The sequence below is a fragment of the Streptomyces sp. CNB091 genome, from assembly GCF_000377965.1.
The window spans coordinates 1-57671 of sequence record NZ_KB899015.1 but is presented as its reverse complement, the minus strand read 5'-3'; the positions used below and the strand labels follow the sequence as shown (position 1 = coordinate 57671).

The 57671-nt window shown below is 69.3% G+C and carries 45 protein-coding genes and 1 tRNA gene; 26 read left to right on the top strand and 20 right to left on the bottom strand.

Features of this window, described 5'->3' with window-relative positions; all coding sequences use genetic code 11:
* Window positions 1-129: 129 nt before the first annotated feature.
* The 8 genes from D581_RS0133710 (at window position 130) to D581_RS0133675 (ending at window position 9591) form a co-directional block, all read left to right on the top strand.
* Window positions 130-2541, top strand: a complete 2412-nt coding sequence (locus D581_RS0133710) for a tetratricopeptide repeat protein (RefSeq protein ID WP_018961529.1) — start codon at window positions 130-132, stop codon at window positions 2539-2541.
* Window positions 2542-2550: 9 nt separating this feature from the next.
* On the top strand, window positions 2551-3168 hold the full coding sequence (locus D581_RS0133705) for an AAA family ATPase (protein ID WP_199787866.1): 618 nt from the start codon (window positions 2551-2553) through the stop codon (window positions 3166-3168).
* Between the two features lie 241 nt (window positions 3169-3409).
* Window positions 3410-4672, top strand: a complete 1263-nt coding sequence (locus D581_RS0133700) for a hypothetical protein (protein WP_018961527.1) — start codon at window positions 3410-3412, stop codon at window positions 4670-4672.
* Window positions 4673-4741: 69 nt separating this feature from the next.
* The gene (locus tag D581_RS0133695; RefSeq protein WP_018961526.1) at window positions 4742-6007 is read left to right on the top strand and encodes a DUF4145 domain-containing protein; all 1266 of its coding nucleotides are present in this window, start codon (window positions 4742-4744) and stop codon (window positions 6005-6007) included.
* On the top strand, window positions 6004-6867 hold the full coding sequence (locus D581_RS0133690) for a carbohydrate kinase family protein (protein ID WP_018961525.1): 864 nt from the start codon (window positions 6004-6006) through the stop codon (window positions 6865-6867). The genes D581_RS0133695 and D581_RS0133690 overlap by 4 nt, the downstream gene beginning before the upstream one ends.
* On the top strand, window positions 6864-7490 hold the full coding sequence (locus D581_RS0133685; protein WP_018961524.1) for a 2'-5' RNA ligase family protein: 627 nt from the start codon (window positions 6864-6866) through the stop codon (window positions 7488-7490). Before D581_RS0133690 ends, D581_RS0133685 begins: the two co-directional genes overlap by 4 nt.
* Window positions 7487-8275 (top strand): inositol monophosphatase family protein, encoded by a 789-nt coding sequence (locus D581_RS0133680; protein ID WP_018961523.1) that lies wholly within the window; start codon window positions 7487-7489, stop codon window positions 8273-8275. The genes D581_RS0133685 and D581_RS0133680 overlap by 4 nt, the downstream gene beginning before the upstream one ends.
* A 200-nt stretch (window positions 8276-8475) precedes the next feature.
* Window positions 8476-9591, top strand: a complete 1116-nt coding sequence (locus D581_RS0133675) for an ADP-ribosylglycohydrolase family protein (RefSeq protein WP_018961522.1) — start codon at window positions 8476-8478, stop codon at window positions 9589-9591.
* A 115-nt stretch (window positions 9592-9706) separates the two neighbouring features.
* Here the strand turns inward: D581_RS0133675 and D581_RS0133670 are convergent, their stop codons facing one another.
* Window positions 9707-11275: a sodium:solute symporter family protein gene (locus D581_RS0133670; protein ID WP_018961521.1), complete on the bottom strand. Its 1569-nt coding sequence runs from the start codon at window positions 11273-11275 to the stop codon at window positions 9707-9709.
* A gap of 449 nt (window positions 11276-11724) precedes the next feature.
* Window positions 11725-12507 (bottom strand): SDR family oxidoreductase, encoded by a 783-nt coding sequence (locus tag D581_RS0133665; RefSeq protein ID WP_026291140.1) that lies wholly within the window; start codon window positions 12505-12507, stop codon window positions 11725-11727.
* 108 nt (window positions 12508-12615) lie between these two features.
* Between D581_RS0133665 and D581_RS0133660 the strand changes: the two genes are divergently transcribed.
* Window positions 12616-13494, top strand: a complete 879-nt coding sequence (locus D581_RS0133660) for a hypothetical protein (RefSeq protein ID WP_018961519.1) — start codon at window positions 12616-12618, stop codon at window positions 13492-13494.
* A 177-nt stretch (window positions 13495-13671) separates the two neighbouring features.
* On the opposite strand, the gene D581_RS0133655 is transcribed toward D581_RS0133660, so the two are convergent.
* The 3 genes from D581_RS0133655 to D581_RS0133645 all read right to left on the bottom strand — a co-directional run bounded on the left by D581_RS0133655 (window position 13672) and on the right by D581_RS0133645 (window position 15927).
* Window positions 13672-13878, bottom strand: coding sequence for a DUF397 domain-containing protein (locus D581_RS0133655; RefSeq protein WP_018961518.1), 207 nt, complete (start codon window positions 13876-13878; stop codon window positions 13672-13674).
* Window positions 13879-14094: 216 nt separating this feature from the next.
* Entirely contained in the window at window positions 14095-14952 is an 858-nt protein-coding gene (locus D581_RS0133650; protein WP_026291139.1) for a helix-turn-helix domain-containing protein, read from the bottom strand.
* Between the two features lie 255 nt (window positions 14953-15207).
* Complete coding sequence (locus D581_RS0133645; RefSeq protein WP_018961516.1) at window positions 15208-15927, bottom strand: GOLPH3/VPS74 family protein; 720 nt, start codon at window positions 15925-15927, stop codon at window positions 15208-15210.
* Between the two features lie 192 nt (window positions 15928-16119).
* Between D581_RS0133645 and D581_RS0133640 the strand changes: the two genes are divergently transcribed.
* Together D581_RS0133640 and D581_RS0133635 are read left to right on the top strand one after the other, a co-directional pair.
* Window positions 16120-18591 (top strand): serine hydrolase, encoded by a 2472-nt coding sequence (locus tag D581_RS0133640; protein WP_018961515.1) that lies wholly within the window; start codon window positions 16120-16122, stop codon window positions 18589-18591.
* 171 nt (window positions 18592-18762) lie between these two features.
* Window positions 18763-20754: a membrane protein gene (locus D581_RS0133635; protein ID WP_018961514.1), complete on the top strand. Its 1992-nt coding sequence runs from the start codon at window positions 18763-18765 to the stop codon at window positions 20752-20754.
* A 103-nt stretch (window positions 20755-20857) separates the two neighbouring features.
* Here D581_RS0133635 and D581_RS0133630 read toward each other — a convergent pair whose 3' ends face one another.
* A complete protein-coding gene (locus D581_RS0133630; protein ID WP_018961513.1) occupies window positions 20858-21775 on the bottom strand; it encodes an ATP-grasp domain-containing protein in 918 nt (305 codons plus the stop codon).
* A 103-nt stretch (window positions 21776-21878) separates the two neighbouring features.
* Between D581_RS0133630 and D581_RS0133625 the strand changes: the two genes are divergently transcribed.
* A complete protein-coding gene (locus D581_RS0133625; protein WP_032753497.1) occupies window positions 21879-22772 on the top strand; it encodes an aminoglycoside phosphotransferase family protein in 894 nt (297 codons plus the stop codon).
* Here the strand turns inward: D581_RS0133625 and D581_RS0133620 are convergent.
* Window positions 22750-25008, bottom strand: a complete 2259-nt coding sequence (locus D581_RS0133620) for an MMPL family transporter (protein WP_026291138.1) — start codon at window positions 25006-25008, stop codon at window positions 22750-22752. The genes D581_RS0133625 and D581_RS0133620 overlap by 23 nt on opposite strands.
* A gap of 333 nt (window positions 25009-25341) precedes the next feature.
* On the opposite strand from D581_RS0133620, the gene D581_RS0133615 reads away from it, so the two are divergent.
* Entirely contained in the window at window positions 25342-26091 is a 750-nt protein-coding gene (locus tag D581_RS0133615; protein WP_026291137.1) for a TetR/AcrR family transcriptional regulator, read from the top strand.
* 415 nt (window positions 26092-26506) lie between these two features.
* Here D581_RS0133615 and D581_RS1000000141475 read toward each other — a convergent pair whose 3' ends face one another.
* The 5 genes from D581_RS1000000141475 to D581_RS0133595 form a co-directional block, all read right to left on the bottom strand.
* On the bottom strand, window positions 26507-27262 hold the full coding sequence (locus tag D581_RS1000000141475) for an HNH endonuclease (RefSeq protein ID WP_158688658.1): 756 nt from the start codon (window positions 27260-27262) through the stop codon (window positions 26507-26509).
* A gap of 92 nt (window positions 27263-27354) precedes the next feature.
* Window positions 27355-28902 (bottom strand): AAA family ATPase, encoded by a 1548-nt coding sequence (locus D581_RS01000000138105; protein ID WP_018961509.1) that lies wholly within the window; start codon window positions 28900-28902, stop codon window positions 27355-27357.
* Window positions 28903-28996: 94 nt separating this feature from the next.
* A complete protein-coding gene (locus tag D581_RS0133605) occupies window positions 28997-34447 on the bottom strand; it encodes a DEAD/DEAH box helicase (RefSeq protein ID WP_158688657.1) in 5451 nt (1816 codons plus the stop codon).
* Window positions 34448-34470: 23 nt separating this feature from the next.
* The gene (locus tag D581_RS0133600; protein ID WP_018961507.1) at window positions 34471-35448 is read right to left on the bottom strand and encodes a hypothetical protein; all 978 of its coding nucleotides are present in this window, start codon (window positions 35446-35448) and stop codon (window positions 34471-34473) included.
* A gap of 3 nt (window positions 35449-35451) precedes the next feature.
* Window positions 35452-37521 carry a hypothetical protein gene (locus D581_RS0133595; protein ID WP_018961506.1) on the bottom strand — a complete coding sequence of 690 codons (2070 nt, stop codon included), beginning with the start codon at window positions 37519-37521 and terminating at the stop codon, window positions 35452-35454.
* Window positions 37522-37758: 237 nt separating this feature from the next.
* Here D581_RS0133595 and D581_RS0133590 point away from each other — a divergent pair, with 237 nt between their 5' ends.
* From D581_RS0133590 to D581_RS0133535, 11 genes are all read left to right on the top strand, one after another.
* Complete coding sequence (locus D581_RS0133590; protein WP_158688656.1) at window positions 37759-38952, top strand: DNA cytosine methyltransferase; 1194 nt, start codon at window positions 37759-37761, stop codon at window positions 38950-38952.
* A 558-nt stretch (window positions 38953-39510) separates the two neighbouring features.
* Window positions 39511-40164: an HAD family hydrolase gene (locus tag D581_RS0133580; protein WP_018961503.1), complete on the top strand. Its 654-nt coding sequence runs from the start codon at window positions 39511-39513 to the stop codon at window positions 40162-40164.
* Between the two features lie 89 nt (window positions 40165-40253).
* The gene (locus D581_RS0133575; RefSeq protein WP_018961502.1) at window positions 40254-41456 is read left to right on the top strand and encodes a helix-turn-helix domain-containing protein; all 1203 of its coding nucleotides are present in this window, start codon (window positions 40254-40256) and stop codon (window positions 41454-41456) included.
* Between the two features lie 194 nt (window positions 41457-41650).
* The gene (locus D581_RS0133570) at window positions 41651-42097 is read left to right on the top strand and encodes a recombinase family protein (protein ID WP_018961501.1); all 447 of its coding nucleotides are present in this window, start codon (window positions 41651-41653) and stop codon (window positions 42095-42097) included.
* The gene (locus D581_RS0133565) at window positions 42094-42288 is read left to right on the top strand and encodes a hypothetical protein (protein ID WP_018961500.1); all 195 of its coding nucleotides are present in this window, start codon (window positions 42094-42096) and stop codon (window positions 42286-42288) included. The genes D581_RS0133570 and D581_RS0133565 overlap by 4 nt, the downstream gene beginning before the upstream one ends.
* A gap of 65 nt (window positions 42289-42353) precedes the next feature.
* Entirely contained in the window at window positions 42354-43241 is an 888-nt protein-coding gene (locus D581_RS0133560) for a glycosyltransferase (RefSeq protein WP_018961499.1), read from the top strand.
* Window positions 43238-44116: an aminoglycoside phosphotransferase family protein gene (locus tag D581_RS0133555; RefSeq protein WP_018961498.1), complete on the top strand. Its 879-nt coding sequence runs from the start codon at window positions 43238-43240 to the stop codon at window positions 44114-44116. The genes D581_RS0133560 and D581_RS0133555 overlap by 4 nt, the downstream gene beginning before the upstream one ends.
* On the top strand, window positions 44116-44847 hold the full coding sequence (locus D581_RS0133550) for a glycosyltransferase (protein ID WP_018961497.1): 732 nt from the start codon (window positions 44116-44118) through the stop codon (window positions 44845-44847). The genes D581_RS0133555 and D581_RS0133550 overlap by 1 nt, the downstream gene beginning before the upstream one ends.
* Window positions 44844-45770 carry a PIG-L deacetylase family protein gene (locus tag D581_RS0133545; protein WP_486585911.1) on the top strand — a complete coding sequence of 309 codons (927 nt, stop codon included), beginning with the start codon at window positions 44844-44846 and terminating at the stop codon, window positions 45768-45770. The genes D581_RS0133550 and D581_RS0133545 overlap by 4 nt, the downstream gene beginning before the upstream one ends.
* Complete coding sequence (locus D581_RS0133540) at window positions 45764-46378, top strand: AAA family ATPase (protein WP_018961495.1); 615 nt, start codon at window positions 45764-45766, stop codon at window positions 46376-46378. The genes D581_RS0133545 and D581_RS0133540 overlap by 7 nt, the downstream gene beginning before the upstream one ends.
* Before the next feature lie 6 nt (window positions 46379-46384).
* Window positions 46385-47416, top strand: coding sequence for a glycosyltransferase (locus tag D581_RS0133535; RefSeq protein WP_018961494.1), 1032 nt, complete (start codon window positions 46385-46387; stop codon window positions 47414-47416).
* On the opposite strand, the gene D581_RS0133530 is transcribed toward D581_RS0133535, so the two are convergent.
* The 6 genes from D581_RS0133530 to D581_RS0133505 all read right to left on the bottom strand — a co-directional run bounded on the left by D581_RS0133530 (window position 47413) and on the right by D581_RS0133505 (window position 54157).
* Window positions 47413-48498 carry a phosphotransferase gene (locus D581_RS0133530; RefSeq protein WP_018961493.1) on the bottom strand — a complete coding sequence of 362 codons (1086 nt, stop codon included), beginning with the start codon at window positions 48496-48498 and terminating at the stop codon, window positions 47413-47415. The two genes, D581_RS0133535 and D581_RS0133530, sit on opposite strands and share 4 nt — an antisense overlap.
* A gap of 106 nt (window positions 48499-48604) precedes the next feature.
* A complete protein-coding gene (locus tag D581_RS0133525) occupies window positions 48605-50308 on the bottom strand; it encodes a relaxase/mobilization nuclease domain-containing protein (RefSeq protein ID WP_018961492.1) in 1704 nt (567 codons plus the stop codon).
* Between the two features lie 4 nt (window positions 50309-50312).
* Window positions 50313-50747 carry a plasmid mobilization protein gene (locus D581_RS01000000138100; protein ID WP_018961491.1) on the bottom strand — a complete coding sequence of 145 codons (435 nt, stop codon included), beginning with the start codon at window positions 50745-50747 and terminating at the stop codon, window positions 50313-50315.
* A gap of 336 nt (window positions 50748-51083) precedes the next feature.
* The gene (locus tag D581_RS0133515; protein WP_018961490.1) at window positions 51084-51956 is read right to left on the bottom strand and encodes a DUF2637 domain-containing protein; all 873 of its coding nucleotides are present in this window, start codon (window positions 51954-51956) and stop codon (window positions 51084-51086) included.
* Between the two features lie 423 nt (window positions 51957-52379).
* A complete protein-coding gene (locus tag D581_RS0133510; RefSeq protein WP_018961489.1) occupies window positions 52380-53693 on the bottom strand; it encodes a DUF3631 domain-containing protein in 1314 nt (437 codons plus the stop codon).
* A 233-nt stretch (window positions 53694-53926) separates the two neighbouring features.
* On the bottom strand, window positions 53927-54157 hold the full coding sequence (locus D581_RS0133505; protein WP_018961488.1) for a hypothetical protein: 231 nt from the start codon (window positions 54155-54157) through the stop codon (window positions 53927-53929).
* A gap of 94 nt (window positions 54158-54251) precedes the next feature.
* Between D581_RS0133505 and D581_RS0133500 the strand changes: the two genes are divergently transcribed.
* Entirely contained in the window at window positions 54252-54932 is a 681-nt protein-coding gene (locus D581_RS0133500; protein WP_032753485.1) for a helix-turn-helix domain-containing protein, read from the top strand.
* Window positions 54929-56602, top strand: a complete 1674-nt coding sequence (locus tag D581_RS0133495) for a site-specific integrase (RefSeq protein ID WP_018961486.1) — start codon at window positions 54929-54931, stop codon at window positions 56600-56602. Before D581_RS0133500 ends, D581_RS0133495 begins: the two co-directional genes overlap by 4 nt.
* A gap of 46 nt (window positions 56603-56648) precedes the next feature.
* On the opposite strand, the gene D581_RS0133490 is transcribed toward D581_RS0133495, so the two are convergent.
* Window positions 56649-56721, bottom strand: a tRNA-Arg gene (locus tag D581_RS0133490).
* A 691-nt stretch (window positions 56722-57412) separates the two neighbouring features.
* The coding region (locus D581_RS0133480; RefSeq protein WP_486585910.1) for a hypothetical protein at window positions 57413-57671 on the bottom strand (259 nt) is incomplete at its 5' end.

Below are 57671 nucleotides of genomic sequence, written 5' to 3'. Positions count from 1 at the left end.
CACCCGGCTCACCCGCCGCAGCGAGACCTCCTTCGAGCCGCGCGAGCTCGACGCCGACCGGGTATCGGAAGGCCGCCGTCATCGGCATCGCGACCCCCGGACGGCGGGGGTCGCTGACAGACTGGCCCCATGCATCCGCCGAGCCCCCGCCGCCTCTCCCTCCAGCAGATCATCGAAGGGCAACGCCGCGCCGCCTTCGTCGGACGGCAGGCCGAACTCGCCCTGTACCGGGCCAACTTCACGCGACCGCCCGAGGATCCCCGGCACCGGTTCGTCTTCCACGTCCGGGGCAACGCCGGGGTCGGCAAGACCTCGCTCGTACGGGAATGGCGTGAGGTGGCAAAGGAGTTCGGGGCGCTCGCCGCATCGGTCGACGAGAGCGCCGACTCCGTACCGGACGTACTCGCCGACGTCGCCGCGCAGTTCGCCGAGCAGGGGTACCCGCTCAAGGCGCTGGACCGGCTGCTCGCCACCTACCGGCGCGCGCGCCACGACGCGGCCGGCCGGCTCGCCGCGGACAACGGGACGCCGGACGGGGCCCCTTCCCCCGGGGCGCTCGCCGCCGCGCAGGCCGGGCTGATCGCGGCCGGGGCGATACCCGTCGTCGGGGCGCTCGCCGGGGGCATCGACCCGGCGGTCGTGGCGCGGGGCGCGGGCGGACTGCGGGCGGTCTTCGGGGGCCGGGTCCGGCAGCAGGAGGAGGCGCTGCTGCTCGCGGAACCGGTACGGGTCCTCACCCCGGTCTTCGTCGCCGAGCTGGACCGGGTCGCGGACACCGTGCCCTGGATCGCCCTCTTCCTGGACACCTACGAGCGCACCGCACCCCAGCTGGACCGGTGGCTGGCGGACCTGCTGACCCCCGGCCGGTACGGCGACCTGCCCGCCAACCTCGTGCTCACCCTGGCCGGCCAGCGCCGCCTCGACCCCGTGCACTGGGGCGACCGGAACCGGCTGGTCGCCGACGTACCGCTCGGCCCGTTCACGGAGGCCGAGTCGCGCCAACTCCTGCACGAGCGCGGGGTGGTGACGGAGTCCGTGGTACGGGAGGTGCTGCGGCTCTCCGGCGGGCTGCCCGTCCTGGTCTCCACGCTCGCCGCCAACCCCGGGGCGGCCGGGGAGGCGAACGCCACCGCCGTCGAACGCTTCCTGGCGGGGGAGAGCGACCCGGCCCGCCGGGCGGCGGCGCTCGCCTGCGCGCTGCCGCGCCGGTTCGACGAGGACCTGGTCGCCGTCGCCGTGGCCGCACCGCGGAACGGGACGCACGCCGTGCCCGATCTCTACGACTGGCTGCACGAGCTGCCGTTCGTCGCCGAGCGGCACTCCGGCCACTCCCGGTACCACGCCGTCGTCCGGGCCCCGATGCTCCGCCTCCAGCGCACCGGGTCGCCGCGCCGGTGGAAGGCGGCGCACGACCGGCTGGCCGACGCCTTCGTCGCCCGGCGGGACGCGGCGGCCGAGGGCATCGACCCGGAGCGCCTCTGGGCCGAGCAGCCCTGGCGCCGGGCGGCCCTGGACGTGCTCTACCACCGGCTCTGCGCCCGCCCCCGCACCGCGCTGCCCGAGGCCCTGCGCGCCGGGATCGAGCTGTGCGGGCAGGCCCCGTCCCGCGCCCGCCACTGGGCCCGGACCCTTGCGGAGGCGGGCGAGGACGCCGACAACGCCGTACTGCGTGACTGGGGCCGGGACCTGCTGGCCGCCATAACGGACCACGGGCCCCGGCCCACCGCCGCCCTCGGCCTCCTCCTGACCCGGGCCGAGCTGACCGACACGGACCGGGCCGCCGCCCTCGTGGTGCGCGCCTGGCACCGCTTCCGCGCCGGGGAGCTCGACGCCGCGCTGTCCGACCACGGGCGGGCGATCGCCGTGGACCCGCGCAGCGAACGCGCCCACCAGGGCCGGGCGGTGATCCTGCGCTCGCTCGGCCGCTACGAGGAGGCCCTCGCCGACCTGGACCGGGCCGAGGAGATCGCGCCCTCCTGGGCCTGGGCGGTGCGCGAGCGGGGGGAGACCTACCGGCGGATGGGCCGCCTGGAGGAGGCCCTGACCGTCCTGGACCGGGCGCACGCCCTCGACCCGTCCGACGCCGTGCCGCTGGGCAGCCGGGGCCTGGTCCGCCATGCGCTGGGCCGGCACGAGGAGGCGCTCGACGACTTCGACCGGGCGATCGCGCTGTGGCCGGAGTACGCCTGGGCGCTGGTGAGGCGGGCCCGGGTCCGTACCGTCCTGGGCGACCCGGTGGGCGCCCTCGCCGACCTGGACCGGGCCGAGGAGCTGTCCCCCGGTCGGGCCGGAACGGAGGGGGAGCGGGGCGAGGTGTACCGGGCGACGGGCCGGCCCGAGGAGGCCGTCGCCTGCTACGACCGGGCCCTGGCCCTGGACCCCGACTACGCCTGGGCGCACGGCAGCAGGGCCCTCGCGCTGGAGGCCCTCGGCCGGCCCCAGGAGGCGCTCGCGGACCTCGACCGGGCGCTGGAGCTGGACCCGGACTACGCGTGGGCGCGAGCCCAGCGGGAGCGGCTGGGGGCGGTGGCCGCATCGTAGGGTCGGGGGATGCGCGATGTGCGGGTGGTGCTGATCGGCGGGACCTCGAACACCGGGAAGTCGACGGTAGCCGAGGCGGTGGCGGAGCGGCTCGGTTTCGAGCACCGTTCCACGGACGACCTGGCCCGGCACCCGGGACGGCCCTGGCGGACCCCGGAGCACGAGGTGCCGCCGCATGTCGCCGAGCACTACGGCACGTTGACCACCGACGAACTCCTCGCCTCCGTCCTCGACCACTACGAACGGCTCCGGCCGCGCATCGAGGAGCTGATCACCGACCGGGCGGGGCCCGGGTCTCCCGGCCTGATCCTGGAAGGCTCGGCGCTCTGGCCCGCGTGGGTCGCCCGGCTGACGGTTCCCCGTACGGCCGCTGTGTGGCTCACCGCCGACGACACGGTCGTACGCGACCGGGTGCGGGCGGCGGGGCGCTACGAGGAGGCGACGGACGTGGAACGGCACCTCATGGACCGGTTCCTGGCCCGTACCGTCCGCTATCAGGCGCGGATGCTGGACGCCGTGGAGGCGCTGGGGCTGTCCCGGATCGACAGCGGCGGCGGACGGACGGCAGCGCAACTGGCCGACGCCGTGCTCACCGCCGCGGCGACCCAGACACGCCCCGGCCGCTGACCTCCGCACCGGGTCAAAAACGACCTGCGGGACGTCCGTCTTCCTGCCCGCGCCCGGTCCGGGCGCCCGTAGCTACCGCGGCGAGGGGACATGACGATGTCCAAGCGGCACCAGAATCCTTGGCACGGGTGGAGGGGAACCCGGTAACCTTTCCCTGCTTCGTACAGCGAACACTGAAGGCGGGGGCGTCGGTGCGCGAACACCGTAGGCACGGAGATCGCACGTACCGGGCAGGGCACGGATGACCGCCGACATGGGTTCCGGCGTCGGCTTACGGCAGTCGGTCAGCCTCATCATTCCGGTCCGGCTCCACGCCGACCCCGACGTGTGGGCCGAGGGGCCCCTTCCCTTCGAGGCCGGCGGCCACCGCACGGATGTGGCCTCGCGCCAGACGTACTTCACCCCGGCTGCGGGGCGCGCGCTGTACGGGTCGACGCAACGGCCGCGCCGCTGGCACCTGTTCGTCGACATCGTCCACGGCCCACTCCATCTGCACGGCCTGGAGATCCTGCGCACCCCGACGGAGCTGCATCCGCACCACGCACAGGCTGTCCTGCACCTCAGCGTCCCCTCGGCGGGGTTGCTGGAAGTGCTCCGGGCGCTGGGAGGCCGGGCGGGCGCCGGGCCCGATCCGATGGATGGCCCGCTCGCTCCCGACGTCCTTCTCGCAGGCGTCGCCTCGCCGACGGCCCTGGGTGCCGCCACGCACCCGTACACCGTTGCCTTCCTGACCCCGGGCCCCGCCGAGACCGCTGCTCTGCGCTCCGGCGGTGTGCTTCCGGAGACGGCCGACCGCTGGCTCTGGGCGCTGGCCTCCCGCTCCAACGAGGCGGACTTCCCGACCGCCCCGGAGCAGTTGCGCGGCCAGACCGAGCGTGCCGTGCGGATCTCGGCCGACTGGAGTGCTCTCGTGCTGCGCCACGGTGCCGCGTTCCTCGGCCACCGGCCCGACGAGGGCGACGGAGACTTCTACGATTTCGCCGCCCTGCACGTCCGTTCCGTCTACCTGGACGCCCTCCTTCTCGGTATCGCGCAGCGCGACCACATCGACGAGTTGACGGACGGGCTCTCCGGGGTCTTCGACGGCCCCGGGCTCGCCCGGCGCGTCACCGAACTCGAACGGGACATCGCAGGGTTCCGGAGTACCTACTGGCGTCAACACCTGACCGCCCACGGCCCGGCCAACGAACTGTTGCTCGCCTACCACGAGCAGTACCGGCTGCCCGCCCGGTTCGAGGAGATCCTCGCGGAGGCCGCCGACTACTCCCGGCTCGTCCAGACGCAGGACGGGCAACAGATCGCCGGCGCTCTCGGTGTGCTGACGATTCTCGGCCTGCCGCTCGGCACCGCACTGAGCATCCTGCAGGTGCTCGGCGACGAGGACCCCCGCCACCTCCTGCTTGCCCTGGCCATCGCGTTCGTCGCCACGGCAGCCGCCTTCACCACTCGGTACGGACGCCTGGTCCTCGCCTCGCTGCGCGGGAGCCGCACTTCCGATGATTGAGCCAACCGATGTGCCCAAGGGCTCAGTTGTTAGCATCAGGTACAAATTGCCGAACAGGACACGGTCGACGTGACGGTCAACGAGGGCGAGTCTCTCCGGCTCTACAAGAAGGCCCTGCGCTATGCCGAATCGGATCCAGAGGTGTTCCTCAGTACGGCACGGCGTGCGGCGGAGGCGATCCTCCTGGACCTTGCCATGAGGGAAGCCATCGGATCCAAGCCGACGCTCGAATCCCTGCTCACGGTCCTCACGGCCAAAGGGGTCGTACCGGCCAAGATGGTGCTCGCCATCCGTACGATCCAGAACTACGGCAACTTCGGCAGCCACGCCCTCGACGACTCGGGCGACGAGATCTCCGCCGAGGACGTGCGGCCCTGTCTCAACGCCCTGACACAGCTGGCGGCCTGGTACGGACGGACCAGTTCGTCGTTCGCCGAGAGAGAGGGGCATGAGGCGCTGGCCGCCGTGCAGAACACGCCCGGCACGAGCCGCCTGGCCGACTCCACGCTGATCGTGGTGAAGGCGCTGATTCTGGGCTGTGGCTTCGACGAGGTGCTGGCCCGACGCAACCACCGCCTGGTGTGTGTACAGCTTCCGTGGTCGGACCAGTTGGTCAGGGAGGTCGCGGAGGGGCGACTGGACCTGGCGATCTACAACGAGCAACGGCTCCGGAGCATGATCGAGGAGGACGGGGAGCTGGCGCACCAGGTGGCCTCCGTGGGCCGTCTCGGCCACTCGATGGGGGGCCGGAACTTCTATCTCCTCGCTGCGCGAGGTGGACGCTGGGGCGGCGCGACGGCCGAGGAATTCCTTGCCGACCCGGCAGGCGCGGAAATCGCCGTACCCAGGTACAGCGACATGTTCGCCAACGTCCTCACCGCCTTCGCCACGGATGAGGCCGGGCTACGGGAGAGGGGAGTACGGATTCTCGACGTGCCGCATCACCTCGGTCTCGAACTCTTCCATCTGAACCGGGACGTCCTGGCCGTCGGCGGACAGAACCTTCGGATGCACGCCCGGGACGAGGACGCCTACTTCGAGTTGTTGAACTCCGACCTGCTTCCGGCCCCGGCCCAGGCACGATTACGGTCGGCGGCTGCCAACGTTCTCATCGCGAACCGCACCTGGCTGTCGTCGATCGGTTTCCGGCCGAACGACCTCTTCCGTGAACTGATGCGCCGTTTCCACGACATGGGCGCCGACGCGGACCGCTTGGAGGCCACCGTCGATGAGCTGATCGCACACGCCTCGTTCCCTCTCCAGAGCACCCGGGACAGCCGGGAGCGGCTGGTGCGCCACGTTCTGTTCGAGAGCTACCGTCTGGGGGACCCGTGACCGTGACCGGCGAGAAGCGCGTACTGGTGCTGGGCGGGACCAATTTCGACATCATCGTGCAGGCGGAGGACTTCCCTCAGGAGCACGAGAAGGTCCGGGGCGAGGCCTGTGCGGCGCGTCCCGGTGGGTCGGCGGCGAACACGGCCCTGGGGCTGGCCCGTCAGGGCTGCACGGTCAGGCTCGTGTCAGCGGTGGGGGACGATGCGCTGGGCCGCCTGTGCCTGGACGATCTGCGGGACGGAGGAGTGGACACGGCGCTGATGCGCGTGGACGCCTCCTTGCGGACAAGCATGGCCATCGTGATCTCGTCCGGGACCGGCAAACGGATGATGACGTTTGCCGGTGCCGACCGCGATCAGGCGTTCCGGGCAGTGACGGAGTCGGACGTGGTAGCCGTGGACCATGTCCACGTCGTCGGAGTGCCCACGCCCGAGCTCGGCCGTGTCGTGGGTCTCGCACGCCGGTTCGGCCGTACCGTCTCGGTCGAATGGAACGGCAGGGACATGAGCGAACTGGCGGAGGGGCCGGGGCTGAACCTGATGAACGCCGACGAGGCGGGCCGGCTCCCCCACGCCCTGCCGGGGAACGCCGCCGGTACCGCCCTGCGCTACGCGGAGCGGCTGTCGGGAGAGGTGATTCTGACGCAGGGTGCCGAGGGCGCCCTCTGGGCCGCACCGTCCGGTGCGCTGGTGCGCGAACCGACGACAGCCGTAGAGCCCGTGGACCGTACCGGGGGCGGTGACGCCTTCAACGCCGGGGTCATCGCCGGCTGGCTGTTCGGCGAGCCGCCGTCCGGATGCATGCGCAGAGGGCTTGATGCCGCGTTGCACGTGATCACGAAGATAGGAGCTCATCCATGACCAGGTGGCTCGGCGTCGCCCTGCTTCCCCGCGCGGACCACACACGCGCCGCCATCCAGCTGCAGGAGAGCCTGGGCGGTGACCGCCCGCTGCAACCGCCACTGAGCGAGGACGGCAACCTACCCCATCTGACCGTTTTTCAGGGGCCTTTCGAGGACGATCTGGACCCCGAGCGGGAACTGGCGAGGATCGGAGCGTCCGTGAGCCTGCCTGGGCAGCTGTCGCTCGCGTCCGTCGGCATCGTGTACCAGCCGACCGGCTGGCTCTTCATGTCCGTCGAACGGCCCGCGCTGCTGGAGAAGGTCCAGGAAGTCGTCCTCGACGGCCTTGCCCCCCGCCTCGACCGGCAGGCATTCGACACCTCGAAGGACACCTCCAGGTTCACGGAGTCCGAACGTGCCAGCTTCGCCCGGTACGGCTACCGCTATACCGGCGACGCCTACGCGCCCCACATCACACTCGGGCGCACCGACGAGGCCACCGCACTCGAACTCGTACGGACCGCACCCGAGCGCACCCGCGTACCCGAGAAGTGGACCTTCGACCGGCTCAGCTTCTACGCGATGGGAGAGCACGGCGCCCACGCGGAGAAGTTGGCGGAGCGACCGGTCGCCGCCGTATGAGTCCCCGGCACACGCTGTACGAGGCGGCCGCCCTGCACCGCTTCGCCCGGGATGCCGTGGACGCCGGGGTGGAGTGGCTGGCCGGGGAGGGGTCGGGCCCGCTCTGGACGCACAGGCGGTTCAAGCCTTCGGGGGAGGAGGTCACCGATGCCGACGTCGAAATGGAGCGGCGGATGACCCGCGTCCTCGTGGATCGCACTCCGGAGATCCCCGTCGTCGGGGAGGAATCGGCAGGCCCGGGTCCGGTTCCCGATACGTGTTGGCTGCTGGACCCCATCGACGGCACGATGAACTTCACCCGTGGAGCCCCCGGGTACGCTGTTTCGCTCGCCTGCGTGGTGGACGGGGCGCCGGTGCTCGGTGTGGTGCACGCACCCGCTCTCGGCCGGCGCTGGACTACGGGAGCCGGGGGAGCGAAGGCTGCGGGCGTGCAGGGCAGCCGCAGTCTCTCCGGGGCGGTGGTCGGGCTGACGGGAACGGGCTCCGGCCGTCCACGCTCGGCGCGGCTCATCGGCCGGCTGTACGACGTGGCCCACCGGATCAGACTGCAAGGTGCGATGAGTCTGGATCTGGTGGGGGTGGCGGAGGGCTGGCTGGACGCCTGCGTCTGCCTCGGCCCTGGCCCCTGGGACGTGGCCGCGGGCGTCGCCCTGGTGCGGGAGAGCGGCGGGGCGGTGCTGGGAGCGGGCGGGGGCGCCTACACGTCGCACTCCCCGATCCTGGCTGCGGGCGCCGATCCGGTCGCCCGTGAGCTCATCGCGCTCTGGGAGTCGCTCGACAGCTGACGGCCCCTCCGCGGGCAGGGGAAGAGGTGAGGCGCGGCGTACCCGACCGGGTCAAAAACGACCTGCGGGACGTCCGTCGTCATACCCGTACGTACCCGGGTCGCCCCCCTCTACCGCCCGTTCCCGTTCGATTACAGTGCTTGCGCGGTCGCCCGCAGAGGCCCGCGCGGGCGGGTACGTGGTGACGGGGAGGGTGCGGGGTGAGCACAGGGACCACGGCGGTCTGGGGCCGGGCCGAGCAGCAGGACTTCCGCAGCCGGGTCCGCGGGGCGCTGCTCGGCGGGGCCGTCGGGGACGCGCTCGGGGCCGGGGTCAGCGGGCTGGTGCTGGAGGAGATCCGCGCCGCCCACGGCGTCGAGGGGGTCGTCGACTACGTCCCCGCGCACGGCAGACGGGGCGCCGTCACCGCCCTCACCCAGCTCACCCTGTTCACCGTCGACGGGCTGATCCGCGCCCAGGTCCGCCGCGACACCGGGGCCTGGCACCCGCCCACCGATGTGCACCGGGCCCATCTGCGCTGGGCCGCCACCCAGCACGACTGGGGGCCCGACGAGCGGCGCGAGGACAACGGCTGGCTGGCCGCCGAGGAGTGGCTCTACGTCCGCCGCGAGCCGGCCCGGGAATGCCTGGGCGGTTTCGGCGACCCCGTCATGGGCACCCTCGACCGGCCGAAGAACCCCACCGCCCGGGACGCGGGCGCCCTCACCCGGTCCGCGCCGTTCGGGCTCCTCGTGGGCTGGGAGCCGGGGCTCGTGCTCCAGCTGGCCGTCGAGTGCGCGGCCCAGTCCCACGGGCACCCCGCTGCCCAGCTGGCCGCCGGCGCCTTCGCTCTGCTGGTGCACGGTCTCGCGCGCGGCGAGAGCCTCGACGGGGCCGTGCAGAACGTACTGGCCCTGCTCGCCGAGCGCCCCGGCCACGAGCCGGTGACCGAGGCCCTGCGGCAGGCCCTCGGCTCCGTGCGGCAGGGCATCCCGGGCCCGGCCCTGATCGAGGCGCTGGGCGCGAGCGACGCCGCCGAGGAGGTCCTCGCCGTCGCCGTGTACTGCGCGCTGGTCAGCGAGGACGTCCGGCACGGTCTGCGGCTCGCGGTGAACCACAGTGGCCCCTCCCGTGCCACCGGGTCGGTCTGCGGGGCGCTGCTCGGGGTGTTGCACGGCGAGACCGCGCTGCCGCCGGCCTGGCTCGCGGAGCTGGAGGGGCGGGCCACGCTCCTCGAACTGGCCGACGACTTCGCGATGGAGATGACCCAGGGCCCCGCCCTGCACAGCCCGGCCGCCGTCGCCCCGGGCTGGCTGGCCCGCTACCCGCGCGGCTGAGGAGGCGGGGCAGCCCGAGTACGGCGCGCGGCTGAGGGGCGGGGCAGCCCGAGTACGGCGCGTGGCTGAGGGGCGGGGCGGGCCGACCACCGTGCGGACGAGGACGGCCGAATCGCTACCCGTGCGGCTGAGGGGCGGGGGCCGGGCCTCCGTCCTGGGCGGGGATCACGGCGGCCGTCGCCGTACCGTCCCCGTCCCCCTCGTTGATCCGGGTCAGCAGCGCGTCGCGCTCCGGGGTGTCCTCCGGCTTCAGGTAGCCGATCAGGATGTAGAGCACGAGCGAGACGGCGAGCGGCACGGACACCTGGTACTGGAGCGGCACCCCGCCCTCGACGGCCCAGTGGACCGGGTAGTTGACCAGCCAGAAGGCGAACAGGCCCGAGGCCCAGCTGACCAGCGCCGCGGTCGGCCCGGACTTCCGGAACGGGCGCAGCAGACCCAGCATGAACGGGATCGCGATCGGGCCCATCAGCCCGGCGACCCACTTGATCACGACGGTGATGATGTCCTTGAACGCGGGGGAGTTGATCTGCGTCGCGATGGCCATCGACAGGGCGAGGAAGGCCACGGTGGTCCAGCGGGCCGCGATCAGCCCGGCGCGCTCGTTCCAGCCGCGTGCCGCCTTCGAGAGCGTCGGGGCGATGTCCCGGGTGAAGACGGCCGCGATGGCGTTGGCGTCGGAGGAGCACATGGCCATGGTGTGGGAGAAGAATCCGACGATGACCAGGCCCAACAGGCCGTGGGGCAGGAGCTGTTCGGTCATCAGGGCGTAGCTGTCGGAAGCGTCCGGCTTCTGCGCGTCGACCAGCAGTGGGGCGACCCACATCGGGAAGAACAGCACCAGCGGCCAGACGAACCACAGGATCGCCGACAGCCGGGCGGACCGGGTGGCGGAGGCGGCCGAGTCGGTCGCCATGTACCGCTGGGCCTGGTTCCACATGCCGCCGTTGTACTCGAACGTCTTGATGAACAGGAACGCCATCAGGAACGTCACCGTGTACGGGCCGGCGGTCGGGTCCGCGTGCCCTTCCGGGAGATCGTCCCAGACCGTCCACAGGGTGGCGAAGCCGTCGAGCTCGCTCATCACGGCGAACAGCATCGCCAGCCCGGCGAACAACTGGATGATGAACTGGCCCAGTTCGGTGAGGGCGTCCGCCCACAACCCGCCGACGGTGCAGTAGATCCCGGTGACGACCCCGGTGATCAGGATGCCCTGGGTGATGGAGAGCCCGGTGAAGACGGACAACAGGGTGGCGATGGCGGCCCACTTGGCGCCGACGTCCACGATCTTCAGCAGCAGCCCCGACCAGGCGAGCGCCTGCTGGGTCTGGATGTTGTAGCGGTTCTTGAGGTACTCCAGCGGCGAGGCGACGTGGAGCCGCGAGCGCAGCCGGTTCAGCCGGGGCGCGAAGAGCTTCGCGCCGATGAAGATGCCGATGGCGATGGGCAGTGACCAGGTCACGAAGGACGTGATCCCGTACTGGTACGCGATGCCGGCGTAGCCGGTGAACATCACCGCGCTGTAGCCGGACATGTGGTGCGAGATGCCCGACAGCCACCACGGCATCTTGCCGCCTGCCGTGAAGAAGTCGCTGACGTTGTCCACGCGCTTGTGCGACCAGAGTCCGATCGCGACCATCACGCCGAAGTAGCCGATGAGTACAGCCCAGTCGAGACTGTTCATGTCCCCCTCCAGGGGTCCGCCTTGTGAACGGGAACGCACTTCGTCGGTACGGCCGTTCAGCGGCGTCCCCTTGCGGGAGCGGGGACTTCGGGGATTGAACCCCCTGTGAGGGCACTCGGTCAAGGCTGACGGTCGGTCATAGATGTGAACATAAGTCAGTTAGGCGAACGATTTTACTTTTTCTTGACCTTGCGGGGCGTTGTCGCGAACATGACCGCGACCACACGATGGGCGGGCACTTCGTCAGGCTGTGCAGAGAAGATCAGGGAGTGCGCGGCAACGCGCGAAGGCCGCACGGGATGCGGGTCCCGTGCGGCCGAGAAGTCGAGAGGGAGGGCGGGCGCCTCGGGTGCGAGTGGCGGGAGCGGCGCGAGGGGGCGAGGGGCGAGGGGGCGAGGGGGCGAGGGGCGGGCGGCCGGGGTGCCCGCGCGAGCTGGGCGGCGCGTGCGTCAGCGCATCAGCTCGCCCGCGTTGACCAGGAGTGACTGGCCGGTGATGGCCCTGGCCCGGTCGGAGACCAGGAAGGCGACCGCCTCCGCCACGTCCCCGTCCGTGGCCAACTCCGGCAGCGCCATCCGCTCGGTGAGCCGGGCCAGCGCCTCGGACTCGGGTATACCCTCGGAGCCCGCGGTGAACCGGGCGTACGCCTGCACCGGCGGCCCCCACATCCAGCCCGGCAGCACCGCGTTGACCCGGATCCGGTCCGGGCCCAGCTCCCGGGCGAGCGAGTACATCGCCGAGGTGAGCGCGCCCTTGGACGCCGCGTACGCCGCCTGCCATACCTGGGAGGGCGCGGCCACCGCCGACTGCGTGCCGATCACCACCACCGAGCCGCCCCGCTCCTTGAGGGCGGGCAGGCAGGCCCGGGTCATCCGCAGCGTGCCCAGGAGGTTCACGTCGATGACCGACTGCCAGGTGGCGAAGTCCGCGTCCTGGAGCCCGCCGAAGTAGCCGTCCCGGGCGGCGACGTGAACCACCGCGTCGATCCCCCCGAACCGCTCCACCGCCAGGGCCGCCAGCGCCTCGCACTGCGTCTCGTCCGTGATGTCGGTCGGCAGGTGCGCCGTGTGCCGGCCCTCCGGGTCGATCTCCGCCGCCGACCTGGCCAGGTTCGCCACCGTACGCGCCCCGAGCACCGCGCGCCCGCCGTCCCGGACGACGTTCGCAGCGACCTGGTGCCCGAGTCCCGGCCCGACGCCCGACACGATGACGGTCTTTCCCGCGAGCAACATCGGCGCCTCCCGGCCCTGGAAGTTCATCTGACGGACCGTCAGGGTAGGGGGATGCGGGAGCCGATGGAAGAGGACGGAAGAAGGCGGAAGAGGAAGGCGGGCAGGGTGATGGCCGATGGCGCCGGCACGGGGAGCAGTGGCACGGACAGCAGAGGCGGTACGGGGAGCGAGCGGTACGCGGAGCTGGCGGGGGCGGGGCCGTACGGGGTCCGCCCGGGGCACGCCCTGATCACCATGGTCGAACCGCATCCGGGCCATGAGTACGCGTACAACCGCTGGTACGAGGACGACCACTACTACGCGGGCGCGACGGCGATGCCGTGGATGTTCGCCGGGCGGCGCTGGGTGGCCACCAAGGACCTCCAGGAACTGCGGTATCCGAAGGAGTCGGCAGTGGCCCGGCCGGTCGGCGCGGGGTGCTACCTGTCGACGTACTGGGTGACCGAGGGGCGCTACGACGACCACATGAAGTGGACCGTCGCCATCAACAAGCGGCTGAACCGGGACGGCCGGGTCTACCAGGACCGCACCCACGTGTTCACGGCCTTCCAGGACCACGAGGCCACCGTCTACCGCGACGGGGCCGCCGGCCCCCGGGACTTCCACGCGCTCGACCACCCGTACGCGGGCCTCGTCCTCCAGGTCGTCGACGCGGAGGGGCCCGAACAGCGGGCGGAGCTGCTGGAATGGCTGCGCTCGCGCCATCTCCCGAAGCGGCTGAAGGGGTCGCCCGCGGCCATGGTCACGGTCTTCCGGCCGACGCCCCTGCCCGGCGACCGGATGACGTACGTGAAGCAGGTCGAGGGGGTCGACATCCGGCTGACGCTGCTGTGGTTCCTCCAGGAGGATCCGCGGAGCTGCTGGGAGGAGCGCTTCACCGGCCTGGACGCGGCGGTCGCGGAGACGGGCCTCGGGCGGGTCGAGCTGGTCGCGCCGTTCGTGCCGACCGTGCCGGGGACGGACCGTTACGTCGACCGGCTGCGGTGACGCCGCCGAACGGCCCCGGATCGTGCCGAGCCCCCTCGGCCAGGACGGCGAACCGGTCGAGAGGGCTCCATCAGGTGGTGCGGTGGTGCGGTGGTGCGGTGGTGCGGTGGTGCGGTGGTGCGGTGGTGCGGTGGTGCGGTGGTACGTGGTGGTGCGTGGTGGTGCGGTGGTGCGAGGTCAGGCGTTGGCCGTGCCCGTGGCGACGTCGCGCACGAACGCGTTCCACGCACCGGGGACGAAGGCGAGCGAGGGGCCCTCGGGGGCCTTCGAGTCACGTACGGCGATGGACAGCGCGACCGGGGACTTGACCTCGACGCACGCGCCGTTGCCCCCGGAGTACGACGACTTCGTCCACTGGTCCGTAGCACCCTGAAGAATTGCCATGTTCACTCCGGTTCAGAGAGTTGGGTGGGTCGCACCAACCTGATTCCGATTGGCGTGATCGACGCTACTCGCCAAGCCCCGTCCATGAGATGGCGGTTCACTCGACCGGATGGTCTTTCCCCGGTAGGCCTTCTGCGAAGAGTGGGCGGCGGTGTATCATCCCGCCGCCCACTCACTCCCGGAAGGGTTCGTACCCGACGCGTCGGCTCCGACGCGTCAACTCGTGTACGACTTCGCGATCTTGCTGATGAACTCCCGGGTCTGCTCCACGTTCAGCGCCTGTGCCCGCAGGTGTTCGTACATCACGCTGTAGCGCTGCACGTCGTTCGCCTTCTCCAGGTAGAGATCGCTCGTGACGCCCTCGATGTAGACGACGCTGGAGTCCGCGGCGTCCGGGAACTCCAGGATCGCGTACTGGCCGTTGATGCCCGGGTGCGCGCCCATGTCGAACGGCAGGACCTGCACGGTGACGTGCGGCAGGTGGGACTGCTCGACGAGGTGCTCCAGCTGCTCGATCATCACCTGCTTGTCGCCGACCACCCGGCGCAGGGCCGACTCGTCGATCACGGCCCACAGCCGCAGCGGGTTCTCCGGCGCGTTGACCCGGTCCTGCCGACGCGACCGTACGTTGACCCGCTTCTCGATGTCCGACGGAGGGGCCTCGGGGAGCGCGCCGCTGATCAACGCCTCGGCGTACGCCCGGGTCTGGAGCAGGCCCGGGACCATCTGGGGCTCGTAGACCCGCAGCGACTCCGCGTCGGTCTCCAGACCGATGTAGACGCTGTACGGGATGTCGCCGAAGGCGTGCCACCAGCCCTGCTGGCGGGAGTCCTTCGCCATCTGCATCAGCGAGTCGACGATGCGGTGGTCCTCGACCTCGTACACCCCGCAGAGGTCGCGTACATCGCGCTGGCTGATGGACCGGCGGCCGTTCTCCAGGCGGCTGATCTTCGACTGCGAGACCAGCAGTCGCTCCGCCACCTCTTCGGCCGTCATGCCTTTGAGTTCGCGCAGGCGGCGCAATTCCTGGCCCAGCCTGCGTCGCCTGACAGTGGGATTGACGTTGGACGGCACGGAAACGGCACCTCCGGCTATGTAGCTGTGCGTATCTACTGCTCAGCAGATTGCCACCCCTTGCCCCGGCCGCGCTGGGAAACGGCCACACGCGGGGCGCGGGGGCGCACGCACCGGTGTGCGGGAGGGCGCGCAAGCGCACGGGGCAGCCGGTGGTGGTGACTACCGGCTGCCCCGTGCGTGGTGCGGCTCCCGGACCGGGTCCTGTGACGACGGACGGCGGTACGGCGTTGTGCTGTTCTCAGGTCCGTGCGGTCAGCCGGCGGCGGTGTGCGCCATGCTGCCACGACGGGCCTGTGCTTGCTGCTGCAACGGGAGGCCCGCTGCCTGCTGCGTACGGCGCGGCTGGACGGCCACGCCGTTCTGGACGTCCATCACGGCGTGCGCCACGAGTCCGCCCATCGGGTCGTGCCTGATCAGGTCCCGGAGCCGGGAGCGCGAAGAGCGCCCCTCGTTCCCGGGGTACAGATGCTTGCCGAGTCCGACCGCGTGGGCCAGTGCGGCGAGTGCCGCGGTCCGCGGGTCCGGCGGTACGCCGGTACGGATCGCGCTGTCCAGCCGGTTCCTGATGTCCCGGCTGATCGCCGTCTCCGTCGCTTGGTAGCGAGTCGTCGGCAGCACTCCGCACATCTGGCCCGCCACGGCATGAACCATGCCGCACCGCTCCAGATGAGCGAGATAGATCTGGCGCAGCCCCAGGCGGGGCCCGCCGATCCAGTGGACCGCCCGGACCGGGCTGCCACGACGGCGCAGCAGCTCCAGTGCGGAGTCCAGAGTCGGATCTCCTGTCGGCCGTGGCATCACCACGGCGATACGATCCCCGTCAGGGGCTATCCGTCCTGCCAGAGCCAGCTCCACTAGCTGTGCCCCGGCCAGGCCGAGGTCGAGCGACTGCGGCTGCGCTGTGGTACCCGTGGTCGGGTCCAGAGCGAGCAGCAAAAGCTCCTCCGGGATTGTTCTGCGGCTCCTGCCCATCCATGCCTCCCCGCGTGGATGTCTGACAGGGTGACCCCTCTCACATTGGTCTGTCGAGAGCGCCTGCCTGCTTTGTAAGGGAACCAGTAGGTATGTCGTTCTCGTCTAGCAGCTCGGCCAGGGGTTCACACAGGACACTGGTAGATGGTTCGGACAGCGCGGGGCGACCCCGCAGCGCACGAGGAGGCATCGGTGGCGGGCGAGTTCCCCGACAAAACGGAGCAGCAGAAGTCGTCGGGGACGGCTGCGGAGGAACGCGACCCGCGCTTCGCCGTGTTCCGTGACCCCGGCGCGGACCCGGACGCGGACGCGGATGCGGGCGGGAACGCGGATGCGGATGCGGATGCGGGCGGGAGCGCGGATGCGGGCACCACGTCCGACACGGCGACCGCTGTCTTCCGTCCCCGGCTTCCGGAGGACGCCGCCCGGCGCGAGCCCGGGGAGGAATCCCCTTCAGCGGTGCGTGAGCCGGCGGCCGAGCCGGAGACCGCGGCCGAGCCGGTCGTCGAGCCGGACGTCGATTCCGAGGCCGGTTCCGGGGCCGACTCCGACGCGGAGGCCGCCGCCGAGCCGGAGAGCGCGCCTGTGGCGGCCTCCACGGCCTCTGGGGAGGCCGACGCGCCTTCGGAGGGCACGGGAGCCGCCGAGGGCGGCACGAGCCCGGACACGGGCGCGGAGGCGTCCGGCACGGAGGCGGTGGCCGATTCCGAGGCCGATGCCGGGGACGGCCGGCTGCGTGCCGCGGTGGCCGCGTGGGTCGATGCCGATGCCGAGGGCAAGCCGGCGGCGGACCCCGAGGACACACCCTCCGCGAAAGACGAGCCGGACGCGGAGCCGAAGGCGGAGCCCGAGGCGGACGGGGGCGCGGCGGACGCGGAGCCGGAGCCGAAGGGCGAGCCCGACGACAAGCCGAAGGCCGGCCCCACGCCCGGATCCACGCCCACCGCCGCGACCGAATCCGCGACCGAACCGAAGGCCGACGCCGAGCCGGACAGCGCGTCCGACGCCTCCGACCTGCGAGGAATCGATCAGCCCACCGCCATCTTCAAGGCGGTCAAGCCGGTCGGCGCGGCCGACCGGGTCGACCAGGCGACGACCGCGCTGAAGCTCCCGCCGAGCGAGGCCCGCCCCGGCGGAAAGAGCGAGAGCAAGCCCGAGAGCGCGCCCGGGAACAAGCCCGAGAGCAAGCCCGGCCACAAGCCCGAGAGCGACGTGGAGCGCACGAGCACGTTCGTGCCGCTGCGCTCCGACGACGTACGGTCCGCCCCCGCCCCCCGCACCCCCGAGCCCGGGGCCGGCCCCGAGGCAGGGCCCGGGGCGCCCGCCGCGCCGTCCTGGGCGGCGGCCGAGCGGACCCGGCAGCAGCCGCTGCCGCCGAGACCGCCGCTCGACCTGCTCGCCGAGCTGACGAACACCCCGCCGCCCCCGGAGACCCCGGTCCGGACCGCCGTCCGGCGGGTCAAGATCTGGACCCCGCTGGTGCTCCTCCTGCTGATCGTCTTTGCGATCGTGCAGGTGATGCGCCCGCTGCCGGAGCCCTCGCTGGAGCTCACGGCGAAGCCGACGTACACCTTCGAGGGCGGTGAGACGAAGCTGTCCTGGCCGGGCCAGGGGCAGTCGGCCGTGATGATCGACGGCGTCGGATCGCTCGGTTCCGAGGGCGCGCAGAAGCCGGCCCCGATCGCCAGCGTCGCGAAGGTCATGACCGCCCACGTGATCCTCCAGGAACACCCCCTCAAGGGTGACGAGGAGGGCGAGACGATCACCGTCGACCAGAAGGCCGAGGACGAGTCCAAGCGGCCCGACGAGTCGACGGCCCCGCTGACCAAGGGGCAGAAGCTCAGCCAGCGGCAGATGCTCCAGCTGCTGATGATCCCCTCGGGGAACAACGCGGCGCGGCTGCTCGCCCGCTGGGACGCGGGTTCCGAGGACGCGTTCATCGACAAGATGAACGACGCGGCCAAGGAGCTCGGCATGACCGGGTCGACGTACACGGACCCGAGCGGGCTGGAGAAGACCACGGTCTCCACCGCCACCGACCAGCTGAAGCTGGCGCAGGCGGTCATGCGCAACGAGGTCTTCAGGAAGATCGTGGACATGCCCGAGATCGAGATCGAGGGCATAGACGGCAAGATCTACAACAACAACAACCTCCTGTTGCAGCCGGGCGTGAGCGGCATCAAGACCGGGTCCTCCACCCCGGCGGGCGGCAACCTGCTCTGGTCCGCGAACACCAAGGTCGACGGCAAGCTGCTGTGGATCTACGGAGCGGTCATGGGCCAGCAGGCCGGCACCGGCCGGGTCTACGACAGTCTGGAGCTGTCCCTCCAGAACAGCCTGAAGCTGATCAAGGACGCACAGGAGGCCGCGACCTCGGCGACGGTGGTGAAGAAGGGCGATGTCGTCGGGTACGTGGACAACGGATTCGGCGGACAGACCCCGGTGATCGCTACCAAGAACCTCAAGGCGGTCGGCTGGGCGGGTCTGGAGGTCGAGCTGAAGGTCACGGACAACGGCAAGGGCATCGACCACGCCGCGAAGGCCGGGAGCGAGGTCGGCATGGTGACCGTGGGCACCGGCACCGGAAAGGTCACGGCCCCGGTGGTGCTGCAGAGCGATCTGACCGAGCCGGCCTTCGGCGACAAGCTGGCCAGGATCGGCTGAGACACCGGAGCGGGGGAGGGGCGGGCGACGCTGTGGGCCGCCCCTCCCCGTGTATGACAGATATGACAGAGATACGTGCAGGGGGTACGTGTTAGCGTCCCCGGACAACTCAGGGACGCTGGGACGCGTCCTTGAAAGGTACGGGGCCGGCGGAGGACGGGGAGAGCCGTAATGACCACCGCGGAGCCGAAGCCCGGCCGCGAGACGGACGAGACCACGGGGGCCGGGGGCGACGCCCTGCACGTTCGCGTGCCGTCCCCCCGCGTCCCGGAGTCTCCGGCGTCGGAGTCTCAGGAGACTCCGACTCCCCTTGAGTCCTCTGGTACCTCTGGTTCTTCCGACCCCTCCACGGCCGCCGGTGATTCCTCCACGGCCGCCGGGGCTCCCGGGCCAGCGGGCCAGGCAGAGGGCCTCACAGAGGGCCCCGCAGCCTCTGAGCCGTCGTCAGCCAGGGCCCGTCGCCTGCTGCGGCACCCCGTCACCATCGCGACGGCCGCCGCCGCCGTCGCCCACCTCCTCTGGTTCTTCTTCTTCGCCAACACGGGCGGCGACATCGCCGCGCAGGACGCCTGGGCCGAGTTCGTGGGCCGGCACCCCGGTACGGCGTACAACCTGGCCTGGTACGGGGGCATGCACCCCGTCTCGTACAGCGTGGTCTCGCCCTACCTGATGTCGCTGCTCGGCGTCCGTACGACGATGATGATCGTCGGCACGGTCTCCTCCACGCTGACCGCGCTGATCCTCGTGCGGGTCCCGGCCGTCCGCAATCCGCTGGCCTGCTCGCTCGCCGGGGTCTTCGCGTTCCTGTGCAACGCGCTGTCGGGCCGGGTGACCTTCGGGCTCGGCATGATGTTCGCCGTCGGCGCGGTGGCCGCGGTGTTCTGCTGGCCCTACCGCTGGCGCTACAAGCGGTGGGCCAAGGCCGGCGTCGCCGCCCCGCTCGCCGCGCTCGCCACCGCGTCCAGCCCCGTCGCCGGACTCTTCCTGGGTGTCGTCGCGGCGGCGCTGTTCCTCCACAAACGACGCCCCGGCGCGTACGCGATCGGGCTCGCCCCGGTGGCCGTGGTGGGGCTGTCCTCCTGGCTGTTCCCGTTCTCCGGTACGCAGCCGATGTCGCTCGGGACGCTGTCACTGCCGTTCATCTTCGCGGTCCTCGTGTACGTCCTCGTACCGCGCGACTGGAGCACCGTCCGCACCGCCGCCGCCGTCTACGGGATCGGCACGCTGCTCACGTACGTCATCGACTCGCAGATCGGGTCGAACATCACGCGCATGGCGATGCTGTTCGCCGGGGTGGCGCTGCTCGCCGCCCTGCCGTACGCGGTGCCGCGCAGCCGCCGCTGGTACGCCCTGGTCCTGGCCTTCGTGGGCCTCAACTTCTGGATCGGGTTCAAGGGCGTCGACGACATCGTCCGGACCGCGCCCGCCGCGTCCTGGAACCGGGAACTGGCCCCGCTGATCAACCAGCTCCAGCAGGTGGAGGCGGAACGCGGCCGGGTCGAGGTGGTGCCCGCGAGCAGTCACCGCGAGTCATCGGCGCTCGCCCCGTACGTCAACCTGGCGCGCGGCTGGAACCGCCAGGCGGACATGAAGCGCAACCCGCTCTTCTACGACGACACGCTCGACCCGGTGAACTACCGGGAGTGGCTGGACCGCTGGGCCGTGCACTACGTGGTCCTGCCCAAGGACCGGCCGGACAACGGGGCGATCCAGGAGGCGGCGCTGGTCGAGCAGGGGCAGCCGTACCTGCGCCAGATCTGGGGCGACGCCAACTGGAAGCTCTTCCGGGTCCTGGACCCGGTGCCGCTCGCCGACCCGCCCGCGACGGTGGAGCGGGCGGGCGCGGACGAGCTGACGATCACCGTGAAGTCGGCGGGCCGGGTGCTGATCCGCATCCCGTACACGCGCTGGCTCGCCCTCGTCGACGAGGAGGGCAAGAGCGTGGAGCGCCCGCTGGAGACCGAGGAGTCGAAGGCGCGGTCGGAGGCGGACGAGACCGCGCCGAAGACCTATCTCAACACCAACGGCTGCCTGAACAGGGTCGAGGAGGGCCCGTACGGCGACGAGTGGACCGAACTCCTCGCACCGCGACCGGGCGTGTACCGGCTGGCGGCCCCGTACCAGTTCCAGCCGGGCACGCCCTGCCCCGAGGAACTGAGCTGACGCCCCTGGTGCTCCGTTCGGTGTCCCGCCCGGTGTTCTGCCATGACCAGCCGACACCGCGGCGGTGGACGCCGAGGCGCGCTGCCTGGGCGGGGCTGCCCGGCTACCGCACGAAGCCGCGGTCGCGCGGCGACAGGCCCGTCGCGGGTCCGGCGGCGCGGAGGACCGTGTCGAGGGCCCGGTCCGGGTCGGCCGAGTAACACCCGCTCGCCCAGGCGGCATTGGCTTCGATCACGGCCCACCGGCCCTCGTCGTCCCGGCCGACGTCGACGACGATCGCGGACGGCAGGGTCTCCCCGGCGGCCGCGAGAACCTCCCGCCCGAAGGCGAGCACGTCGCCGTCCGCCGGCCCGAGCCGGAGCCGGCCGGACTCGGCGTACTGCCCGGCCGCGTGGACGGCCCCGTCGAGCAGGTGGAGCCGGTACTCGACGGCGAACGTCATCACGTCGCTCACCAGCACGACGGTCGCCGGGTCCACGGCATCCGGCCCGGGCAGCCGGGACCCGTCCGCGTACACGAGCGCCGGAATGCTCTTGTCGTTGGGCGACTTGACGAAGGCGGGGCGTCGCAGCCGGTACGCCTCGTCGACCGGCATCGCGCGGATCTCCCGCTGGGTGAGCGCCCGGGGGAGCCGCGCGAGCCAGTCGGCGGGGGCCTCCAGGAGGGCGATCCCGAGCGCGGGGGCCACGACGTCGGCGAAGGAGGGCCCGGCGTGCAGATGCACGGCGTGCCCTCCTTCGCCCTCAGTGCCGACGGGGCCCTCAGGGCCGGCCGGGGCCCCAGTGCGGGCGGGGCCCCGAGTGCGGGCGGGGTCGGCGGTGGACGCGGTCGGCCCCGCACTCTCGGGCCTCTCCGGCCTCTCCGGCCACCCCGCCCACCCGGGGCCGCCCAGTCCCTCCGGTACGGCGGAGGCCGTCGCCTCCACGATGCGCAGCCCGCGCCGCAGCGCGGCGGCACGCAGCGTCCGGGCGGAGGCGGTGAGCCGGGGCGGGAGGACGAGGGTGCGCGGCGGGCGGGTCATGGCCGCAGATCCTCTCGTACGGGGAGGCCGCGCCGCACCGGCTTTTCTCCGGTACGGAGGGGGGCCCGTTGTGTGCGCCGGGGCCACCTGGTTCGATCGGCGCATGATCATCGAACCGTCGCTCGTACGCGGCCTGATCGCCGCCCAGTTCCCGCACTGGGCGGACCTGCGCGTGGAGGCGGCCGGCGCGCGCGGGACCGCGAACGCGATCTACCGCCTGGGCGCCGACAAGGCCGTACGGCTGCCCCGTACCGAGGGCAGTGCGGCCGATGTGGCGACGGAGCACCGGTGGCTGCCCCTGCTGGCATCGCGGCTGCCGTTCCCCGTGCCCCTCCCGCTGGCCCAGGGGGTTCCGGACGACACCTTTCCCCGGCCCTGGTCGGTCTGCACCTGGCTGGACGGGACGAACCCGGGGCCCGGCGACGGCTCTTCGGCCTCCGAACTGCTCGCGGCCGATCTCGCGGAGTTCGTGCTGGCGCTGCGCCGGATCGACCCGGCGGACGCCCCGCCCGCCTACCGCGGCGAACCTCTGGCCTCCCGCGATACGGAGACGGCTGAGGCGCTCGCGGTCCTGGGCGGGGTCCTGGACCGGGCGAGCGCCACCGCCGCCTGGGACGAGGCGCTGGCCGCGGAGCCCTTCACGGACCGGCCCGTCTGGGTGCACGGGGACCTCCAGCCGGGCAACGTCCTGGTCGCGGAGGGCCGCCTCACCGCGGTCATCGACTTCGGCTGCACCGGTCTCGCCGATCCCGCCGTCGACCTGATCGCGGCCTGGTACCTGCTGACGGCCGGGGCCAGGGAGACGTTCCGTACGGCGGTCGCGGCCGACGACGCCACCTGGGCGCGGGGGCGGGGCTGGGCGCTGTCCATCGCCCTGACGGAGCTCGCGCACTACCGGGACACGAACCCGGTGATGGCGAGGATCGCGGCGCACGTGATCGCCGAGATCCTCACCGACCACTCCCGGGCGCGGGTCAGGCCCCCGTCGAGTCCTTGACACGCGGGACGCGCGGCGCGTTCACGGCGGGTGCGGGCGCGGGCGCTGGTGCCGGAACCGCCCCGGGCGCGCTCTCACTGAGCCCGAACCGGTCGTGGAACCTGCGCAGGGGGCCCGGCGCGTACCAGGCCGACCGGCCGAGCAGCCGCATCGCGGCGGGGACGAGCACACCGCGTACGGCTATGGCGTCGATGAGGATGGCCAGCCCGCTGCCCAGGCCGAACATCTGCATGAAGCTGATCTCGGCCGTGCCGAAGGCGAAGAAGCTCACCGCGAGCAGGAGCGCCGCCGCGCTGACGATGCGCCCGGTGCGGCCGAGGCCGTGGGTCACGGCGGACTCGTTGTCCTCGCCGAGATCGTGGAGTTCCTTGATCCGGCTGGTGACGAACACCTCGTAGTCCATGGAGAGACCGAAGGCGATGCAGAACATCAGGACGGTCATCGACATCTCCATCGGCTGGGCCGTGAAGCCGAGCAGGGAGGAGAGGGCGCCGTCCTGGAAGATCCAGGTCATCACGCCGAGGGTCGCCGCGAGACTGACGACATTGAGGACCAGCGCCCGCAGGGGCTGCACGACGCTGCCGGTGAAGAGGAAGAGCAGGACGAAGGTGGTGACGACGATCAGGGCCACGGCGATGGGCAGCCGGTCGCCGATGGAGGTCCTGGAGTCGGCCAGTTGGGCGTCTGTACCGCCCACCAGCGGACTCGCCCCGGCGGGCGGATCGGTCGCACGCACCTCCTTCACCAGGCTCTGCGCCGCGTCCGACTTCGGTTCCAGAGCGCTCACCACGGTGATCCGCTGCGCGTCGGGCCGGCCGAGAGCGGGGTTCCCGGGGCCGGTGGCGGTGGACTCTCCGCCGGCGTAGCTTCCCGAACCGGTCTCGACGCGTACGACGCCGTCGAGCCCGGACAGTCCGGCCGCGTACGACGCCAACGGGGCCTCGGCCACCGGCTGGTCGATGACGACATGGAGGGCCGATTCCTCGCTGCCGTCGAAGTTCTCCCGCAGCGCCGTGGCGACCTGGCGGCTCTCGGCGCCCTCGGGCAGCACGCGCTCGTCCGGGGTGCCGAAGACGATGCCGAGCAGCGGGCTCGCCGCCAGCAGCAGCACGGCGAGCACGGGCAGGGCGGTGAGCGCGGGCCGTCGCATGACGGTGCGGGCCAGCCGCCCCCACAGAGGTGTCCGCTCATCGACGCGCCCCCGCTTCCCCCACGGCAGCCGGCCGCTGTTGACGCGGTGCCCCAGGACGACGAACAGGGCCGGCATCACGAACAGCGTGGCTACGGCGGCGACGGCGACGACACCGACTCCCGCGAAGCCGAACGAGCGGAGGAAGTACTGGGGGAACACCAGCAGTGACCCGAGGGCCGCCGCCACGGTCGCGGCGGAGAACGCGACGGTGCGGCCGGCGGTGCTCACCGTGGACCGGACGGCGTCGTCCACGCTCGCGCCGGCCGCCAGCTGCTCCCGGAAGCGGCTGACCATCAACAGGGCGTAGTCGATGCCGAGTCCGAGGCCCAGGGCGGTGGTGAGGTTGGTCGCGGTGTTGGCGACATCGGTGACGCTGCCGAGGAGGGAGAGCTGGGCGAACGAGCCGAGGATGGCGATGACGGCGATGACCAGCGGCAGCAGGGCCGCGACCACGCTGCCGAAGACGAACAGGAGCAGGACGAGGGTGAGGGGTATGGCGATGGCCTCGGCCAGGATCAGATCGTCGACCACCTGAGTCGACAGATCGCCGCCCACGGCCGCACCGCCTCCGGCCCGGACCGTGAGGCCGCCGTCCTGTGCGCCGGTGTGGACGTCGATGACCCGCTGGGCGTTCTCCTGCTGCCGTGTCTCGTCGCCCGTCACATGGGCGAGCACCATGGCTTCGCGGCCGTCCTCGGAACGGAGGTCCGGGCTGCCGGTGTCCCAGTACGAGACGACATTGGCCAGCCCCTCCTCCTCCTTGAGGCCGGCGACCAGGCGCTGCCCGCTTTGCCGTACGCCGGGGGAGTCGACGGAGCCGTCGTCGGCGCTGACCAGCAGCACCAGGTTGGTCTCTCCCCCGAACTTCTCGTCGATGACCACCGCGGCCCGGGAGGACGGGGACGACGGGTCGTCGAAGCCCCCGCCGAGCAACTTGCCGAACGCGCCCGCGCCGACCGCGCCCATGAGCACCAAGGCCACGGCGGCCACGACGAGTACCGATCGGGAACGGCGAATCGCCAGTTCGGCCAAGCGTTCAAACACGCCACATCTCCTTTGCCTCCAACGGTGAGGACGACGTGTGTCTGCCCGGTGCACAGGGGAGCCGGCGCAGTGCCCCGCAGAGCCCTTTCCACCAGGGAGGGGCGCGGTGTCGCACGCTTCGTCGCCGTGAACGACGTTAGTGAGGAGACGAGTTGTTGAGCAGTGCGAGATTTACCTGACACTGTCAGTCTTTTCGGGCGGCCCGGCAGGATTCCCGGCCGGTCGGTAGAGTTCCCGGCCGGTCGGCAGGTTTCCCGGCCGGTCGGCAGGCTTCCCGGGCAGGCGGTCGCCGAGGCCTCCCGGTACGGCCGGGTCCGCCGTAGGCTCGGCCGCATGCCCGCAGACGAACACCCGTCGGCTCCGCCCTCCCTGCGACAGCGACGCCGGGCCGTCGCCACCCAGGAGATCGTGCAAGCCGCCGAGCTCCACATCACCGAACACGGCTCCGCCGCCCTGTCCCTGCGCGCGGTGGCCCGGAGCCTCGGCATGAGCGTGCAGGCGCTCTACCACTACTTCCCCGACCGGAACGCCCTGGTCACGGTGCTCATAGCCAAGGCGTACGAGGACCTGGCCACCGCCGTGCAGACCGCCGCCGACGCCACCCCGCCCGACCCGTCCGTACCAGGCTTCGTGATCGCGGCCGAGAGCTACCGCCAGTGGGCCGTCTCCCACCCCGAGCGGTTCCAACTCCTGTACGGGACACCCCTGCGGAGCTATGCGGCACCCGTCGGCGGCCCGACCACCCGGGCGATGCAGCAGATGAGCGCGGTCTTTCAGCGCGTCCTGTTCGGCGACTTCACCCCGGAGCAACTGGCCGCCGCGGACACGCTCACGCTGTCGCCCCCGTTCCGCGCCCATCTGGAACAGCTGTCACCGGACGGCCTGGCGGCCCTGCCACCACAGGCGACCGCGCTCCTCCTCAGCGGATGGGGCCACATGCACGGCCTCGTCGTCCTGGAGGTGTTCGGGCACACCTCGTTCCTGGGCGACCACCAGGCCGAGATCTTCCACCTGGCGATGCGCGACCTGCTGACGGACATCCACCGCCGCATCCCGGCGGCAGACGCGAACGGCCCCGGATGAGAGTGCCAAGACGAGAGCCACTCAGGGTGGCGGCCGGTGGAAGGGGCGGGCCGGAGTCAACCGCCGCAGACGGGCGTCAAAGGCCACCCAGGAACGTTCCCAGGTGGCCTTTTCGCTTGTGCCCCCGGCAGGATTCGAACCTGCGACACCCGCTTTAGGAGTGGGATCGAATCCGTGCCGGACGGTTCCAGACCGTGCCGCGCGGTGCCGTTCTGCCTGATCAGCGTCTTGCAGGACGAGTAGAGGTCCACCCTGTGGCGACTCGTCTTGCGCCGTCCGCTCACGCAGCGCTCACGCACGTGAGCAGATGCCGACCTGGCCGAATGGGCACCGGATCCCGGTCGGGGCCGCGAAGCGTGTAGGTAGGAATCTGGGGGCCTCGTTCTACGATGCGGCTGGCTGTCCAATAATGTCGTCAGCCCATCGGCGTCGGGAGCAGCTTTCGATAGCCACCACTGCAGAATTCTGCATTTCTAGATAGGGCACGATAAAGTGCCGCCTTCCAGTGGTTTATGCCCTTCCTCTCGGCTCCTCGAGTCAAAGCGTCAAGAGTCGATCGCAACCCCGAATCACCAAAAGAATCGTATGTTTCATCGTATAGATCAACCTGATCCGTTAGCTCGGCCACGGCCTCCATCTGGTAGAAATCGAAAAGGCCAAGCGTCTCGAATTGCTTCTCGACTCTCTGAAAGGTGAAATCGTCAATTTCATCGGAGCGACGCAAGGAGTATCTGATCGAGACGGTGCTATCGACGCTTATTTCCGCGACTACTATTTCTTTGTTCGGGAATTCGTCGAAGTACGCGTGAAACATGAGCAGACCGTCTGACCTGTCGCACTCATCACCCTTTAGGCGATTGCACCTTTCGCAAACAGGGATAAGGTTGTTGGCTAGGATTGAATATTCTGGGAAGTGTTTTTTTGGAAGGAAGTGATCGAGGGCGCAGACCTGGGCTCTTTCGCACAGCGGGCACCGATAGTTGTGGGACAGTGCTGTCCGGAAGATTGAGTTCCTGAGTTCCTCTAGGGGGCGACCCCTGTCCAGAAGCGCGTAATTTCCCAGAAGCACCTTGGTGAGTGCATCGGAACCGTTGGCAAGCGACGTGAATCGGCGAATATCCCGCAGCACGTCCTCGTAGTCGCCGTAAGCGTCGATGATTCCCGTGCGCACGCCCATGAGGACCCTTCGAGAGGACGGACGCCTCCGACTCACAGCGAGGTCAAGATCGGCCAGGTGGTCCCTGTCCGGGCGGGGAAGTCGAATCATCTCCCAGGCCGATCGCGACGGATGCTCGTCAGGTAAGAAATGGACTGCGCACTCATCTCGCCATCGAACAGTTCCATGATCTCATCCAGGGGGAAAATCTCCTGCATGGACCGGAGAGTTGAGTGATAGTCGGTCGCGCTGCTGTCCAAGTTGAATACGTGGCGTGTGAGCAGTCCTACATTTTCAGCGAAGGTTTCGATCTCCGGGGTGGCAACGAGTGTGAGATCTCCGAATCGCTGCAGAACTCTGACGTAACGTCTGGGGACTTCCTGGAGAAGGACCGGGGAGTGCGTCGCCATCACGGCGTAGGAGTCGAACTGTTCCAAAGATATGTTGATGCTCTTGATTAGGGCGGCCAAGAGCGGGGGGTGCAGGTGGGATTCGGGCTCGTCGATGAGAACCAGTGATCCGGGCTCCAGGTGGGCCGCAAGCTGCACGACAATGTTGAGTACGAGTTTGTGCCCGGTACTGAGGCCCGAAAAGGAACCCTGCCACGAATCGCTGTCGAGAGCGAAGGTGTCGGAGAGCTCGACCCGTTTGAATGAGGGCTCTCGGCTCAGTGGAGAGAGGGCGGCCACGAGTCTCTGTTTACGCTCGGGGGTACTGGCCCTGGCGAGGGCAGACATGATGTCACCCTGGATCTCCTCGGCGCCCTTGAGTGATCCGGTTCGGCGCACGTCCGAACCGCCACTGCGATCGTATCTCCGAAGGCCGCAGTAAGTGTATCCGGAAACCTCGCCGCTGGCTTCCAGCCGGTCCTCTTCCTGCCGGTTCTTCCCCGGCAGGTCGAACGTGTCGAAAGCGCTGTAAGAGATGGCTATGACCGAGGAGAATCGCGGCGCATCGGCCCCTTCGGGGAATTCCCCATACCGCCGAACGAAGCTCTCGTCGGCTCGGTCGGTGAGGTCTGCATGCGCAGTGTTGGCTAGGTTGGCGAGGAGCTGCGTTTTTCCGCATCCGTTATAACCCACGACGACGTTGATGCGGCCGGGCAGGGGGTGGCGGTCCGCGAAACCAAAGTGAATGGAGAAGGCTTCCCCTCCGACACTCGTTCTGAACGTGAACGCGAGCGCGCTGTCTCGCGGGGCTGTTGCGCCTCCAAGCAGGGCTGTGGCGTCTCTCAGTGCGAGTTCGGCGTTCCCGTAGCGCAGGAGTGAGGCGGCCATCGCCGGCTCGTTGGCGAACGATTCCCTGAGTGAGGGGTCGATGGCGATGTCGCGGAGCCCGAACAGGATACTGTCGCGCAATTCACCGGGAAGTCCGTGCAGTGTTTCGTAGTAGGAAAATGCCTGCCCGAGTGAGCAGTAATTTTCATCGAGCTGGGCGAAACTGCCGGGCATCTCCGTGGCGCCGCCGCGTTGCCCTCTCTTGATGATCTTGACGGATCCCAGGTCGATGGATGCCTCCGCCTGAGAGGGGTAGAGATATGCATCGAACATAGTCTCGAATCCAAAGTCATCCCAGAGCTCGCGCCGAAGTACGAGTGCCGGAAGGTTGGACGGCACGGTGAAGCCCTCGCTGCGAGGCACTACAAGAAAATGCATCAGCGTATTCCAGTCGTATGTTTCTGTGCCCGGCCGTGGACCCGCTGGCAGTGGGCAGGGGCAGAGAAGATGGCCCTGCCCACTGCTCGGCTAGTCAGTCGAAGAGGCTCTGCAGTCTCGACTCGATCCAGCCGGGCCGCCGAAGCAGCTCGAACGTATCGACCGCGACGACTGCGCGCTGCGGCGGTTCGCTGCCCAGGACCGGGTTTCCGAAGGACTCGAACACCTCGTAGCCCTCTGCCTCCAGCGAGGCCAGCGCTCCGGTCACCCGCTTGGAGCGGGCGGGACCGGTCCAGGACTCGAGAGGATGGGTGATGAGGACAGCGAGATCCTCGTGCTGAGTGTCTTTCAGGACTGGCAAGCCATGGGAGGAATCGGCCTTCCAGTGCGAGAAGCTTCTGGCGAACTGCTCGGCTCGCTGGAACGCATAGACCTCCTCAGCGGCGAAGTCCAGGTTCCCTCCATCGAGGAGTTCGACCATCTGTGTGGCAAGGCGCCAATCGAGCAGCGGGTGGTAGGCGCTGTTGCTGTAGTCCCGCAGGCAGTCGTAGCAGGACGAGTCGCACGGTGCGGCCATCAAGCCGCCGGAGCGGTGGCGGGTGAGATCGGCCGCGACCTCACGCGCGGAGAGCAGGAATTCGGCAGGGCGCTTCCCCAGCCAGGTCGAATACCCGGCACCGTTCTCCAGCGTGTCCGAGAGGAAGACTTGTGCCTGGACACTGCCTTCCTCTTCCCCTCGGACGGGGTACAGGCCCGCCGAGAGTTCTCTTCCGTCGATGTCCAGTAGCCTGACGGCAGCGAGTTTGAAAACCGTACCGAGTGAGAGCCAAGCGGCCCTTGCGGCCATGCGTCTCGGGTCAAGAGCCAGATCGGCGGGTTGCTCGCGGAGGCCGACCAAGAGGACGTCGGTCAGTTTCGCCGAGGCCAGTGCCAGCTTCTCCTCGTTGCTGACCGAAGGCCGAGTGGGCAGGCCCAGATCTCTCGCCCGGTCGGCATCAGCCAGGAGTTTCGTTTCTAGCAGACCGTCGTGTCCCTTGACCTTGCCGAACTGGTATCCCTCACCAGTTCCCGCGTTGACCACCACGATGCGCCCCTCGCCACTCCTGAATTCAGCGGCCTTAGTCCAGCGTGGGACGAGCGCTGATGTGGTGTCGAGGGTGAGGCGCGCGGAGAACGCGCGTGGTGTGAACTCGAAGGTGCCGTCGTAATCCTGAGCCTTGTAGCTGGTGCGGAATCCGAGCGGCTGACACGACGGGAGCATCCGGTAGTCACCGGCTTCTCCTGCGGTGGCCCCACACACCGGACACGAATGCTCGGATTCGCGGAGATCGACGGAGAGGCACTTGGCACAGATGCCCACCATGAGACGGTCACTGTCCGGAGCCTTGCCTGGCAGCCACTGCCCGCCCGCGGGCTCGTACGTCACGAGGCCGACTGCTGTGTGCAACGCCTTGTCCTTGACCACTTCACCGCCAGGTGCCCATTCCGAGATGGCGATGTCGATGTCCCGGTCGATGACGTCGGTGAGTTCCGGCCCGTGCGGCCTTTGATGGTGCAGGTTGCGGACCCGAGTGGGGAACCCAAACATGGGGAGCACCCCGTGCTCCGCGAGCGACTGGCTGAGCGGACCCGCGTCCGGCGCGTTCGTTGCCACCTCCTCGATCTCCGAGTAGAGGCTGGAAGTGGCCCAAGACACCAGAGCATCCACCGAAGGCGCGCCAGGAGACGCCCCTTGTAGGAGGACCTGGCCGGCGTGTCTTTTGGCGATGTCGTTCCCGGCCAGCCAGGTACGGACGTTATCCCGGACCTGAGGCCATCCACTGACGGTCCCGAAGGGCCCGTGGACATTGCGTCCCGGATCCCAGTCGGACGTTCCCTCGACCGACCGGAAGGCGAGAGTCAGCAGACTTGCGGCGTAGCAGCGGCGCAGGATCTCCAGGCGATCGAGATCCACGTATGGGCTCGGCGAGGGGTCGCCAGTGATGCGATCGGGGTGCTGGAAGTAGTGGTCGTCATGGGTCCTGGTGCCACGGCAGAGGGTCAGGGCGATGGACAGGTGGTCGAGTCGGCGGCCGGCCCGGCCCACACGCTGCTGGTAGTTGAAGCGCTGTGGTGGCATGTTCGCCATTACCACCGCGCGGAGCGCGCCGATGTCGACGCCGGCCTCCATCGTGGTGGTGACGCTGAGTAGGTCGACCTCATCAACCAACTCGATGTCCTGACCGCTCAGAAAGACCGACTGGAAGAGGGCTTGCCGGGCCTGCGCGTCATCGTTGTCGGTCTGGCCTGTCAGCTCTTCGCAGTGGAGTCTGAAGGGGACCCCGGCTTCGCGGGCCAGGAAGGTGTAGTAGTCGTCCAGAGTGACGGAACCCGGGTCGAGGGGTTCGGCGACGAGATGTGAGCTGCGGCAGAAGGCACAGACGCCTGCGGAGCCGTGCAGGTGCCTTCTGGTACAGCGTTCACAGCGCCATTCTGTCCCGCCGGCCAGGACGATCCTGATTTTCTGCCCTTCGATCCGGGGCTCCGCGTCGCTCAGACCCAGTGCATTCTTCACTTCTTGGACCAGCGCGTCTGGGAACACATCGTGATGCTGTGCGACGGCGCTGATGTATTTCCTCGCTGCCGTGTGCAGATTTGCCGGCGGCTCAGGCCTCTGTTCCTGGAACTGGCGGCGCACTCCCAGCAGCCTCAGCGCGGACAGGCATACCTGGCGGAAGACCTCGTCATCCAGCAACCGGCTCTTGAAGGTGAGGTCCTGAACTGCATGGCCGATGCCGAGCGACTCCAGATCGCGGCCGCCTCCCGCGAAGACCGCCTGCTGGACCTGCGCCTGCACTGTCCGGTGGATTTCGGAGTTCAGGACGCGCAGATCGTTGGTGAGGGAAGCATCGGGCCGCTGGACCGGGACGCCACTGGTCCAGTCATAGAGATCGGTCCAGCTCCGTGACTCGGTGCTTTTGCTCAGCGAAAACGAGGGTCCACCGGGATGCACGCCGTATGCGACCGCTTGCGCGCTGACTCCGTTGCCGAGTTCGACAAGCGTCGGGCCCCTCTGCTGGGCCCGGTAGTCCGCCAGCACGCGTTCGTGCTGGGGAGTGAGGCTGTTATGGGCCAAGGCGACCACCGCTGGAACCAGATCGGGTGAACCAGTCGCAGCGAGCTGGGTTAGCGCGGCCTGGCCTGCCTGGTTCCCCTTGAAGAACTCTGCTGCCAGGGCCACGAGATCCATCGGACGGTCGAGGGTAGCGATCACGAGCTGTCTGACCAGGTCCTGATAGTGCGATCGCTCCAGGCCCGCCGAGATGCGGGCTGCGTCCTGCCGACTATCCGAGAAGACGACGATCTTCGTCTGCAGCTGCCTCTTGAGGGCATCGGTCAGGACCTGGTTGGACTTCTCAAAACCTGTACCCATGGTGCGGATGGGGGACCTGGACCGCGATGGGTCCTCGAACTGGCGGACGTTCTTGAAGATCTCCTTGTCTTCCCCGCAGCAGGGACAGACCGTGGGAAAGGCACGGACCTTCCCGAGGTGGCCCTGGGGTTGGCTTTGTGCCACCAGCAGGTATCCGTTGTTCTCCTCGTCCGGGCAGCTGCCGACCTTGCCGCTCGTGGGATCCAGCACAGCCGGAACAAAGGTGAACGTGTATTCCGGCCGATTCCTCGCTCCGGGTCGGCCACCCTTGTGTTTGTGAGGCGATACGTCGAGATCGGAGCGTTCTCCCGCAGTGGGAAGGAAGACGCTGTACACGTCGGCGGTGCGATCGAAGCGCGCTTTGTCCGGGAGGGATTCGAGATCGGTTGCGGTGGAGACCAGGTAGCGCCTGGTGGGATCGTGGCCGATGATCGGAGAATTGAATCCGCCGAGGAAGACCTCTCCGCACGTATCGCAGTACAGCAACTCCAGGACACGAGCACCGCATTCACAGGCATACCTGGGCCGACTGTAGAGCTTTCCGACCAGCCGGTCCGCCGGTGGCTCCGCGGCGCGCGGTTGGACCTCCGAGCAGTTGCGATCCGCGCACGCCCACATGCCGGTGACGTTCCGGAAGAACAGGTGGAGCCGGAATCGCGAGCCGACATCCGCCTCCCCATCGAGGCGCGAGATGAGTGCGTCGGTGGCGTACAGCGCCTTATCGGGTGCGAGGCCAGGGAAGAGCCTGGCGGACACGTCGGTCAGCGGCTTCGCTCGGGGGGAGTCGTCCTCGTCGCTCGCTCTGAACGCGGCCTGGAGTGCCGCGTGCCGGTCAGGAAGTGGCGGCAGGGCCACTGTTCCTTGGCCACCGGTGTCCGCCCAGGGCATGAGATCGGTCCTGCCCTTGGTCCGGACGCGTTCACCTGCCAGCACGGAGAAGCGGTCGGCTGACCGTCCGAAGAAGTCGCTCAGAAACTTCCGGTCCACCGGGTTCTCCGGATCCATGGAGGCGGAGGTAGCGATCACGGACAGCTGGTCGGAGTCGGTGGACAGCCCGAGCCGGTCGATGAGCTTGCGCAGGAGGTAGGAAACCTCGGTGCCCTGAGTCCCCCTGTACATGTGGAGTTCGTCCACGACCAGGCTGAAGACGTGGTCCTTCGAACTGTTCAGCCAGGCGCGGGTCTGATCGAAGATGGGATCCTCATCTCGGCGCATGAGCATGATGTTGAGCATGCTGTAGTTGGTGATGAGGATGTCCGGCGGAGCGACCTGCATGTCCCAGCGAGAACGCATCTCGGCCCCGAATGGACGCGGGAGGAAGTAGCGGGCTTCCTCGTCCTTCACGAGGCCGTCCGCGATGCGCTGCTCCAGCTGGCGGCTTCGGTCCTCCATCGAGGCCAGAGTCCTGCGCAATTCCTTCATTTTGGATGAGTTCGGCTTGGCGGCTAGTTCCAGCGGGCCGGCGACCGGGGTGCGGCCGGTGTAGCGTCCGAAGTGGAAGCGGTTGCCGTTACGGTGCCTGTCGAACCAGCTGCGTACGTCCGGTGCGTCCAAGCTGCGTCGCAACCTGATCAGCTGGTCCTCCACCAGCGCGTTCATCGGATAGAGGAGCATGGCTCGCATGGCCGCGGGCCGACCGCTGCTGTTGCGTTGGGCCTGCCAGTTCCGTGACGTGCACCACCAGGGCCGCTGGGCGTCCTGGGGCTCTGCTGCTGCTGCCCACCGACGCGATTCATTGGTCAGCCTGGCTAGCACCGGGATGAGGAAGGCCTCGGTCTTTCCGGAACCGGTTCCAGACGTCACCACGATGTCTCGGCCCTGTTGGTTTGACCTCAGCGCGTCCGCTTGGTGGGTGTAGAGCCTGGGGATTCCCCGGAGCAGACCGGCTCCCAGAAGTCCGGAAATCTCCGGCAGACCTATCTCCGCCGTCAGCTCTTCCAGGGTCTGGGATGACTGCACGTACTGGGGCAACAGCTCCAGGTACGGCTCTTGAAAGAGGACCCCGGGAGTGCGGAGCAGTGCTCTGAGTTCCTCGCCCACCGATGAGTCGCGCAGGGAGTAGGCGGTGTCGTAGTACCGCTGGAAGTAGTCGGCGAGTTGGCCGTGGACAGCCGTCGGAGAGATGCCAGACATGGAGATCCTCACGAGGTTCGGATTCAAGGGACGAGTCGAAGTTCCTGGTATAGGGATTCGGCCACTTGCCTGGCGAATGACTCGTCGATGTTGACGTATTTGACGTAGCTCTTGTGCTCAGGATTCGACTGCTCGGCGGGCGCTGTCTGAGGGTTGAGCGCGGTGAGTTGCGGCAGCAGCCCGCTGCGCAGCACGGCAGCGCGGGCGTGGAGATGTGGTAGCTGCATGCGTTTCGGGGCATACAGTTCCCGCCGCAGCGGGTTGTAGCGCAGCACCCAGCGTTTTGCGCGAGCGAGTTCGGCGTACACCACCGTGCGCTTGTCGGCGATGAAGCCGCTCATGCCGATCCAGTAGATATAGCGGTGGGTGTTGTAACGCTGGTATCGGTAGGCGCCGTGGAGAGGCGGCTCGCCGTGGCCTTCGATATCTGTCCAGAGGTCACTTCCTCCCTCGGACATTTTCTGCGGCTCGATGCCGCCAGGCCCCCGCTGTACGCCACGCTCGGCAAGCATTTCTTGGAAGCGGGGAAGACGCCGGGCGAGTTGATCCGCAGCACGGTCCTCGAAGGCGATGCCGAGTGCCTGGCAGAGAGCGCGGCAGTCCTCAGGATCCGCCAGTGTCACCATCCGCACCGACGGGCCGCCAGCCTGCCGAAATGGCGGAAGCGGCATCATGGACTGCGCGAGGGCGGCGATGTCGGAGCCAGGGTCCTCGTGCAGCCGTTCCAGCCGCTGCATGAGCCAGAGCGGCCTTTGCCCCACCAGGAGGGCGTGTCCTCCGGAATTGGGCATGGTGGTGAGGACCGGTGGTGTCACGCTCCAGGTCCGGGCCTCCCAGTCCACTTCGGCGTGACCGAGAACCTGCAGGTTGTACAGCGCGATGCGCCAATCCGGCGCGGAACTCTTCGGCTCGCCCTTCTCCAGCCACGCGTACGTGTCGCGGAAGGCATCGAGGCTCCCGGCACCGCGTTCGGAGCACCACAGGAGCAGCTCGTCATGCACGATTCATTTCCCTGACGTGTAGTCGGCCCAGTCTTGTGCACTGGCCACCGGGGCGGTGATGCCTCCCGAGGTCAGCCTGCGCCAGTCGGCTTGGCTGAGAAGATTCCAGCTCCCTGAAGGCGCGCCATGCGTGCCAGCTTGGATGACCGGGGCTCGCCGGACCCTGGCGTTCCGGGAACTGGTCACCTGAAGCACCCATAGAGCTTGGAAAGGCAGAGCATCGAGCAGCGGTTCGACGTCGATCGCGTGAGGTACGTGGTCCATGGTTGCGATCCAGGCCGGCACTTCGGGGACGAGCTGGGCAGCGAGGCGATTCCCGCCGAGGGCGTAGATTGAGCCGCCGATGCGCAGGAGACTCATCGAAGGAAGCGGGTCGCGATGGTAGCTCCCGAAGAACGAGCCGGATAAATGGCCGGGCGGCAGCCAAGGGGCACGCGCCGACGGACTTACCGTGTTCTGCATCCTGCTGGGGATGGTGGCCAGCTTGTCGCTGCTAGGAGGGAGCGCTAGCAGTGGCAGGGCAACGCTCTCCCGGTAGCGCTCGACCAGGGTGAAGACGAGCTTGCGGTTCCCGACCTCGATCTGGTGCTCGCCGACGGAGTGCACCAGATCCGCCAGCCGGATCGTGATCGTGTCCGTCGCGGCCGGGTAAACCGGCGGCAAAGGGACCCCGTTGATGGTGACAGTGCGAGGATGGTCACCGGGAGTCGCTGGCAGAACCAGGTCGGGTGCGTACCCGAGGAGGAAGGTCTGTCTGCGGCCATCGATGCGGAGGCCGCCGGACAGGCGAGCCAACTGCTGGTGCAGCGGGGCCAACGGGCCGACGACGCCGGGGACCGTCGCGGATCGGGTCGGTGTGTAGCCGCTGAACAATGTCCAGCCGGGCGGCACCTGAACCCTGCGGGGCTGGCGCACGGCGTCTGATCCACAGGCTTGCATCACCGCCTCGGCCTGTGCTGCGTAGGCATTCTTCACCAATACCCGATGCGGTACGCCGACTTCCGCTGTATTGACGGACGTCCACTTCCCGACCAGGTCGTTGGCCTGGAGAACGTAGAGGTCGCGAGCGGGGAGTATCAAGGTGGCGTCGTCGGCGGCCAGTTCAAGCGCCGCCCCCGGGGTGACCTTCTGGTCCGGAGGTGCGAGAGGTAGCCATTCTGCGCCTGAGGGAACCCTGATGACGTCGCCGTTCAGCCTGAGCGATTCGAGACGGAGGTGGGAGGGAACGCGGGCTGCGATGCCGTACGGGGAACCACCGGCTTCGGTTGTGAGAGAAAGAGGCACACACGGCAGGCCGGCAGCGTTTCTCGGGAGCCCGTCATAGTGGGTGAGTTCCTGCTGCAGGATGCTCGCCAAGATTGGTCGCAGCTGCGGCGATGCCAGAGCGCGCTGGATTCGCGGGCTCGGGCGATTGAGCCGCACCCACTCCTGAAACCGGGCGAGGAGTTCCGCTTCGGGGACGGAATCTCCCGGCTGCGCTCCGATCGTTGACAGGAACAGCCCTACCTGTACGCGGTCGGATCCGACCAGAACAGCTTGGGACAGGGACCAGCCGATGTTGACCTGGGTCGGATGGGGAATGGCGGAGGGCAGGCCGCGATGGCCCCGCTCATGCTCGATCAGCCACCACTTCAGGTGATCCCACAGAGTTGGGACGATCACGTCGTAGCCGTCCGGCATGCCTGAGCCTTCGTACAGGCCGAGCAGATCGCGGAGCGGGCCGTAGTAGGAGAACCTGCCGAGCATGGTGTCCTCGGAGCGGTTCATCCGGGAGGCGGCGAGCACCGTCGCCGCGAGCAGAGCGATGAACGGAGGAGTGCCAACGGCCCCTTTCCGTCGCCACTGGCGAGCGCGGGAGGCGACGCCGTCGAAGGGGTTGCGGCCGAAGACTACGCTCCTGATGGCGGCCCGGAAGTCGTCAGCGGCAGCCGGGGGAGCTACGGCGACCTTGGTCCGACTGGCCAGCAGGTCGGCCAGCAGGGCATCATCCACTGACAGGTACACAGGGGTTGCCGCTTCGCGGGTGGCGAAGAAGTGTTCCGCGAGCGTTCTGTTCCAACCGTCATAGTCCATGGGCAACCCCCTCATTTGCGTAGGAAGAAGTTAGCCCATCGGTGGGACATTGGTCGCTTTTCGAACACCCATTCGGATATTCTCCGCCGCTGGCGTCCGTGCAGCTGCCGGACTGCCTTGACAATCGAGGTTTTCTCCGGTGAGCTCCCTGTGTCAAGACTCTGAGCAGATCAACTTCGGGGAGTGCCTCCGTTGACCGCCGCACGATCGTCAGCCCGAACTCGGCCTATGGGGAAGGTGCTTTCCCTCTTCACCGGAGCGGGTGGCCTTGACGTAGGTCTGGAGCGGGCAGGGCTGGACACCGTCGCGTGCGTCGAACTCGACGCCGACGCCAGGTCTGTACTCGCGGCCAATCGGCCGGGATGGGCCCTGCCCGGCGATGGAGACGTCCATACGGCTGCCCAGCAACTCGTACCCCGGGCGCTGGGCATGAAGCCCGGCGAACTCGAACTCATCGCGGGGGGACCGCCGTGTCAGCCTTTCTCCAAGGCCGCGCAGTGGGCTTCGACGGCCCGTAGCGGCATGCAAGACGACCGGGCTAAATGTGTGCACGGGATGCTCGACCTGGTTGAGAGTTTTCTCCCGAAGGCATTGCTCATCGAGAACGTCGAAGGGTTCCTGCGAGGCAACGACAATGCCTCCGAGGTCATCGACGAGGGACTCGCGGGCATCAATGACCGGCATGGCACTTCCTACCGGCTGGTGGCCGAGGTTGTTGACGCGGCCGACTTCGGGGTGCCACAGCACCGGCGCCGGGCCATCGGCATCGCCTACCGGGACGGTGCGGAGGTCCACCTGCCGGAGGCCACCCACGCGGACAACCCGATGCGGGCCTGGGATGTGCTCTGGGATCTCGAAGAGAACGAGAAGCCGTCCGCCACAGGTCAGTGGGCGGCGTTGTTGCCTTCCATCCCCGAAGGCGGCAACTACCTGCATCTCACGGCCCGTGGTGACGGGGAGGAACTTTTCGGCTGGCGAACCCGGTATTGGTCGTTTCTGCTGAAGCTAGCCAAGGACCGGCCGTCCTGGACCTTGCCGGCGTCTCCCGGACCGAGCACTGGGCCGTTCCACTGGGACAATCGGCCCCTGTCCGTGCGGGAGCAGATGCGCTTGCAGACCTTCCCCGACGAATGGCGCATCGACCACCCGTTCCGCGCCGGCCGACGGATGGTGGGTAACGCGACCCCCCCGCTCCTTGCAGAGGTGTTGGGGCGGGCAATCGTGGGAGACCTTGAACTGGGCGAAGCTTCAGCCAGGACTCGCCTCTTGGAAGGAACGCCTTCTTTGTTGCCGGTGCGTCAACTGAGGGTCCCGCGCGCCGTCGCGCCCGTTCCAATACCTGAGGCGTACCAACCGCAGGTGGGCGCCAAGGAGGCCCATCCAGGCGAGGGGGTTGGACCTTCTCCAAGAAGGGTGGCGGCGAGGGGGTGATCTGCCCCTAATCTGTTGGTGGGTGAACCCGAGGTGGAGGTACCAGGGCTGCTGGTGGGGAGGGGCGCGAGGGCGGTCTCGATGAGTCTCACGCGAGCGGCGGTGTCGCCAGCGTTGGAGACGTGGATGTCCATCTTGGCGAGGACGAAGGCGCCGAAGCCGTTGTCCTGGACGTTGTGGGCGCTGCGGAGGGTTCCGACGTAGAAGCGCCGGCCGAGGGAGCGAAGGCCCTTGTCGTAGGCCATCCGGCGAGGTAAGACCCGCAGGCGGCTTTGGCGTAGAGCCGGTGTTCGACGGCGTTGGTGTCGCGGCGTGGTCGAGGAGGTCGGCGCTCAGGGTGAGGCAGCTGGTGGCCTGGTCCAGGAGCCTGGCTTCGCCCAGCTGATCGTCGAGTGCACGGATGAACGGCCCCTGGCTGCCATCGAGTGTTCCTCAGCCGAGATGTTTCTTCGGATGCTAGGTGCTCGCGCGAATCGGTGAGGGAGGCTTTGCCCGGCCACGTGGTTGATGCGCGGTAGCGTCGTCGGGAGAGCCCACCAGGGAAGGAACGATCACCGGATGCCGCACAGGACTGATGTCGCCGACAGGCGCGGCCTGATCCTCGACTTCGCCGGGGTGCTTACCGCCAGCCCGATCGATATCCACCGCGCCTGGTGCGTGTCGGAAGGGCTGGCTCCGGGCGCATGGCGCAGCACTCTCAACGATCACCCTGAGGGCCGGCGTCTGTACGAGGCTCTGGAGATCGGGGAGATCGGGCAGGCCGAGTGGAACGAGGGCACGGCCGCGCTGTTGGGTGCGCACGTGGATCCGGTGAACCTGATGGGGCGGGCCTGGGCCCGGGTGCCTGTGGCCCGTCGGATGGTCGCGCTCGCGCGTGCCGCGCGTGCCTCCGGCCACCGGCTTGCGCTGCTGTCCAACAGCTTCGGCCTCGACCCGTTCAACCCGTACGAACACGTCGGCATCTGGGACCTGTTCGACGTGCACGTCGTCTCCGAGCTGGTCCGCATGGCGAAGCCCGATCCGGCGATCTACGAACTCGCCCTGGAGCGGATCGGACTGCCTGCCGAGCGGTGCGTATTCGTGGACGATCACGCGGTGAACCTTCCGCCGGCCGCCGATCTGGGCATCGCCACGGTCCACGTCACGGACGAGGATGAGGCCGTGACAGAGCTGGAGGCCCTCCTTGGTGTCACGGCGGTGCTCGCCGCGTGAACCCAACTGCGCTCTGATCAAAGGCTGTCGGCTCCACCGCTCCAGCCAGTACTGTCCGTGTGGGGTCCATCACGCGGAGGTTCTGGAGCATGCAGTGGTCGGAGTACACCACCTCTGAGCGCTTGAAGGCGCTGCGCGGTGGCATGACACAGGAGCAATTGGCGGAGGCGGCCGGCGTGTCCGTCGGCGTGGTGCGCAAGCTCGAACGCGGAGGGACGGCTTCCCTGCCGTCCTTGCTGTCGATCGCCGACGCGCTCGGTACGGACATCGCCGTGCTCCTCGGGCAGCAGGCGCCACGGCGGTCCATGGACCGCGACGAGCGGGCTGCGTTGCGCCTGGTCTCCGCAGCCACTCATGACGCGGCCATCGGCATCCCCGCCGAGGTCGAGCCGGGCACCGTCGAAGAGCTCCGCGCAGTCGTCCGTCGTGCGGACGCCGCGTACTGGGGAGGCCGGTACACCGAGCTCGGCACTCTCCTTGGGAGGCTCCTTCCCGAGGCGCGGGCCAGGTTCGACACGGCCGGCCTCGATGAGCGGGAGGCCGCCGCCGGCGTCTTGGTCGACACCTTTCAGACGGCGGGCATGGCCGCCAACGTGCTCGGATCACGAGATCTGGCGTATGCGGCGCTGACGTACGGACGCCAGATCGCCGTGCAGGGCGGAGATGATCTCCGTGACGCGCACCTTGCCGCCACCACCGCGTGGGTCAACCTCCGCGACGGCCGGACCAAGCAGGGCTTCCTCCTTGCCGTAGCACAAGCCGACCGGATCGAGCCCAAGATGAGCGAGCACGACCCGGACCGGCTGAGTGTGTACGGGCAGCTTGTCACGAACGCCGCCGTCGCCGCGTCCCGGGGCGGTGCGAACTCGGCCAACGCCCGTGAATACCTCTCGCAGGCGCATGCCGTCGCTGCCCGAATCGGGGACGAGCATGCCCGTGGCGCGCACGCCCAGCCGTACGGACCGATGTACGCCGCAACGCAGGCCATGAGTATCGCCGTGGCCCTCGGCGATACGGCTGGAGCACTGCGGCTCATGGACACCGTTCGCCTGGACGACACGGTGCCCCTGGCCACTCGGGCCCGCTACGGCCTGGACGTAGCGCTCACCCAGGTCGAATGCCGTCGGTGGGAGGCCGCAGCCGACACCCTCCAGGCCGTCTGCGCGATGGCCCCGGGATGGGTGCGTCACCAGATGCTTCCCGGCGTCATCATCAGTCGACTCGCCGGGGTGTCCGTCAACCGACTGCGAGGACTGGCGAACTCCGCGGGCGTACCCCTCGGAGTGCGTTGACCTACGAGCCGAAGTACCACGGCCCGTAGTAGGTACGGACGCGCCATCAGCGCGACTGCTACGGGGCGTGGCACACCTTCGGGCGACCCTGCTTCCGCTGCCACGCGGCGTGGCGGTCCGACCGGATACGGAGTCTCTCCACTGCGACGGGCCGTGCCTGGGCCCCGACTCCGCAGCCCAGCAGCCTTGTGGGCATGCCGATCAACCCGCCCGGCGGCCTCGGGCACGTACCCGTCGCCGTCTACTCCTGCGCCACCACCTCCACCGCCCTCGGTGAGAGCGAGGAGCGTGGCCGCTACTACGCCGAGGCCCGGCACTGGCACGTCGCCGGCGTCTGGTCCGACCCCGCCCCGTCGCTGCCGCTCATGGAGCGGCCGGGCTGGCAGGCCGTCACGGCCGCCCTGTCCGCCGGAATGATCCGCGGTGTCGTCGTCAGCGGCCTGACGCATGTCGCCGCCGACGCCGCCCAGTTCGCGGCGCTCGGCGTTCTCCTCCGCGACCGGGGAGGGTTCCTCGCGGACGCGTCGAGCGGTACCCCGGCCCGTCGAACACCCGGCCAGGCCCGTCGCCGCCGTGACGTCGCGGACGCGGCCTCCGGCTGGTTCACGCAGACAGGCACGTACGAGGAGGACGGCTCGTGAGCGCCCGGCGCGCATGGGTCGGTGACCTCGTCCGGGACGGCGGCGGACGACGGGCGATCGTCACCGACGTCCGTGCCGGCGGCACCGTGTGGGTGCTGCGGCCGCCGACCGGCGGTGGCCCCCACTGGGAGACCGACGACCCCGACAGCCTCGAAATCCTCGCCCGCTCCGAAGCCAGGGATACGCCGTGAGCGACCGCGCTGGCTGCCGACCCTTCCGTCACGCCCGTGCACCACGCCTGAAAGGCGAAGTCCCCGTGTACGCGTTCGGCCTCTGCATCGACCAGCAGTACCTCGTCCCCGGCCTCGCCGCCCTCGCTGGCCTGGCCGACAGCCTCACCCCGGCCGCCCGCCGCGAAGCTGCCGTACGGGTGCTCACCCTCGACCTGACCCCGTCGCAGGCCCTCCTCCTCGCCGACCTCGCCAAGCGGGCCGGCGTCGGCTCCTTCGACCTCCGTCGATGCGCCCCTCTGCGCTCCTCGCGCATGGCAGACGCCTCGTACATCACCGTCACGACCTATCTGAGGTTCGAGTTCACGCCGAGCTTCGTCCGCCGTCCTTACCTGATCTACGTGGACGCCGACGTACTCGTACGCGGAGACGTGAGCGAGCCGCTCGGCTCCCTCGCGCCGGACGAGACGGGCGCCGTGCGGGACGAGTTCAACCCGACCGTCGGCGAGTGCCCGGCGCTGCCCGGAGCCGCCGAGCGCTGGCCCCACCTGCGCGGACGCCCGTACTTCAACGCCGGCGTGCTCTGGGCCCACACCGATCACATGTCCCGCATCCGCCGAGGCGTCGAGCAGGCCCTGATCCACGCCCGGCGCCACATCCTCCACAACGACCAGGACGCCCTGAACCTGTGGCTTCTGCGATCCGGCCGAGTGCGCCCGGTGTCCGGTGGTTTCAACCGGTTCGAGGTCGGCCGATTCCTGGAACGCGGGAACTGGGTGCGCCGGGTCGTCACACGGTCGCCGAAGCCCGATCCGGCTGCCGCCCTCGTGCACTTCGTCGGTCCCGAGAAGCCGTGGCAGGCCGACTGCCCCGTCACGGAGGAAGTCGTCGATTACCGGCGGCACCTGGAAAGGGCCATGCGTCACGTCCGGCGTCTGGGTGCCGTCGGCGTGGAACCGGCGGGTGGGCGGTGAGTGCGGGGGTACCGCCCGCTGTCTCGCGCGCTGCCCTCGCCCTGACCGGGGTACCGGCCCGCACCGCCCGCCGGCTGTCCGCACGTACGCGCACCGTCGTGTACCGGGCGGGCCTGGCCGACGGACGCGGTGTCGTGATCAAGCTGTACGCGGCGACCGCACGCCGCAACGCGATCACGGAGAGCGCTGCCATCCGGGCCGTGGCCGATCACGTCCCCGTACCGGCCCTCATCGGATACGGGCACGTTCCAGGCCACGAGGCGACCGCCCTCGTCACCGCCGACCTCGGCCCGCTCACCCTCGGCAGCGCCATGCGCTCCGGCCGGATCTCCGACGAGCGAGCTCTGAAAGACCTGGCCGGCCTGCTCGGCCGCCTACACCGGGCCCCCGTCCGGCCGTCGGCCCCGCGCCGGCCGCTCCACGAGCAGGTCACCTCACTGGGCCGCCGTTGCCCGCCCAGCAGCCTCGACCGCATCGCGCCCGCGCTGGCCGCCATCGCCGACGCCGTCCACACGGCGCCCGTGTGGTGCCACGGCGACCTACACGGCGACAACGTCGTGATCGCCGGCCCCCGAGCCATCCGCCACCTGATCGACTTCACCGACGCCGCGGCCGGTCCCCGCGAATCCGACGTCGCCCAGACCCTCGTCATGACCGGCGCCCTCTCGACTCTCCGGGCCGGCACGGTCACCGACGCCTACCCCCTTGCCCTCGATCGCCACCTGTTGGGCGCCTGGGTCATCCTCCACACCCTGCGCTCCTGGGCGCATTCCTCCCCAGGCGACGACCGCGCCTTGTGGGCCCGCCGCCTGGACGACCTCAGCCGACGGACCCCGCACTTCTTCCGTACGCGCCGCCCGGAAAGGACGCGCTGATGAGCACCCCCGCCCTGTCGGTAGTGATCCCGGCCTTTAACGAGGCCGCCTACCTGCCCCGCTACCTGCCCTCCGTCCTCGCCTCACTCACCCGCTGGGAGGAGATCACCGGCCGTACGGGAGAGGTGATCGTCGTTGACAACGCCAGCACCGACGCCACCGCCGACATGGCCTCCTCCTTCGGTGTCCGAGTCGTCACCGAGTCCGTCCACAACATCGGCCGGGTCCGCAACACAGGAGCGGCAGCCGCCCGCGGTGGCCGGCTCATCTTCACCGACGCGGACGTGGCTCTGCCCCTGGAGGCGGTCACCGCTGCTGCTGCCGCCATGGACGCCGGGGCCGTCGGCGGCGCCATCCCGCCGCTCTACACCCCGGAACGGCTCGGCGCCCGCCTGCTGTGCGCCTACTGGGACCACTACCGCACCCGGCGCGGCGGGGCCCAGGGCGTCAACCAGTTCTGCACCACCGACGCCTTCCACCACATCGGTGGGTACCGGGACGACCTGTTCATGAGCGAGGACGTGGAGTTCTTCGCCCGCCTCACCGCCCACGGCCAGGCCACCGACCGGCCCGCGACCATCCTCGACGAACTGCGCGTGCGCCCGTCGACCCGCCGCTACGACCAGTGGTCGAGCCTGCGGATGCTCTGGTGGCAGAACCCCGTGACCGCCCGCCTGCGCCTCCGGTCGCCCCGCATGTGGCGCCACTGGTACGAGACGACCGTGCGATGACGAAGGAGACTCCTGTGCAGCCCCAGCCCCAGCCCCAGCCCTTGGTCGACCTGCCAGTGCCGGACGGGCACGGCATCTACACCTTCCCCGACGACCTCCACCGCGCCCACCAGACGCACACCCAGCAGCTCGCCGCCCGCCACCGGAACGACGACCACCGCGTCCTAGAGGTGACCGCACCCCACGCCCGCGTCCCGTACTACATCGAGGCGCGCACCCCCGTCGGCCGCCCGGTCCTCGCCATCGAACCCCATCACGACGACTTCGCCCTCTCGGCCTCGGGCACCTTCCTCGCCCGCCCCCGACCGCTGACCGTGGCCACCGTCTTCACCCGGTCCCGGAGCGTGCACCCCGCCCTGGAGGTCACGTACGCCGACGTCGACACCGTGTCCGAGCTGCGCGACCGGGAGGGTACCGCCGCGCTCGCGCCGTTCGTCGCCCGCCGACACCTCCTCGGCCACAAGGACGCCGAGCCCCCGTACCGTCCCTACAACCCCCAGGTGCTCGACCAGATCACCGAGGAAGTCCGCCGGATCACCGCGGCCCACCCCGGCGCCGAACTCCTCGCCCCCGCCGCCGTCACCCGCCACCCCGACCACCTCCTCGTCCATGAGGCCGCCGTTCGCCTCGGCTGCACCTGGTTCTGGGAGGACCTAGCGTTCTGGTCGACGTACGCGCTCGTCGGCTGCGACCAGCACCTGTTCCGTACACGTACGGGGGCGACGATGCGGCCCGAGCTGGTCGACATCACCGACGCCGTTCTGGACAAGGTCACCGTCCTGCGGATGCACGGCTCGCAGATGCATCCAGCGCGGAAGATGTACCGGCCGATCCGGCACGCCTTCACCACGGCGGCCGACCTCGTCGACGGGCCCGGCCTCTATGCCGAACGCTTCTACCGAACGGAGGAGCCGACGTGCTGATCATCGCCCTGGAAGGTCCCTCCTACGCAGGCAAGTCCACGGCGATACGCCACCTCCGCCAGACCGCCCTCGGCTCGCGGGCGTTCGTCTCGGACTGCTACGTCAGGCACATCGCCCACCGCGACGACATCCCTCCGGCCCAGACCGACTCGGCGGCTGCCCAACTCGCCGCCTTCGAGAGGTTCATGGAGGTCGAGGCGACCCGCGTCGCCGAGGCCGCCGCGAGCGGCAGGCAGTTCGTCATCCTCGACCGGTCCGTGGACACCCTCCTCGCCCACGCGTACGCCCTGGACGCCCTGTTCGGGTACGGCGTCCACCACCAGCTCCGCGACCGGCTCAGGACGCTCCCGTTCCTGCGCCCGGACCACACCCTCTACCTCGACGTACCGGCGGAGACGCTCCACCTCCGCCGCAAGACCGCCGGCCACACCGCCGCCGAGTCCGAATACTTCCTCCACGAGCCGGGCTTCCTCCGCCATGCCCGCGACTACTTCGTCCACACACCCCGTCGGCCCGTGACGCGAGAGCTCACGGTCCTGGCCGCCGATGCGGGGCCGGACGATGTGGCCCAGGCCGTGGAAGCCCTCGTCACCTTCCTGGCGAGGTGAAAGAAGATGCCCACCGCCCTGTTCGCCTGGCGTCGCACCCCGCCCCCGTTCCTCATCGGCGGCGCCGAGGTCACCCAGCAGCTCCTCGCGGAGGAACTCGCCGCCGCCGGCTGGCACGTCACCTACCTCGGCTCACACGAGGCGCCCTGGGACGGAGTCACCCAGCTCACCGACATGTGCGCCCACCTCGACAGGCACTGCGTCGCGTACGACGAGGCGGACGGCACCCTGCGCTACCGGTGGAACGGGGTCGAGTGCGCGGCGTTCATGCAGAACAACGTGGAGCACGCGCTGGGCAGCCTGCTGGGAGACCTCAGCCCCGATGTCGTGTTCACCTCGCAGGAAGGCTCGGCGCAGCTCGCCGCGCAGGCCAGACCGACCGCGCTCGTCGCCGGCCTCCTGCACTCCGTTTCCGCCACTGGCCTGGAGGTCCTCGCCGGCCGACCCCACTACGGCCTCGCCGTGTCGGGTTTCGTCCAGGCACGCGCGCCCCACACGCCTGGCACCCGCCTCGCCGTGATGTACCCGCCGTTCGCGCTGCCCGGGGAGGGCTCGGGCGAGGCCCGCACCGCGTCCGTACTCATGGTCAACCCCATCCCCGCCAAGGGATCCGAGCTACTGCACCAGCTCATCCGTCTCATGCCAGAACAGCACTTCACCTTGGTCGAAGGCTGGTGGGACACGGCCGCCGGCTTCGCCGCTTACCCGAACGTGACGTACGTGCCCCGCGTGTACGACATGAGGCCTCTGTACCGCAGCCATCTCCTGCTGCTGGTCCCGTCTACCGTGGAAGATGCCTTCCCCCGCGTGATCGTCGAGGCCGCGCTCCACGGCGTCCCGAGCATCGGGGTCGACCGGGGCGGCATCCCCGAAGCCATCGGCGACGCCGGAATCGTCCTGCCGAGCACAGCCGGCCCCGAGACGTGGGCACGCGCGATCCGGGAGGCGGACCACGAGGCGCTGGGCATGAGGGCCCGGCGTCAGGCGGTCACGTTCACGCGACCGTGCCTGCCCGAGCTCCGGGAGCTGGGGATCTAGGCAGATCCGGTGAATGCCCGCTCCACCGCGTCGAGCCGCTCCGTCCACCAGTGAAGAAGCGCCTCGTCGGCGATGAACAGCTCATCGCAGGAGTGGTCGCCCCGGTCGTAGTGGAACTCGAGCTGCCAGAAGTCCGTCATCCGCTTCCACCACAGTCGTCGCGCGGCGTCGAGCAATGCGGCCGGTTCCAACGGGATCACCGACCGGTAGCCGGCCACGAACGCCGCCACCCGCTCCAGGTCGAACACGCCCTCCACCCCGAACTGCACCTGCGCCGTACGAACGACTTCTTCCGCGTACGGGCGGACTCCGAGCCGATCCCAGTCCAGGACGGCGACCACTCCGCCGTCCGCCCAGAGGAGGTTCCGGTACTGGAAGTCACCGTGCGTCCAGCCATGCGGGCCCGCAGGGATGTCTCCCTCGGGGCGCAGGTGGACGTGCTTGTCGAGGAGGATCTTGCGCTCTTCGAGGGCAGTCCCCGCGGCCCTGTCGAAAGCGTCGCCCGCACCCCGAGCCGACACGGCTCCGGCAAGCCGGTCAGCCTTCTGGACGGCTCGGCCGGCCTCGGTCACCTCAGCGGCGACCGAGGCTGGCACTGCGGGCATCCCGGCCTCATCGACAGCACGGCCGAGTGCCTTATGGAGTCCCGCGAGGTGTGTGCCGAGGTTGGACGTCTGCGTCAGCGACAGGTCAGTTCCGCGAACGTGTTCCCCGGCCGACCAGGAAAGGAGGCAGTAGACGCCACCGCGGACCTCGGCGATCACATCGCCGTGGACGGTGGGGAGTGGGGCACATGCGGGGACGCCGTACGAAGCCAGGACAGGAAGGACTGCGAGGTTGCGACGCAGCCGATCGAGCGGCACGTCCGTGACCCGCTTGAGGGCGAACCTCCCGGCCCGGGTGTCCAACCGCCAGTTCACGTTCATGAGGCCATCGGCCAGGTGCTGTCGGTCCAGCACTTCGCCGATGTCGTATGCCCGGATCAGCTCAGCAAGATCGTCTGTGGGGAGGTGCGTCCTGTCCGCCACGTTCGCGTCGGTCACCCTGGCGACGATACGGGAGTCGGCCGTGCAGACGCACAAGGATCACTGGTCTGTCTCGGTGGGACGCGCCCGTTCCCCGAGGGAACGAATCGGGTGTTCCCCGAGGGAACGCTTTCCCTGTTCCCTCGGGGAACACGAGGGTCGGTCAACGCCGCCGCACCTGCGGCTGCTGTACGGCGGTCGGTGTGGCCGCCGGCGTGTGGAACGGGGTGGCAGGGAGCCGTGTGGTGCTGCGGGATGTGGCTGCCTGGGCGAGGGGGCTGGGTGTGTGGCGTTGCCCGAGGCGGTGGATGCGCCAGGTCAGGGCGCGGGCGGGGCTGCGGGCGTCGTCGAGGGTGCGTTGGCCGAGGGCCTGATCAAGGATGGTGGCCGGGTTGTGGCCGGCCTTTTCCGCGTCTATGAGGACGGTGGCGAGGGCGTCCCAGGCCGAGTCTTGCAGGATGCGGTCGGCGTGCTCGGGGACGGCCTGCTGGAGGTGGCGGGCGTAGCGCTGCTTGGTCTGGATGCCGGGGGTGCGGCGGGCGAGGCCGTCCAGGACGGGAACGGCGACCTGGGTGTAGGCGGTCTGGAGGTGGACGAGGGACTGCTGGGCTGCCGCCTCCTGCTGGGCGTGCTGGTGGGTGCGGTGCCAATGCTTGGCGAAGGCCACGGCGATGAGGGCGGCGTCCAGCAACATCGCCAGCCCGGCCCCGTCGTGCGTCGCGGCAGGGGTGCGCAGGATCGTCTGGACGCTGCGGCGCAGGACGCGGGCGCTGTCGAGGTCGGCGGTGATGCGGGAACGGGTGTCGCGCTCGAAGAGGGCGGCGGCCCGTTCGAGCTCGCTCCTCGCGGCGGCTGGTGCGGCGAGGGGCAGCAGGTCGAGGGCTCCGCCGAGGGCGACGAGCTGGCCTTGAGCGATCTGGTCGTCTCCGTGGGTGAGGTGGTCGGGGATGCGTTCGGTGGCGGCAGTGGCCTGGTGCCAGGGGTCGGCCGGCCGGGCGGTGACCGGTTCAGGACTGGTGGCGGTGAGGCGGTGGCGGATCTTGGGCAGGGAGAGATCGCCGGCGAGGGTGGAGCCGGAGAACCACACCGGTTCGCCGTGCTTGTTGAGGTCGCCAGGCAGGGCGACGCTGTAGCCGAGGATGTCGCCGGACGGTCCGACCTTGGGCCGCACGTCTACGCCGGTCGCCTCCAGCACGGCGAAGAACTCGGCCTCGCTGGAAGCGGCGGCCACCGCTCGCCGTACGCGCATGCGCAGGATCTCGCGCGTGGTGGTGTCCTGGCCCTGGCGCTTGGCCTTGAAGTGCTCCTTACTGGTGGGGCGTTTGGCGGCGGTGCCGTCGCCCGGGTTGAGGCGGCGCAGGCCGAGGTCGACTTCGATCTTGCGGGCCTCGCGCTGGACGGCACGGATGTCGTGGTCGCGACGGGGGCGGCGGCCGTCCTGGCGTACGAGGGTCGCGGCGATGTGGATGTGGTCGTCGGCGTGGCGGACTGCCACCCAGCGGCAGGCTTCCTCGTCACCTTCGGGGGCGATGCCGGCGGCGGCCACGATCCGGCGGGCGATGTCCGCCCAGTCGGCGTCGGACAGGATCGGGTCCTCGGGCGCGGCCCGGACCGGGCAATGCCACACCGTGGTCGTCGGGGCCTTGTCGCCGAGCATCTTCACGGGCTGGTCGAGCTGCGCGGCGAGCTGGTCCTCGACCTGCTTCGGGTTGCGGCGGGGGCTGCGACCGGGGTCGGGTCCGAAGCCGTTCCAGGACGCGACCAGGTGCGGGTCGGCGTGCTCGTTGGCGCTGCCCGGTCCGTACAGGTAACCGATGAGGCGACGGGTGGCGCGAGCACCCTTGCCAAGGATGATCTTCGGAATCACGTGCTCACCGCCCTGAGGTCACCTGAGCGACGGCCACGTCCACATCAGCGATCGACGCTTCGACCCGGTCCAGCAGCTCTTGCACGAGGTCCAGTGCGGGCCACGCGCCGTCCTTGTTGAGGTGCCATGCGAGCTGGTTGAGATTGCCGCCGATCTTGCCGAGCTGCCCGTTGGCCGCCATCAGCGCCTTGACCATGGCCCGGTAGTCGGCCACCGCGGCGGTGGGATCATCCGCGCGGGCGGCGGCCAGCGAGGTCTCGGCGACATAGCCGCCGACTGGCATGCGGCTGAGGGCGGCGGCGTTCGCGAGGAGGGCGAACTCGTCGTCGCTGTAGCGGGGGTGGACGCGCTTCTCGCGCAGCGTGGATTCGCGAAGGCGGCGGCGCGGCGTGGGCGGCTGTGGGGCTTTTCCCCGAGTCGGCTCCCCCGGGCCAGCCACCTCCGGCGCCCCCTCGGCGCCGGACGCCTCCGCCTCCCCTGGGGCGGAGGACGGGTAAGGACTCCTTACCCGACAACTTGCTCCGTCGGAAGCAGCCCGTCCGAATGGCTGCCGCACACTTTCCGTCAGCACAGGCGGCTTCGTCAGCGGTGTCGGTTCCATACTGCGGTGAGGGTCGTGCGTCATGAGTGATGCTCCAGACGAAGGTGGGGCGGGCTCTTGGGAGTCCGTGAGTTGCGAGCGGTCACACGGCCCCGCCTATAGGGGTGATGAGCCAGCAGTGACCGGCTTGGCCGGGTGACCGGAACGGGTTCCGGTCACCCGGCAGGTTCCTGGTCAGCCGCTGACTGGACCGCTTTCGGCGGAGGCTGTGAGTTCGTTCCGGAGGACGTTCGTCACCTCGGTCAGCCGCTCGCTGGAAATCGGAAGGCCCTTGTCCTCAACTGCCTTCCGGACAATGGACCGGGTGGCTTTTCCCTGCTCAGCACAGGCAGCCCTGCCGATCTCCACGAGATCCCCGAGAGGGGCGCCGGGCGGACGGCCACCCCGGGCCTTGGTCTCCGCAACCTCCGCAGGAGGTTGCGGAGACCCAGCGGGCACGGCGACCGGTGGCTCGGTGAGCTCGCTGGGTTCTGCTGGCTCCGCTGGCATTCCGGCGGAGCGGAAGGGTGTGGTGACCGATGCCCTCAACACCTGCCCGGAACCTGCGGTCGGGTGCTGGTCCACGAGCTGGTGGATCTGCCGCATCAGTACGGCGAAGGCCACCATCGCGGCTGCCGGTGGAACCGCGGCCACCACGTAGTCGAGGAATGGAACGTCACCGGTATCGCGTGTGCCGCTGACCCCGGCAACGTTCAAGGCGATGGAGCCGGCCGAGCCGATGGCGGTCACGGCGATGGCCCATCGGTCGGTGACCCGCCGCAGGGCCGCGCGGAGCATGAGCAACTCGCCCGCGACGATGAAGGCGTCCAGGGTGGCGGGCCATGCCCAGCGGCGGACCGGTGAACCTCCCAGGCCATGCTGCCCGGCGACGTCGGCCAGGTGCGCGTAGGAAAGACAGAATGCTCCGGTGGTCAGGGCGACGATGACGATGCCGGCTGCGATGAGCGCGTAGCGCTCGGCTGCCCCCTGGGACGCTGCCGGCCGTCCATCGGCCGTCCGATTGCCCGGCTGGTCGTGGTGCAGGGGTGAGAGGGGAGAGGTGGACAAGCAGGTGCTCCTGGGGGTGGTGTGGTGCGTCTTTGGCGTCTTGGCCGTTGCAAGTGCAGGTCAGGGCGGTACGGCAGCGGCTCCGGCTCTCCGTCTCGGTGGTGCCGCCGGCGTCTTCAGCTCTGTCGAAGTACGGCGGAGGCGGTTCGCCGTGCCAGCACCCGGCTGGCGGGACAGGGGTGTCTGTCCCGAGTCGGGACAGCGCATTGCGTCTTCCGTCGCGCCGCCCATGGCTGTGACCTGCACCGATACGGCAAGGACGCACAAGACGGTGAAAGACGGATCTCGGCAGCGTCTTGGGCGGCCCCGCCGGTAGTCGTGATCGCGTTGCCGTCTTGCCCCCGGTCGCCGTCTCGCCTGCAGGCCGTTTGACCTGCGAGATCACGACAGGGACGGCAGGGACGGCAACCAGGGCGGTGGGCCTCAGCCCCTGTCGGGGGCGGGGTGGGTGTCGAGGGGGTGGACGGTGGGGCAGTACCGCCGCCAGCTGTCGAGGAACTTGTTGCGCGTGTAGCCCTTGCGCTGCGTTCCGTCGGCCATCCGGACGTTGCCCGGCCCCACACCGAAGCTCCGCAGCAGCCTGCCCAGCTCGCGGGCGTTCAGCCCGCCGCGTCCCCACTCCGCCCACGGGCCCTCGGGGTCCTGGCGCAGGTGATGGAGGAGTTCCTCGGTGGAGAGACTGTCCACTTCCCTCTGGGCGGCGAAGATCCGACGGATGTCGGCGAGGATCCGTGCGCCGCCGGGATTGTCCTCCTCGGCGACCACTTCGGCAGCAACCATCCGCGCGCACGCCACTCGGGCTCGGCGCGGCCAGGACCCCCCGGCCAGTTCGGCGACGATCACCAAGGGCTCCCAGGTGTCGGCTGCACGGTCCTCGACCGGCATGTCTGGCTCAAGGATCGCGGCCTCCTCCAGAAGCGGGCGGGCCCACGCGTCTATCCGGTCGCGCAGTTCGTGCAGGGCAGGAATGTCACGACGAGAGCGGAATGGCTTCACCCTCTCCCCTTCGGCCCGCCGACGCATCCGGATCACGACCGACCGGTCCATGATCGTGTCGGGCAGGTCGCCGATCCCCGCGATGGCCGCCATGGCGAAGGTGGCGAACTTGTGCGGCGTGTGGTCGTTACCGACGACCCGAGTCACGTAACGCCCACGCTGATGACCGGCGTTGAGCAGGCCACGCGTCTCCTCGTTCCGCTCCGCCTGCTTCGGCGTACCGAAGATGGTGTCCGCCTCGTCCACGAGAAGGGTCGGCGGCTCCTCCTCGGTGATCGAGCGGAAGATCGCCGCCGGCGTGGTGTTGATCGTCAGCATCGGCTCGTGGACCGTCTCGGTCAGCACGTCCAGGAGCCGCGACTTGCCGCACCGCTTCGCCGGCCCCACCACCGCCAGACGCGGCGCGTGCTGCCACGCGGGCTGCAGGTGCGTGGCCACCACCCACAGGGTGATTGCATCGAGCGCCTCCGCTGACGGCAGGATCACGAACTGGGCTATCTGGGCATGCAGTTCCTCCAGCAGCACGGAGCCCTGCGTCGGCTCAGCATCGGGCATGTCCTCCAGCCCGCTCGGAGCCTGCGCCTCGGCGGCGCTGTCGGCGGCCGAACCGGCGGTCAGGCGCGGATCGGTGTCCACGGGCTGAGCAGCGCCCAGGTGGGCACCCGGCCGGCCAGGGATGGCGGTCGTGGGCCAGCTCGCCTTGACGGGCTCGGAATAGTCCTTGGGGTTCTCGGGTTCCACTGGGCAGCTCCTCGTCTGGCGGTGGCGGGCTCGCCCGCCCTTTCCGCCGGGTCGGTTCTCATCGGATCGCTGGGGAGCTACGGGGCCTCCGGCGTTGCACCGCCGGGGGCTCTCCCCCTTCCTGCAGGCACTGAGGTACCGCGAGGGACCACGGACAGTACGGTCACACCCGGCCACAGTCCAGCGTTTCTGTGTCAGCTCAGCGCAGAACCGTCTGCTACGCTCCCGCCCTTTCATGCGGCCAGACCCAACAGGATCAGTAGATCCGCGGTCACGACCCGATAGGCGTTGCCCAGCCGCAGGACCTTGCACGGGTACGCCCCGCGCTTCGCCAGCTCATAGCCCTTGCTCCGCCCAAGCCCAAGGGCGCGGTTGCTGGTTTCGAGGTCAACGGCCACAGGTAGGGCCAGTAGGTCCTCACGGCTCATCCCCTTCGGAGACCCCGCCGTGGTGTTTTCGCGCATGCGCATTCCCTTTCGATACAGCCGTCGGCGAACGCGGGCATCACGTCCGGCTCCAGGCAGCCACCAATAAGAATCCACAAGCTAATGTGTCTTTATGACACAACGCGATGTAGATGATGAAGCGGACGACTTCCCGGAGTGGGTGGACCGGGTCCAGGCGAACGTGGCCGGCGAAGTCCGCCGCAGACGAAAGGAGATGGGGTGGAGCGCGCAGGAACTGGCCGACCGGTGCGAGCGGCTCGGGCACCCGATCCCACGCAACGTGATCGCCAACATGGAGTCCGGCCGCAGGGCCGGCCTGCCATTGGTGGATGTCCTGGTCCTGGCCGCTGCCCTGGAGACATACCCGGCCTGCCTGATCTTCCCGGTCGGCTACGTCGAACAGACCCAGGAGCTCCCCTTCGAGCACCTCGTGCCGACCTGGGACGCCCTGCGGCGCTTCACCGGCGAGCAGGAAGTACCGGGGCACGACGCCGGCCTCGTGCCCGACTTCGAAATTCACGCCAGCCTCGTGAGCACCGCCCTCGCTGCGCTCGACGAAGAAGAGCAGGCACGGTTCGCCGCCAAGACGGCAACCAGCCGCGCCCAGCAGGAAGAAGCCGAACGCAAGCGGACCGAGTACGCCGACCGGGCCGTGTCCGCGAAGTACAACCTTCGCTACCTCCGCCGAGACCTCCTCGACGACGGGGCCACGCCGCCGGATCTCCCACCCGCACTCCACGACGTCGACCCGCCCGAATGGGCCCCCGATACCACCACGGAGGAACGCCCTTGAAGGGATCAACCCACCGCCGCTGCTACTGCCGCGACGCCGAGACCGGCAAGCCGCTCGGCAAGAAGTGCCCCAAGCTCACCAGCCGCAAGCACGGCTCCTACTCCATACGCCAGGAGCTCCCACCCCGAGCCGATGGAATCCGCCGATCCTTCAGCCGTGCCGGCTACGAGAGCATCAAGGCTGCCCAAGTCGACCTCGACCACATACGGGCGCTTCTCGGCCTCGCCGACTCCGATGACTCCGAAGGTCTCGATCAGATCGCCGAGTTGCTGGAGAAGGTGGCAGACGAGAAGGCTCCGCTACCGGACATCGAGGCGACCCGTCGGCGCCTGAGCCACGGCCTGGACCTCACCAGCCGCCTCACGGTCGGCGAGTGGCTGGACATCTGGCTGGCGGGCAAGAAGGGGCGACAGAGTGCAATCAGCCGCGACGAGAGCAATATTCGCGTCCACCTTCAGCCGCGCATCGGGCACGTACGGCTCGACCGCCTTCGGGTCACTCACCTCTCGGAGATGTTCGAGGCCATAGCCGAGGCCAACGTCGAGATCGCCGAGGGGAACGCCGCACGACGCAAGGCGTACGAGGATCTCGCACAGATTGCCTGGAAGGGGCGCGAGCCCCGCGCCCGCCGTAAGGCGATGAAAGCGGCCATCGCCGAGATGGATCCCTACGGCCGCATTGTCGGTCCGGCGACGCGGCAACGTGTTCGCTCCACGCTGCGGGCAGCGCTGAACGCGGCGATCGCCCAGCAGCTGATCACCTTCAACCCGGCCGCCCACGTCGAGCTGGAGGCCGGCAGGCGCCCCAAGGCGCTTGTGTGGACTGAGGAGCGCATCCTCCATTGGAAGCGCACCGGAGAGAAGCCCTCGCCGGTGATGGTCTGGACGCCGGAACACACCGGGCTCTTCCTCGACCATGTAGCCGAGGACCGCCTGTACGCGCTGTTTCACCTGGTCGCTTTCCGCGGACTTCGGCGAGGCGAGGCGTGCGGTCAGAGGTGGACCGACACGAACCTGGACGCCGGGCTCCTCACGGTCGCCAAGCAACTCGTGGTGAACGGCTGGGAGGTGTACGAGGACGATCCGAAGACGGACGCCGGAGCGCGCACCATCGCCCTCGACTCCGACACGGTCCAGGCCCTGACACGGCACCGTGCCCAGCAGGACAAGGATCGCAAGGAGTGGGAGAGCGCCTGGGTGGAGACCGGAAGGGTCTTCACCCGTGAGAACGGAGAACTGCTCCACCCTGCCAACGTCACGCGGCGGTTCATCGAACTGCACGAGGAACTCGGTCTACCGCCGATCCGGCTCCACGACCTCCGTCACGGTGCCGCCACCCTGGCTCACGCGGCCGGTGCCGGCCTGAAGGACATCCAGGAGATGCTCGGCCACTCCTCGATCACCATCACGTCGGACACGTACACGAGTCTGCTTCCCGAGGCGGATCTGGCGATCGCGGAGGCTGCGGCCCGGCTCGTGCCGCGAGCGCGCACGACCCCCGAGAACACCGCTCCCGAAGCGCAGGCCAAGCCCGACAATACGGAGTCTGCCGACGCGGAATCCGTGCCGGATGGTGCTGATCCGTTGGGGAAAATTCGGGAGATCAACTCCCCGTCCGCGCACGCACCGCTCACGCAAACGGCCCCGGACGAGAAGTCCGAGGCCGAGTAAGGCCCTCCCTGGGGGAGAAACCCCAGGTCAGAGCGGTAACGCGTTGTGCCCCCGGCAGGATTCGAACCTGCGACACCCGCTTTAGGAGAGCGGTGCTCTATCCCCTGAGCTACGAAGGCGGGGGCTTGGAGAAAACCTTGTCGAAAATCCAGTGAATGGATCTTCAGCAAGAGCACCAAGCCCTCTGGTCAGACGTGGTGTGGACCTTGCTGAGCAGCAACGCTGCCCGACATGAGCTACGCCAACGACCGACCAGTGAACAGGGTAGCGGATGGCGATCCACAAGGGGTGCCACGCCTCTTTTCCGGCTTGCACGATGGGCTCTGACCAGCATGTTTGTTGCGATCGACGGGGATGGTGGCCCAGCCCAGGCAGGGGTGCAGGACCGTTCTGTCCCCTGGAGTGATCTTTCACCCGATGTCGCTCCGGTGCGACGGAGTACGGACCTTCCCGGTTCATGTGCCGACGAGCCCGCGCATCCGCCGACCCGTACACGTGAACCAGGACCGGATCGGCTGTGCCGGAGGGTGGCGACCGACTGGGATGCACAGCGTGTCCACTACCTTTACCACCCAGCGCTCAGCACGCGCGGACCCAACCGACGAGGCTCCGGTTGCCACGCGGCGTCAGCATGTGCGGTACGCGGCGGCCGTCGGTGCCGCGGTGGCCCTGGTGCTGTATGGCCTGCGGGGGGCGTATCGGATTTCCTTCGCCACCGGTCTGCTGCGCGGGCCTGGTTCCGCCGAGGTCCTTGACGTGACGCCCGGCCGAGTTCCGGTCGGCTGAGGGCGCTGATGCTCCTATTGGCTGTCAAGCGCCGGTGAGCCAGTCGCGGTAGGTGTTGGCGAGGTGGTCGTCACGGCGGATTCCTCGTTCGAGGGTGGAGATCGTGGCGGGCCAGACGCCGAAGTGGCGGGCCGCTGTGGTGAGGGTGATGTTCTTCGACTGTCGCAGGGGGCGCAGGTCGGCGATGTCTGGGATGGTGACCGTGGTGGTCAGGCAGCGGAACATCTCCCGGGCGATGGCCCGTTTCAGCAGCCGGATGGTCTCCTTCTTGGTGCGGCCGGCG

Excerpts from the sequence above, each read along its gene's own strand:
- D581_RS0133545 (WP_486585911.1), top strand. The coding sequence starts at position 44,844 with ATGACGAAGGAGACTCCTGTGCAGCCCCAGCCCCAGCCCCAGCCCTTG.
- D581_RS0133685 (WP_018961524.1), top strand. The coding sequence starts at position 6,864 with ATGACCAGGTGGCTCGGCGTCGCCCTGCTTCCCCGCGCGGACCACACA.
- D581_RS0133655 (WP_018961518.1), bottom strand. The coding sequence starts at position 13,878 with ATGGCAATTCTTCAGGGTGCTACGGACCAGTGGACGAAGTCGTCGTAC.
- D581_RS0133570 (WP_018961501.1), top strand. The coding sequence starts at position 41,651 with ATGCCGATCAACCCGCCCGGCGGCCTCGGGCACGTACCCGTCGCCGTC.
- D581_RS01000000138105 (WP_018961509.1), bottom strand. The coding sequence starts at position 28,902 with ATGCATTTTCTTGTAGTGCCTCGCAGCGAGGGCTTCACCGTGCCGTCC.
- D581_RS0133660 (WP_018961519.1), top strand. The coding sequence starts at position 12,616 with ATGGCCGATGGCGCCGGCACGGGGAGCAGTGGCACGGACAGCAGAGGC.
- D581_RS0133605 (WP_158688657.1), bottom strand. The coding sequence starts at position 34,447 with ATGTCTGGCATCTCTCCGACGGCTGTCCACGGCCAACTCGCCGACTAC.
- D581_RS0133505 (WP_018961488.1), bottom strand. The coding sequence starts at position 54,157 with ATGCGCGAAAACACCACGGCGGGGTCTCCGAAGGGGATGAGCCGTGAG.
- D581_RS0133700 (WP_018961527.1), top strand. The coding sequence starts at position 3,410 with ATGACCGCCGACATGGGTTCCGGCGTCGGCTTACGGCAGTCGGTCAGC.
- D581_RS0133500 (WP_032753485.1), top strand. The coding sequence starts at position 54,252 with ATGACACAACGCGATGTAGATGATGAAGCGGACGACTTCCCGGAGTGG.
- D581_RS0133580 (WP_018961503.1), top strand. The coding sequence starts at position 39,511 with ATGCCGCACAGGACTGATGTCGCCGACAGGCGCGGCCTGATCCTCGAC.
- D581_RS0133535 (WP_018961494.1), top strand. The coding sequence starts at position 46,385 with ATGCCCACCGCCCTGTTCGCCTGGCGTCGCACCCCGCCCCCGTTCCTC.
- D581_RS0133645 (WP_018961516.1), bottom strand. The coding sequence starts at position 15,927 with ATGGGCAGGAGCCGCAGAACAATCCCGGAGGAGCTTTTGCTGCTCGCT.
- D581_RS0133630 (WP_018961513.1), bottom strand. The coding sequence starts at position 21,775 with ATGACCCGCCCGCCGCGCACCCTCGTCCTCCCGCCCCGGCTCACCGCC.
- D581_RS0133635 (WP_018961514.1), top strand. The coding sequence starts at position 18,763 with ATGACCACCGCGGAGCCGAAGCCCGGCCGCGAGACGGACGAGACCACG.
- D581_RS0133665 (WP_026291140.1), bottom strand. The coding sequence starts at position 12,507 with ATGTTGCTCGCGGGAAAGACCGTCATCGTGTCGGGCGTCGGGCCGGGA.
- D581_RS0133710 (WP_018961529.1), top strand. The coding sequence starts at position 130 with ATGCATCCGCCGAGCCCCCGCCGCCTCTCCCTCCAGCAGATCATCGAA.
- D581_RS0133575 (WP_018961502.1), top strand. The coding sequence starts at position 40,254 with ATGCAGTGGTCGGAGTACACCACCTCTGAGCGCTTGAAGGCGCTGCGC.
- D581_RS0133705 (WP_199787866.1), top strand. The coding sequence starts at position 2,551 with ATGCGCGATGTGCGGGTGGTGCTGATCGGCGGGACCTCGAACACCGGG.
- D581_RS0133615 (WP_026291137.1), top strand. The coding sequence starts at position 25,342 with ATGCCCGCAGACGAACACCCGTCGGCTCCGCCCTCCCTGCGACAGCGA.
- D581_RS0133680 (WP_018961523.1), top strand. The coding sequence starts at position 7,487 with ATGAGTCCCCGGCACACGCTGTACGAGGCGGCCGCCCTGCACCGCTTC.
- D581_RS0133670 (WP_018961521.1), bottom strand. The coding sequence starts at position 11,275 with ATGAACAGTCTCGACTGGGCTGTACTCATCGGCTACTTCGGCGTGATG.
- D581_RS0133550 (WP_018961497.1), top strand. The coding sequence starts at position 44,116 with ATGAGCACCCCCGCCCTGTCGGTAGTGATCCCGGCCTTTAACGAGGCC.
- D581_RS0133595 (WP_018961506.1), bottom strand. The coding sequence starts at position 37,521 with ATGGACTATGACGGTTGGAACAGAACGCTCGCGGAACACTTCTTCGCC.
- D581_RS0133625 (WP_032753497.1), top strand. The coding sequence starts at position 21,879 with ATGATCATCGAACCGTCGCTCGTACGCGGCCTGATCGCCGCCCAGTTC.